This window comes from Mycobacterium sp. 1081908.1 (assembly GCF_001673535.1).
GTDB lineage: Bacteria > Actinomycetota > Actinomycetes > Mycobacteriales > Mycobacteriaceae > Mycobacterium.
Map to the genome: position 1 here is coordinate 1 of NZ_LZLY01000021.1, position 56,049 is coordinate 56,049.

Genomic DNA, 56,049 nt, shown 5'->3' on the forward strand with positions numbered 1-56,049 from the left:
TGCCGCCCGGCAGTCCCGCCCCGCCGGACCCGCCGGCGCCGCCATTGCCGATCAGGATCCCGCCGGCGCCGCCGGGCTGATCGGCGTCGGCGGTGCCGGCGGCGCGGGCGGCAGCTCCCCCACCGGCAACGGCGGAGCGGGCGGGGCCGGCGGCGCCGGCGGCCTGCTGTTCGGTTCAGGGGGCCCCGGTGGAGTCGGCGGGTTCGCGCTGGCCACCGGCAATGGCGGCGCGGGCGGGGCCGGCGGGGCCGGCGGCCTGTTCGGCGCAGGCGGCCTCGGAGGCGCCGGCGGGGGTGGCCAGCTCGGCGGGGCCGGCGGGGCAGGCGGTCGCAGCGGATGGTTGGACCCCTTCGCACCGGGTGGCGCGGGCGGCACCGGCGGGGCGGGGAACGGCAGCGGCTTCCACGGCGGGACCGGCGGCACCGGCGGCGCCGGCGGCCTCTTCACCCCCGGCGGGGCCGGCGGCGCCGGCGGGCTCGGCAACAACAACGCCAACGGCGGGACCGGCGGGACCGGCGGCGCCGGCGGCCTCTTCTCCGGAGTCGGCGGCAGCGGCGGCGCCGGCGGGTTCGGCGCGGACATCGGCACCAACGGTGGGTCCGGCGGCGCGGGCGGCGCCGGCGGGCTGTTCGGTGCGGGCGGCTCCGGCGGCGCCGGCGCCGACAGCATCAAGGGACTTGCCGGCACCGGTGGGGCGGGCGGCGCCGCCGGGTGGTTCGGCTTCGGTGGCTCCGGCGGCACCGGGGGGAACGCGTTCGATACCGGCTCAGTCGGCGGCGCAGGGGGTGCCGGCGGTCGGGGCGGCCTGCTCGGCGGCTCCGGCGGCGCCGGCGGCGGTGGTGGCGGCGGGGAGACCGCCGGAATCGGCGGGGCCGGCGGCAATGCGGGGTTGCTTGACGGCGACGGCGGCACCGGCGGCATCGGCGGATTCTCTTTCGCCAATAACGGCGGCGCCGGCGGAGCCGGCGGTACCGCAGGCCTGATCGGGAGCGGCGGCGCGGGCGGGGCCGGCGGGACGGCATTCTCCGGGGTGACCAGCGGCGGTAACGGTGGGGCCGGCGGTGGGGCCCAGCTGATCGGCAATGGCGGCAACGGCGGCAACGCCGGGCAGGGCCCCCTTCCCGGCACCCCCGGCAGCGGCGGAGCCGGCGGCCTGCTCGGGCTGCCCGGGTTGAACGGCACGGCGCCCTAGCCTTTGGCGGCGCCGGTCAGTACAGCGCGTTCGCGAGGTTGCGCCGGCCGGCGACGACCTCGGGGTCGGCGGGATCGAAGAGTTCGAACAGCTCGATCAGGCGGGTGCGCACCCGGGTGCGATCGTCGCCAGATGTGCTGCGAACCAAGGCAGTCAGGCGACCGAACGCCGCGGCAACATCCTGGTTGAGGATTTCCACGTCGGCGGCGGCCAACGCGGCCTCGATGTCACCCGGCGCCGCGTCGGCGACCGTGACGGCGTCGGGCCGTTGTGTCGTTGCGCGCGTGAGGAAGTCGATCTGGCGGATCGCCCCCTTCGCTTCGGCACTGGCCGGATTGGCGTCCAGGATCGCCTGATACGAGTCCTTGGCGCCGGCGAAGTCGCCGTCCTCGAGCTGCTGGCGAGCCTGGGCCAACTCCGGGTCCACTTCCGCTTGCTCGGAACCGCTTGCGCCCCTTAGCTTCCCGTCCGTCGCCGACAGCAGCGAGTCCACCCAGCGCCGCAACTGGTCGGGCGGCTGCACCCCCTGGAAGCTGGACAGCGGCTGTCCGGCGGCCAGAGCGACCACGGTCGGGACCGCGTCCACGCCGAATATTTGCGCCACCCTGGGGGCCACGTCGACGTTGACCGTCGCCAGCGACCACTTGCCGTCGTCCTCGGCCGCCAGGCCCGCCAGCGTCTCGACGAGCTGGACGCACGCATCGCTGCGCGGCGACCACAGCGCGACGACCACCGGGACTTCGTCGGACCGGAGCAGCACCTCGGATTCGAAATTGGCCTCGGTGACCTCGGTTGCCCCCGCGATCGCCGGCGCCGCCGGACCGCCCGCGCCGGGCGAAGAAGCGCTCTGCTGGGCTCGCTGCTTGAGACCGGATAGATCGACCGCACCGGCCAATGCGGGCCCGATACTGGGTCGCGGACGCGTCACGTCGTCAAGTTTGTCATGCGCGCGGATGGCCCGAATAGGCGCCTCCGCTGCACCGATGACGGCTTATGACCTAAATCACAAACTTTCCCGAAGCGCCGATGCCAGCAACGTTGAGCGGAGCGCTTAACCGGCCCGCAGGATCAGCGCGTCACCCTGCCCGCCGGCCCCACACAGGGCCGCAACGCCGTAGCCGGAGCCGCGGCGGGCCAGCTCCAGAGCGACATGCAGCGTGATCCTGGCGCCCGACATGCCGATCGGGTGCCCGACCGCGATCGCGCCGCCGTTGACGTTGACGATCTCGGGATCGACGCCCAGCTCACGGGTGGAGGCCAGCGCCACCGCCGCGAACGCCTCGTTGATCTCGACGACGTCGAGTTGGTCCACCGAAATGCCCTCGCGGCCCAGCGCTTTCTTGATCGCGTTGGCGGGCTGAGACTGCAGCGTCGAGTCCGGGCCGGCCACGACGCCGTGCGCGCCGATCTCGACCAGCCAGGAAAGCCCCAGCTCCTGCGCTTTCGCCTTGTTCATCACCACGACCGCGGCCGCGCCGTCGGAAATCTGCGACGCCGAACCGGCCGTGATGGTGCCGTCTTTGCGGAACGCCGGCTTGAGGCCGGCCAGGGACTCGGCGGTGGTGTTCGCGCGGATCCCCTCGTCCTCGGCGAACTGCAGCGGATCACCCTTGCGCTGCGGGATATTGACCGGCACGACTTCGTCGGTGAAGACGCCGTCCTTCCACGCCGCGGCCGCCTTTTGGTGCGAGCGCGCGGCGTACTCGTCCTGCTCGGTACGGGTGAACTTGTCGAGGTCGTTGCGCTGCTCGGTGAGCGCGCCCATCGGCTGGTCGGTGAACACGTCGTGCAGGCCGTCGTAGGCCATGTGGTCGCGCACCGTGACGTCGCCGTACTTGTAGCCGGCCCGGCTGTCCATCAGCAAATGCGGCGCCTTCGTCATCGACTCCTGGCCGCCGGCCACCACGACGTCGAACTCGCCGGCGCGGATGAGCTGGTCGGCCAGCGCGATGGAGTCGATGCCGGACAGGCACATCTTGTTGATGGTCAGCGCCGGCACGTCCCAGCCGATGCCCGCCGCGACGGCCGACTGGCGCGCCGGCATCTGGCCGGCCCCGGCCGTCAACACCTGGCCCATGATCACGTACTCGACCGCGCTCGCCGGGAGCTTGGCCTTCTCCAGGGCGGCGGCGATCGCGATGGCGCCCAGATCGCTGGCCGAGAAATCCTTCAGCGAACCCATCAACTTGCCGATGGGCGTCCGCGCCCCAGCAACTATCACCGACGTCGTCATGAGTACCTCCTGGGCGTGCACCGACGGCCGTTTCCGCTACCTGGAGAAGCGGAATCTTTGCCGCCACGTTACCGTGGTGAGATGACGACCGATCAAGTTGACGCCCGCCACCTCCTGGCAACGTCCTTGGTGACTGGCCTGGATCATGTCGGCATTGCGGTCGCCGACCTAGACGCCGCAATCACCTGGTACCACGACCACCTCGGCATGATCCTGGTGCACGAGGAAGTCAACGACGACCAGGGCATCCGCGAGGCGATGCTGGCCGTCCCCGGCACCAGCGCGCAGCTTCAGCTGATGGCCCCGCTCGACGACTCGTCGACGATCGCGAAGTTCATGGAGAAGCGCGGACCGGGCATCCAACAGATGGCCGTTCGGGTCAGCGATCTGGACACCATCTGCGAGCAGCTGCGCGAGCAGGGCGTGCGACTCGTCTACGAGGCGGCCCGGCGCGGCACAGCAAACTCGCGGATCAACTTCATCCACCCCAAGGACGCCGGCGGCGTCCTGATCGAGTTGGTGGAGCCGGCTTCCTAACGCCCGCTTCCCAAAGCCCGGCTTGCGCCGAGCGTGCGGCCAGCCGCACGTTCGGTGCTCAGGGTGCGGCCAGCCGCACGCTCGTGACTTCAGGCCGGTGTTTCACGACCACTTTCGCGTCGGGCCGCGCGTCGCGCGGTTGGTCCAGCACGGCGTGTGCCAGTGCCGCCGATCCTCGACTCCGCCGTGCGGTGAATCGGTCGGCCATACCACCAGATGCGCAGTGCCCGAGCGGATTTCGTGGTCACAGCCGGGGCAGCGGTAGGTCTTGAGCGCACGAGCCGCCGCGATCGGCCGCACCTCGTAGTCGTGGCCGTCGGGCCCCGTTTCGATCCGGCGCAGCATTGCCGACCGCTCTACCGGCTGTCGTCGTGGCGGTTTGCGGCGCGGACACATCAGAACAGCCGGTATTCGTCGCTGTCCATGCCGCGCATCTTGTCGTAGTCCAGTGTGATACAACGGATTCCGCGATCCATCGCGAGAGTTCGCGCTTGCGGCTTGATCTGTTGGGCGGCGAAGACGCCTTTGACCGGCGCCAGGACGCTGTCGCGGTTGAGCAGCTCGAGATAGCGGGTGAGCTGTTCCACGCCGTCGATCTCGCCGCGCCGCTTGATTTCCACCGCGACCGAGCCGCCGCGTTCGTCGCGACACAGCAGATCGACGGGGCCGATCGCGGTCATGTACTCGCGGCGGACCAACGTGTATCCCTCGCCCAGCAGTTGCACATGCTCGGCCAGCAATGCCTGAAGGTGAGCCTCGACGCCGTCCTTGACCAATCCGGGGTCGACGCCCAGGTCGTGGCTCGAGTCGTGCTCGATCTCCTCCACCGTGATGCGCAGCTGCTCGCCGGCCTTGTTCTCGACCACCCACACCGGCACCTCGCCGGGCTCCTCGGTCAGCCAGCACGGCGGGCTCATCCAGTTCAACGGCTTGTAGGCGCGGTCGTCGGCGTGCACGCTCACCGATCCGTCGGCCTTGAACAGCAACAACCTTCGCGCCGACGGCAGGTGTGCGGTGAGCCGGCCGACGTAGTCCACGGTGCATTGGGCGATGACAAGACGCACCCGACTCACCTTAGAGCGTGGGCGACAAATTAGGCTGGCGCCACGATGTCGGCCAAAATGAGCGTGGCCCAACGTATCGGCCGGGTGCTCGAGAGGATCACCCGCCAGAGCGGCCGCCTGCCGGATACGCCCGCGTATGGCTCCCTCATCCTCGGGCGGGTGGCGGAAAGCCAACGACGGCGCCGCATCCGCATCCAGGTCATCATGACGGTGCTGGTCCTGGGCGCGAACCTGATCGGCATCGCCGTCGCGCTGCTGTTGGTGATCGTGGCCATTCCCCAGCCGAGCATCTTCCACGACGCGCCCGCCTGGCTCACGTTCGGCGTCTCCCCGGCCTACATCGCCGCGGCCCTGGCGGTGGGCACGTACTGGATCACCCGCCGCACCGTGCTCGCGTTGCGGTGGGCGATCGAGGAGCGCGGGCCGACCGCCGAGGACGAGCGCAACACCTTCCTCGCGCCGTGGCGACTCGCCATGTACGACCTCATCCTGTGGGGCATCGGGACGGTGGTGTACACGACGCTCTACGGCTTGGCCAACACGTTGTTCATCCCGCGCTTCCTCCTCGTCGTCAGCTTCTGCGGCCTCCTGGTGGCCACCGCCAGTTATCTGCTCGCCGAGTTCGCGCTGCGCCCGATTGCCGCCCAGGCGCTGGAGGCGGGACCGCCGCCGCGGCGCTTGTCGGCGGGCATCATGGGCCGAACGATGGTGGTGTGGTTCCTGGGTTCCGGCGTGCCCGTCATCGGTATCGGCCTGCTGGCGATGTTCCAGATCCTGCTGGGCAACCTGACCGAGACCGAGTTCGCGGTCGGCGTGCTGATCTCTTCGGTCGCCACGCTGATCTTCGGATGCCTGTTGATGTGGATCCTGGCCTGGCTGACCGCGACCCCGGTGCGGGTGGTGCGGGCCGCGCTGCGGCGGGTCGAGCAGGGCAACCTGCGCGGGAACCTGGTGGTCTTCGACGGGACCGAGCTCGGCGAGCTGCAGCGTGGGTTCAACGCGATGGTCGACGGCCTGCGCGAACGCGAACGCGTGCGCGACCTTTTCGGCCGGCACGTCGGCCGCGAGGTCGCCCTGGCCGCCGAACGCGAGCGACCGAAGTTGGGCGGCGAAGAACGTCACGTCGCCGTCGTATTCATCGACATCGTCGGCTCGACGCAACTGGTGACCACTCAACCGCCGACCGAAGTGGTCGAAGTGCTCAACCGGTTTTTCGCGATCGTCGTCGAGGAAGTGGACCGCCATTGCGGCTTGGTCAACAAGTTCGAAGGCGATGCGTCGCTGGCCATTTTCGGTGCTCCGAATCATCTGGACTCACCCGAGGACGAGGCCCTGGCCGCCGCGCGCTGCATCGCCGAGCGGCTCACCGGGGAGATGTGTGAGCTCGACGCCGGCATCGGCGTGGCGGCCGGCCAGGTCGTCGCCGGCAACGTGGGCGCCAAGGAACGGTTCGAATACACGGTCATCGGCGAACCGGTCAACGAGGCGGCTCGACTGTGCGAGCTGGCCAAGTCGCATCCGGGCAGATTGCTTGCGACGGCCGGCGCGATCGAGTGCGCGGGCGAAGACGAAAGTGCCCGTTGGTCTTTGGGAGAGACAGTGACCCTCCGAGGGTACGAGCGTCCGACGCGGCTCGCCGCCCCGGTGGAAGCCGCCCGGTCCGATCGCTAATCCGCGCTGACAACGCGTGTGGTCAACAGCGATGAGCTTCGTCGATAGAAATCCTTTATAGGACAATAGAAATCGTGCCTTGACCCACGCGTTGCACCCCACCGATAGTGGTGAAGCTCCGGCCCACGCGAGAAGGGTGCATCTTGACAACCGTTGCGTTGCTTGATCGTTCGAGAATCGTTGCCGGGCCCGGATGGAGCCGCTGGCTGGTTCCGCCCGCCGCGCTGTCCATCCACCTGGCCATCGGATCGGCCTACGCCTGGAGCGTCTTCAAGATCCCGCTGGAGAAATCGCTGCACGTCTCCGGAACCGCCAGCGCGATGCCGTTCACGGTCGCCATTGTGATGCTGGGCCTTTCGGCCGCGGCGTTCGGCACCCGCGTCGACCACTACGGACCGCGCTGGGCCATGGCCGTTGCCACCGTGTGCTTCTGCAGCGGGTTGCTGATCGCCGGATGCGGAGTTTCGGTTCACCAATACTGGCTCGTCGTGGTGGGGTACGGGGTCGTCGGAGGGGTCGGCCTCGGTATCGGCTACATCTCGCCGGTGTCGACGCTCATCAAGTGGTTCCCCGACCGCCCCGGCATGGCGACCGGCCTGGCGATCATGGGGTTCGGCGGCGGGGCGCTGATCGCGTCCCCATGGACGAACAGCCTGCTCGACGCCTTCGGCCGCAACAGCATCCCCGGCGTCGCCAGGACCTTCCTGGTGATGGGCTGCACCTACGCGGTGTTCATGTCGATGGGGTGCCTGCTGATCCGGGTGCCGGCGCCGGGATGGACGCCGGCGGGCTGGAAACCCAAGCCGCAGAAGGCGGGATCGCTGATCACGACGGCCGGCGTGTCGGCGGCCAATGCGATCAAGACGCCCCAGTTCTGGCTGTTGTGGGTGGTGCTCTGCTTCAACGTGACCGCCGGCATCGGCATCCTGGAGAAGGCCTCTCCGATCTACCAGGACTTCTTCCCGAGGGCGCCCCGCGCGGCGGCGCTGGCATCCGCGGCCGCCGGATTCGTCGCGCTCCTGTCGCTGGCCAACATGCTCGGCCGGATCGGATGGTCGTCGTTGTCGGATGCACTGGGACGCAAGAACATGTACCGGCTCTACCTCGGCGGGGGCGCGCTGCTTTATCTCACGCTGGCGCTGACGACCAATTCCAACAAGGTCACCTTCCTGCTGTGCACCGTGCTCATCCTGTCGTTCTACGGTGCGGGGTTCTCGACCGTTCCGGCATACCTGCGTGACTTGTTCGGCACCTACGAGGTCGGCGCCATCCACGGCAGGCTGCTGACGGCGTGGTCGATCGCGGGGGTGCTGGGTCCGCTCATCGTCAACGCCATCGCCGACTCGCAGAAGGCGGCCGGGAAGCACGGCCCGGATCTTTATCTCGCCTCGTTCGAGGTGATGATCGCCCTGCTGGTCGTCGGGATGGTCTGCAACGAGCTGATCCGGCCCGTGGCCGCCAAGCATCACCAGCCCGACGGTGCCGCAGCGGCGTCCGAGGCACTCCCCCACCGGCAACCGGAGAGGCAACCATGACGAAATCGAGCATCGCGCTGGCCTGGCTCTGGGTAGCCGTTCCATTCGGTTATGGTGTGTGGCAACTCTTTTCGAAGATCAGCCAGTTGTTCGGCGCCTGACCCGAAACCCGTTTCGCGCACCAAGAGCACCGTCAGCGCCACGCCGACGAGCACGAGGGCGCCGACGAACCAGACCGTGGCCGGCCAGCCGCCGGCGCCGTAGACCAGCCCGCCGCATGCGCCGGCGACCGATCCGCCCAGGTAGTAGCTGAACAGGTAGAGCGCCGACGCCTCGGCGCGATCCCGCCGCGCCGCCGCACCCACCCAGCCGCTGGCCACGGTGTGCGCGGCGAAGAATCCGCCGGTGAATACGCCAAGCCCGACAACGATCGCGACCACCGAGTGCGGGACGGTCAGCATCAGGCCCGTCACGGTGATCGGCAACGCGCCGCCGAGCACCAGCGCGCGTCCCCTGCGGTCGGCCAGCCGCCCGGCCACCACCGACGTCCCGGTACCGACCAGGTACAGCACGAACAGCAGGCCAACCAGTGACGGCGCCAATCCGAACGGCGGGGCGGCCAACCGGAACCCCAGGTAGTTGTACACCGTGACGAAGCCGCCCATCAGCGCGAAGCCCAGCGCGAAAAGCTTCAGCAACACGGGGTTTCGCAGGTGTGCGGCGAGGTTGCGCGCACTGGCGCGCACGGTTGCGGCCTTCGGGGTGAAGAACTGCGACCGGGGCACCAGGACCGCGAAGACCACCGTGCCGGCCAGCGTCATCAGCGAGCACACCAACAGCGCCACCCGCCAATTGCTCACGTCGACGACCAGAGCCGGGACGACCCGCCCGGTCAGGCCACCGACCGTGGTTCCGGCGATGTAGCGTCCCATCGCCGAACCGAGCGACGAGGCGTGCACCTCCTCGGCAAGGAACGCCATCGCAACCGCGGGTATCCCGGCGAGGGCGACGCCCTGCAGCGCCCGGCCGACGAGCAGAACGCCGAGCGAGGGGCTGAGGGGCAACAACAACCCGATCACGCTGGAGGCGACCCCCGACGTCAGCATCACGGTGATGCGCCCGTAGCGCTCGGACAGCACGCTCGCCGGGATGGTCGACAGCGCCAGCAGTCCCGTGGTCAGCGCGACCGTCAGCGCGGCGGTGGCCGGCGTGATCCGGTAATAGGCCGAGAAGGCCGGCAGCAGGGCCTGGGTGCAGTACATCGCCGCGAAACTGGCCAGGCCGGCGCCGTACAGCGCCGCCGTCACGCGGCGGTATCCGCGGCTTCCGGCTCGGTGGGCGATCGGCATAGCAACGATGTTTCGCCCCGCGGCATGGGAACGGAAATGAATTATTGGCGAGGGTACGATGCAATATAGGTATAAGTAAAGGTGGCGGCGATGCAGGACGGCGACTACGAGTGGTTCGTCACACTGGCGGAGCTGCAACATGTCACGGCCGCGGCCGAGCAACTGCACATCGCGCAGCCGACGCTCACCCGGATGCTGGCGCGCCTCGAACGCCGACTCGGGGTCGCGCTGTTCGATCGCCGCGGCAAGCGGCTCGCGCTCAACACCTGCGGCCGCGTTTTTTACGAGCACGCGCGCCGGGCGCAGTCGGAGCTCGATTCGGCCCGACGGGCGATCGAGGACCTGACGAATCCGGCGGTCAGCGAGATCCGGCTGGGGTTTTTGAGTTCATTCGGGTCGACGGTGGTGCCGCGCCTGATCGCGGCGTTCGCGGAGGCGTCGCCGCGAGTGGCGTTCACCCTCGAGGAGGGCGCGGCCGAATCGATCGGTGAGCTGGTGCAATCCGGGTCCGTCGACGTCGCGGTGGTTTCGCCGCGGCCGCGGGAGCCAACTTTCGCCTGGCGCAGCCTGTTTCGTCAGCGGCTCGGCGTCGCCGTCCCCCACGGGCACCGACTCACGGCCGCCGCGGTGGTGGGCATGACCGACCTCGCCGACGAACCATTCGTGGCCATGCACCCCGGGTTCGGCATGCGCCGGCTGCTCGACGAGCTGTGTGCCGCAGCGCAATTCCAGCCGCGAATCGTCCTGGAATCGGCCAACCTGACCACCACCGCCGGGCTGGTCGCCGCCGGACTGGGCATCAGCCTGATGCCCATCGACGGCAGCGAGCACGCGCCCGGGGTCAACGTGCTGCCGTTGGCCGACGCCGACGCCTACCGCGACGTCGGGATGATCTGGAATTCCGCGCGGCCATTGCCCCGCCCGGCCCGCGACTTCATCGCGTCCGCCGCGGGCGTCCATCGCGAGGCCGCGACGTAGGTTCTCTGTCGCTCTGCGCTGCTGGGTATTTCGCCAGACCGCTGACGATGAGCTCGATTCCGAGCGCAAACTCCTCCTCGATCGGCACAGGCAGGTGGTCGGCCACCGCGCTGGTGGTGGGCCCCGTATCGCGGCTCTTGACCCGTGACCGCAATAACGGATACGATGTATCCATAAAGTTATCGGGGCCCACCCGATTCACCTTCAAGCCAGACCGGAAGACGCCTCACCATGCTGCTACCACTCGCCACGGAGCCCTTCACCATTCCCACCGATCGCGATCTGCTCCCATCCGAGCGCCGCGAGTTCGTCCTGACCCATCGCACCTGCGTCTTCGGCTACCGCCGGAAGAATGACGGGCCCGGCATGTCGGTCGTCTACTACGTCCCCACCGACGGGGACGAACTGCTGGTGTCGACGATGGCCGGGCGCGGCAAGTCCCGCGTCATCGCGCGCGATGGCAAGGTCGGGCTCTGCGTCCTCGACGAACGTTGGCCCTTCGCCTATTTGCAGGTGTATGCCGACGCGGTCATCGACGACGACCCCGACCTGGTGTGCGACGTCATGATGGAAGTTGGTGCCAGAATGTCGGGCCAGCCGCTCCCGCCAGAAGCCCGGCCGGTCGTCGACGCCATGCGTCGCGAAGAAAACCGGGTTGTCGTTCGGTGCCGCCCCTACGCGACATTCGGTCAGCCGCCGCGACACCTCTACCGCAACGACCAGGAAGAGCGCATCACCCATTGGCTTTCCGGCACCGTCCCGTGGGACGCACAAGACCCGGCCTGAGTCAGCCATGAGCCGCACCGTGCTGCGCGGAGCGCAGGTGATCACCATGTCGCGAGCGCGCCCCGACGCGGAGCGCATCGACATCGTTGTCGAGGGCGATCAGATCACCGAACTCGGCGAACGCATTGACGATTCGGACGCCGAAACGGTCGACCTTCCCGGTCGCGTCATCATGCCCGGGCTTGTCAACGCGCATCTACACACGTGGCAGAGTGCGCTGCGCTTGGCGGGGGCCGACTGGACACTGCTGGACTATCTGGGGCACATGCACGGTGGCGTCGCGGACCGCTACACACCCGATGACGTCTACATCGGCAACCTCGCCGGTGCCCTCAATCAAATCGATTGCGGCACAACGGCGCTGGGAGACTGGTGCCACAACAATCCGACACCCGAGCACACCGACGCGGCCCTCGAAGGGCTGGAACGGTCCGGGATACGCGCCGTGTTTCTGCACGGAGCGCCGAAGCGAGCCCCCGACGTAGCCCATCCGCTGGCCGAGGTGGACCGGCTGCTCGACCGGCCCGCATCGGCGCTCGGGTCGCTCACCGTCGGGATGGCGATCGCCGGGCCGCAATACTCGACACCGGATGTGGCCGTGGCCGATTTGCGTGCCGCCGCCGAACGCGATCTCGTCGCCTCGATGCATCAAAGTGGCGGCCAACCCGGGGCTGGATGGGAAGCGGTCTGCGCCGCTGGGCTGTTCGGGCCGCGCACCAACATCGTCCACGGCGCCGGTCTCACGGACGACTGGTTCGGCCGCCTGATCGCTGCCGGCGTCAGCTTCACCGTTACACCGGAAAGCGAGCTCGGGCACGGCCATGGCGTCCCCATCACCGGACACCTGTTGAGACATGGCGCGGCGCCGTCGTTGGGCACGGACACCGACACGGCGGTTTCCGGGGAGATTCTGGGCGCCGCGCGCATCGCGCTGGCCCATCAGCGCGGCCTCGACCACGAGCGCCACCGGCAGGCGACCGGCGCGTCAGCCCCATCGCCGTCGGTGACCAGCAAGCAGGCGTTGTCGTGGGCGACCGTCGAGGGCGCGCGCGCCCTGGGGCTGGACGACCGGATTGGCAGAATCGAGCCGGGCATGCAAGCCGACCTGGTCGTCATTGACGCGCGGCCGCTCAACCTCTGGCCGGCTCGTGATCCGATCGCCGCCGCCCTCCACGCTGGCATCGGCAACATCGAAGCCGTGATGATTGCGGGCCGTTGGCGCAAACGGGACCATTCGCTGATCGAGGCAGACCTCGAGGGCGTGAGGGGCGACCTCCTGGAATCCAGGGAACGGCTGAGCCGCGCGCAATAAACCGACCCACCACCATGTCGCTTTTCCGCCAGTTTTGTCGGTGGGTGGGTGTAACTGTGGAGGCGTGCACGAGGATTTCGAACGCTGCTACCGGGCCGTCCAGTCCAAGGACGCCCGGTTCGACGGCTGGTTCGTCACCGCGGTCTTGACGACGCGAATCTATTGCCGTCCCAGTTGCCCCGTGCGGCCGCCGTTCGCCCGCAACGTACGGTTCTATCCGACCGCGGCGGCCGCCCAGCGAGCGGGGTTCCGGGCGTGCAAGCGATGCCGCCCCGATGCGTCTCCCGGGTCGCCCGAATGGAACGTGCGCGGGGACGTCGTCGCGCGCACCATGCGGCTGATCGCCGACGGGACGGTGGACCGGGAGGGTGTGGGCGGACTAGCGGGTCGCCTCGGCTACACCACCCGCCAGCTGGAGCGCCTCCTGCGGGCCGAGGTGGGCGCCGGGCCGCTGGCCCTGGCCCGCGCGCAACGCGCCCAAACCGCTCGGGTGCTCATCGAGACCACCGGCCTGCCGTTCGGCGACGTCGCCTTCGCCGCCGGATTCTCCAGCATCCGGCAGTTCAACGACACAGTGCGGTTGGTGTTCGACGGCACGCCGACGGCGCTGCGCAAACGCGCGACGATGCGGTCGACGTCGGACGCCAATTCGCCTGGGGCGCTGTGCCTTCGACTACCGGTGCGCACGCCGTTCGCCTACGAGGGGGTCTTCGGCCACCTCGCGGCCGGCATCGTGCCCGGCTGCGAGGAGGTCCGCGACGGCGCCTACCGGCGCAGCCTTCGGCTGCCGCGGGGCAGCGCCGTCGTGACGCTGGCGCCGGCCGTCGATCACGTGCGCTGCCAACTGGCGCTCGACGACTTCCGCGACCTCACGACCGCGATCGCCCGGTGCCGTCGGTTGCTGGATCTCGACGCCGACCCCGAAGCCGTGGTCGACGCGCTGGCCGCCGACCCCGAGCTGGCACCGGTGGTCAAAAAGGCCCCCGGGCAACGAATTCCGCGCACGGTCGACGAGGCCGAGCTCGCGGTGCGCGCCGTGCTCGGCCAACAGGTCTCGACCAAGGCCGCGAGGACGCATGCGGGCCGGCTGGTCGCGGCGTACGGGAGGCCGATCCATGATCCCGGGGGCGCATTGACCCACACCTTCCCGTCGGTCGAACAGCTGGCCGAGATCGATCCCATCCACCTGGCCGTCCCGAAGGCCCGGCGAAGGACGCTCACCGCCCTGGTCGCCGGGCTCGCCGACGGCAGCGTCGTCCTGGACGCCGGGAGCGATTGGGAAAGCGCCCGCGCGCAGTTGCTGGCGCTGCCCGGCGTCGGGCCCTGGACGGCGGAGGTGATCGCGATGCGCGCGCTCGGTGACCCGGACGCCTTTCCCGCCAGCGACCTCGGACTCCAGTTGGCGGCAAAGGAACTCGGACTGCCCGCCGATCAGCGAAAGCTCATCGAGCGCAGCGCCCACTGGCGTCCCTGGCGCTCCTATGCCACCCAGCATCTTTGGACCACCCTCGATCATCCGGTAAACCATTGGCCGCCACAGGAGGTCGCATGATCCGCTACCGCACCATCGAAAGCCCGATCGGATTCCTCACGCTGGCGGGCCGCGGCTCGGTTTTGACGAACCTGCGGATGGTCGACCAGACCTACGAACCGGACCGCGCCGACTGGTCACCCGATCCGCACGCGTTTGACGGCGCCGTCGAGCAACTCGTCGCGTATTTCGCCGGCGAGCTGACCGACTTCGACATCGAGCTCGAGCTGCGGGGCACCGAATTCCAGCGGCGGGTGTGGGAGGCGCTGCGGACGATTCCGTACGGCGAGACCCGGTCGTACGGGGAAATCGCTGAGCAGATCGGCGCCCCGGGCTCGGCGCGCGCGGTGGGCTTGGCCAATGGCCATAATCCGATCGCGATTGTCGTTCCCTGCCATCGCGTCATCGGCGCCAATGGGAGCCTCACCGGCTTCGGCGGCGGGCTCGGCCGAAAGCGAACACTGCTTGATTTGGAGAAGCAGCGAGCGAATTTGACGCTATTCGATTAAAGCGAAATACAAAAACACCCCCGTTGCCGGGGGTGTTTTTGTATATGTTCGGCGGTGTCCTACTTTTCCACCCGAGTGGGCAGTATCATTGGCGCTGACAGGCTTAGCTTCCGGGTTCGGGATGGGACCGGGCGTTTCCCTGTCGCTGTGGCCGCCGTAACTCTATTTAAATGTGTTTGGTGGGGGGTGTGGTGCGCCACGACATTTCTGTCAGGCGCTGGATTGTGGTTGCGATTGTGTTGGTAAGTTTTCGGCCGGTTAGTGCCAGTTCCCTGCACCCATTACTGGGCTTCTAGGTCTGGCCTATCGAACCCGTGTTCTGCGGGGGGCCTTATCCCTCTAAAAGGGTGAGAAACCTGATCTTGGAGAAGGTTTCCCGCTTAGATGCTTTCAGCGGTTATCCTGTCCGAACGTAGCTATCCAGCAGTGCCCCTGGTGGGACAACTGGTGCACTAGAGGTTCGTCCGTCCCGGTCCTCTCGTACTAGGGACAGGTTTCCTCAAGTTTCTGACGCGCGCGGCGGATAGAGACCGAACTGTCTCACGACGTTCTAAACCCAGCTCGCGTGCCGCTTTAATGGGCGAACAGCCCAACCCTTGGGACCTGCTCCAGCCCCAGGATGCGACGAGCCGACATCGAGGTGCCAAACCATCCCGTCGATATGGACTCTTGGGGAAGATCAGCCTGTTATCCCCGGGGTACCTTTTATCCGTTGAGCGACACCCCTTCCACTCGGGGGTGCCGGATCACTAATCCCGACTTTCGTCCCTGCTTGACTTGTAAGTCTCGCAGTCAAGCTCCCTTGTGCATTTACACTCAACACCTGATTGCCGTCCAGGTTGAGGGAACCTTTGGGCGCCTCCGTTACATTTTAGGAGGCAACCGCCCCAGTTAAACTACCCACCAGGCACTGTCCGTGAACCGGATATACGGTTCGACGTTAGGTGTCCAATACGATCAGAGTGGTATTTCAACAACGACTCCACAATTACTGGCGTAACTGCTTCAAAGTCTCCCACCTATCCTACACAAACCGTACCGAACACCAATACCAAGTTGTAGTGAAGGTCCCGGGGTCTTTTCGTCCTGCCGCGCGTAACGAGCATCTTTACTCGTAGTGCAATTTCGCCGAGTCTATGGTTGAGACAGTCGAGAAGTCGTTACGCCATTCGTGCAGGTCGGAACTTACCCGACAAGGAATTTCGCTACCTTAGGATGGTTATAGTTACCACCGCCGTTTACTGGGGCTTAAATTCTCCGCTTCACCTTGCGGTTAACGGGTCCTCTTAACCTTCCAGCACCGGGCAGGCGTCAGTCCGTATACATCGTCTTGCGACTTCGCACGGACCTGTGTTTTTAGTAAACAGTCGCTTCTCGCTGGTTTCTGCGACCGGATCCCGCTCCCAGCGCAAGGCTGTTCACGGTATTCCGGCCCCCCTTCTCCCGAAGTTACGGGGGTATTTTGCCGAGTTCCTTAACCATAGTTATCTCGTACGCCTCGGTATGCTCTACCTGACCACCTGTGTCGGTTTGGGGTACGGGCCGTGTGTGTGCTCGCTAGAGGCTTTTCTTGGCAGCAGAGGATCACCGAATTCGCCTCAATCGGCTATGCATCACCTCTCAGGAATATGAGCGACGGATTTGCCTATCGCTCTCCCTACAGGTTTGCCCCAGTATTACCACTGACTGGTACGGCTACCTTCCTGCGTCACCCCATTGCTTGACTACTACCAATCCGGGTCCCACGCAGCCGGCGATCCTCGCACCCCGAAGGGATTGATAGACCACCTTTTGGGTGGTTAGCAGAATTGATTCATCACGGGCGCCCACACACGGGTACGGGAATATCAACCCGTTGTCCATCGACTACGCCTGTCGGCCTCGCCTTAGGTCCCGACTCACCCTGGGCGGACTGGCCTGGCCCAGGAACCCTTGGTCTTACGGCGGGCAAGGTTCTCACTTGCCTTATCGCTACTCATGCCTGCATTCTCACTCCCCCACCCTCCACCGCCGGTCACCCGGCGGCTTCGCTGAATGGGGGACGCTCCCCTACCCAACCTTGCGGTTGTCGCGGCTTCGGCGGTGTGCTTGAGCCCCGCTACATTATCGGCGCACAATCACTTGACCAGTGAGCTATTACGCACTCTTTCAAGGGTGGCTGCTTCTAAGCCAACCTCCTGGTTGTCTCTGCGACTGCACATCCTTTCCCACTTAGCACACGCTTTGGGGCCTTAGCCGGCGATCTGGGCTGTTTCCCTTTCGACGTACGGAGCTTATCCCCCGCCGTCTCACTGCCACGCTATACACCACGGCATTCGGAGTTTGGCTGACGTCAGTAACCTAGTAGGGCCCATCGGCCATCCAGTAGCTCTACCTCCGTGGTGAAACACGCAACGCTGCACCTAAATGCATTTCGGGGAGAACCAGCTATCACGGAGTTTGATTGGCCTTTCACCCCTACCCACAACTCATCCCCTCAGTCTTCAACCTAAGTGGGTTCGGGCCTCCACGCGGTCTTACCCGCGCTTCACCCTGGCCATGGGTAGATCACTCCGCTTCGGGTCCAGAACACGCCACTACACCCCAAAGGGGATGCGCCCTATTCAGACTCGCTTTCGCTGCGGCTACCCCACACGGGTTAACCTCGCGACGTGTCCCTGACTCGCAGGCTCATTCTTCAAAAGGCACGCCATCACCCCACGAGGAGGCTCTGACGGATTGTAGGCACACGGTTTCAGGTACTCTTTCACTCCCCTCCCGGGGTACTTTTCACCATTCCCTCACGGTACTAATCCGCTATCGGTCATCGAGAAGTATTTAGGCTTACCGGGTGGTCCCGGCAGATTCACAGCAGATTCCACGGGCCCGCTGCTACTCGGGAGGTGATACAAGGCAGGTGCCGGGTTTTCGCGTACCGGGCTCTCACCGTCTATGGCGGACCATCCCAGGCCACTTCCGCTAACTACGACACTTTCTGACTACCCTCCAGCCAGGTAGAGCTGGACGTATCAATCCCACAACCCCGCACACACAACCCCTACCCGGTATCGCATGCGTGCGGTTTAGCCATGTTCCGCGTTCGCTCGCCACTACTGACGGAATCACAATTGTTTTCTTCTCCTACGGGTACTGAGATGTTTCACTTCCCCGCGTTCCCCCTCGCACCCTATATATTCAGATGCGAGTAACACGACATCACTCGTGCTGGGTTTCCCCATTCGGAAATCCTCGGATCAACGCTCGGTTGACAGCTCCCCGAGGCATATCGCAGCCTCCCACGTCCTTCATCGGCTCTCGATGCCAAGGCATCCACCATGCGCCCTTAAGCACTTACAAACACAAAAACCAAAGAATAAATTACACATTTTGATGAATCCGCCACACTCCGTTTCCGGAGGGCAACGCATTCATCTAGATGCTCGCAACCACTATCCAGTTCTCAAACACCACACCCCACCACCAAGATGGGGGGACAAGCACTCAATCGATCCGAGTGTTGCCTCAGGGCCCAATAGTGTGTCTGGCAATCATTTGCTGTTGCGCACCCGGCCCCGCCCACTACAGGCGAGAACCCCTCACGGCTCGCACCCCACCAATTGGGGTGCTTTTCGTGGTGCTCCTTAGAAAGGAGGTGATCCAGCCGCACCTTCCGGTACGGCTACCTTGTTACGACTTCGTCCCAATCGCCGATCCCACCTTCGACAGCTCCCTCCCAAAGGGTTAGGCCACTGGCTTCGGGTGTTACCGACTTTCATGACGTGACGGGCGGTGTGTACAAGGCCCGGGAACGTATTCACCGCAGCGTTGCTGATCTGCGATTACTAGCGACTCCGACTTCACGGGGTCGAGTTGCAGACCCCGATCCGAACTGAGACCGGCTTTAAAAGGATTCGCTTAACCTTGCGGCATCGCAGCCCTTTGTACCGGCCATTGTAGCATGTGTGAAGCCCTGGACATAAGGGGCATGATGACTTGACGTCATCCCCACCTTCCTCCGAGTTGACCCCGGCAGTCTCTCACGAGTCCCCGCCATTACGCGCTGGCAACATGAGACAAGGGTTGCGCTCGTTGCGGGACTTAACCCAACATCTCACGACACGAGCTGACGACAGCCATGCACCACCTGCACACAGGCCACAAGGGAACCGACATCTCTGCCGGCGTCCTGTGCATGTCAAACCCAGGTAAGGTTCTTCGCGTTGCATCGAATTAATCCACATGCTCCGCCGCTTGTGCGGGCCCCCGTCAATTCCTTTGAGTTTTAGCCTTGCGGCCGTACTCCCCAGGCGGGGTACTTAATGCGTTAGCTACGGCACGGATCCCAAGGAAGGAAACCCACACCTAGTACCCACCGTTTACGGCGTGGACTACCAGGGTATCTAATCCTGTTCGCTCCCCACGCTTTCGCTCCTCAGCGTCAGTTACTGCCCAGAGACCCGCCTTCGCCACCGGTGTTCCTCCTGATATCTGCGCATTCCACCGCTACACCAGGAATTCCAGTCTCCCCTGCAGTACTCCAGTCTGCCCGTATCGCCCGCACGCTCACAGTTAAGCCGTGAGATTTCACGAACAACGCGACAAACCACCTACGAGCTCTTTACGCCCAGTAATTCCGGACAACGCTCGCACCCTACGTATTACCGCGGCTGCTGGCACGTAGTTGGCCGGTGCTTCTTCTGCAGGTACCGTCACTTGCGCTTCGTCCCTGCTGAAAGAGGTTTACAACCCGAAGGCCGTCATCCCCCACGCGGCGTCGCTGCATCAGGCTTGCGCCCATTGTGCAATATTCCCCACTGCTGCCTCCCGTAGGAGTCTGGGCCGTATCTCAGTCCCAGTGTGGCCGGACACCCTCTCAGGCCGGCTACCCGTCGTCGCCTTGGTAGGCCGTCACCCCACCAACAAGCTGATAGGCCGCGGGCCCATCCCACACCGCAAAAGCTTTCCACCATAAAGCATGCGCTAAATGGTCCTATCCGGTATTAGACCCAGTTTCCCAGGCTTATCCCGAAGTGCAGGGCAGATTACCCACGTGTTACTCACCCGTTCGCCACTCGAGTACCCCCGAAGGGGCCTTTCCGTTCGACTTGCATGTGTTAAGCACGCCGCCAGCGTTCGTCCTGAGCCAGGATCAAACTCTCCAAACAAAAACCCCTCGATAACGAGGTGAATTTACAATCAGAGAAAATCTGACCTAACAAAAGACACCAATATTACTGGCATCAAAAAACGACCATACCCACACACGGGGGGTGCAGAGTATGGTCAAAAAAACAACAACAAAATAAAAAGACCAAACACACTATTGAGTTCTCAAACAACACTCTTGCTTGTTTTCGCCCGCTTCCGGGCAACCCTGCCAGCTTAATACCGGTCTGGCGGAGGCGTCAAGCCCCAGTTTTGGCCATCTCATTGGGTGACCGCTGCGGGGCAAGCCGTGCCAGGCTAGTACCGATCCGGCGAGGGAGTCAAGTGTCCCGGTTTCGGCCATCTTCGAGAGGTGACCGGCCTTGTGGGGCACTGACTTTGACTACTCTACCCGCTCGATCTCCGCTCCCAAAATCGCCAGGTTTTCCACGAACAACGGGTAGCCGCGATCGATGTGAAAGACGTCGTGGACCTCGGTGTCGCCGTCGGCGACCAGCCCCGCCAACACCAGGCCGGCGCCGGCCCGGATGTCCGAACACCACACCGGGGCGCTGGACAGTTGCGGCAGGCCACGCACGACGGCGTGGTGCCCGTCGGTGCGGGCGTCGGCGCCAAGCCGGATCATCTCCTCGACGAACCGGAAGCGCGCCTCGAACACGTTCTCCGTGATCATCGACGTGCCGTCGGCGATCGACGCCAGCGCGATCGCCATCGGCTGCAGATCGGTCGGAAACCCAGGGAACGGCAGCGTCGCCACGTTGACGGCCTTCGGGCGCTCGTACTGGGCGACCCGGAAGCTGTTGTCCGTCTGGGTGACGGTGGCACCCGCGTCGTGCAGCTTGTGCAGTACCACCTGCAGGTGAGCCGGGTCGACGCCGGTCACCTCGATGTCGCCGCAGGTCATCGCGGCGGCGATGCCCCAGGTGGCGGCGACGATGCGGTCCCCGATCACGCGATGTTCCGTGGGGTGCAGCCGCGGGACGCCGGTGATCGTCATCGTCGGTGAGCCCGCGCCTTCGATCTGTGCGCCCATCTGGTTGAGCATCGTGCACAGGTCCACCACGTCGGGCTCGCGCGCCGCGTTGTGGATCGTGGTGACGCCCTCCGCCACGACGGCGGCCATCAGGATGTTCTCGGTGGCCCCCACGGAGGGGAACTCCAACTGAATTTCCGCGCCGCGCAACGTGTCTGCCTGAGCGACGACGCAGCCGTGCTCGATGTTGCACTGCGCGCCCAGCTGCCGCAGGCCGGCCTGATGCATGTCCAGCGGGCGCGAGCCGATCGCGTCGCCGCCCGGGAGCGCGACCCGGGCGCGCTTGCACCGGCCGACCAGCGGACCGAGCACGCACACGGAGGCGCGGAACTGCCGCACCGCCGCGAAGTCGGCGTCGTACTTGGGTTCGTCGGGCGAGGTGATGCGGGCGACGTCGCCGTCGAGTTCGACGGTGGCGCCCAGGCCGCGCAATACCTCCGCCATCAGCGGCACGTCGAGGATGTCCGGGCAGTTGGTGATTGTGCTGGTGCCCTCGGCCAGCAGGGTCGCGGCCATCAGCTTGAGCACGCTGTTTTTGGCGCCCCCGACAGCGACTTCGCCGGACAACCGGTTGCCGCCGGTCACCACGAATCGCTCCGTCACCCGCGTCAGTCTAGTGAAGCGGTATCGCCTTGTCAGTCAGCCAAGCGCCCCGCCGAGTACCGTTTGTGCATGGCGATCCACCTGACCCGCATCTATACGCGAACCGGCGATGACGGAACGACGGGATTGAGCGATTTCTCACGGGTCTCCAAAAACGATGCCCGCCTGGTCGCGTACGCGGACTGCGACGAGGCCAACTCGGCGATCGGCGTCGCGGTCGCCCTCGGCCAACCCGGCGAGGAAATCGCGGGTGTGCTGCGCCAGATCCAGAACGACCTGTTCGACGCCGGCGCGGATCTGTCCACCCCGGTGGTAGAGAACCCCGAACATCCCCCGCTGCGAGTCGCCCAGTCCTACATCGACCGGCTCGAGGGGTGGTGTGACAAATATAACGAGCCCCTGCCGGCGCTGAATTCCTTTGTGTTGCCTGGTGGTTCGCCGTTGTCGGCGCTCCTGCACGTCGCCCGCACCGTGGTGCGCCGGGCCGAGCGCTCGGCGTGGGCCGCGGTCGATTCGCACCCGGACGGGGTCAGCGTGCTGCCGGCCAAGTACCTGAATCGCCTGTCGGACCTGCTGTTCATCCTGGCGCGGGTGGCCAACCCCGAGGGCGACGTGCTCTGGAAGCCGGGCGGCGGGTCAAACGGAAGCTGAAGTGTGGCAATGAAACACAATCGGTCGATCCCGCCGGTTGCCGTGATCCCCGTACTTGTCTATCCGGACGTGCGCGCGGCGGTGGATTGGCTCGCCGCCGCCTTCGGCTTCGTCGAGCGAACCCGGATCGGCGACAGCCACCGCGCGCAGCTGAGCATCGGTACGAGCGGGGCGATGATTGTCGCCGACGTGGCCGGTGAGCGGCGACCGCCGGCAGCCGGCATCGTCACGCACGAGATCAAGGTGCGGGTGGCCGACGTGGACGGCCAGTTCGAGCGCGCCCGCGCGGCCGGCGCGAAGGTGCTGGAGCCCCCGGTGGACCGCGAGTACGGCGAACGCGAATGCACGGTCGAGGATCTCGCCGGGCATCGCTGGCAGTTCAGCGAAACGCTGCGCGACGTCGCGCCAGAAGAATACGGCTGCAGGACCGTCAGCCCGTGGTAGTCACACGCTGCGGCGGCGTGCGCGCGGTGAGGGCCGCGACTCCAGCCAGGACAGGAACGCGGTCAGCGCGCCCTTGTCGAGCGCCAGCTCGTAACCCGAGCGTCGGTCCTGTGTCGTGTCGCGCAGCTCCAGCACGACGATCTCGTCGGTCATGATGTCGAACTCGTCGCCGCGCGGGGCCCGCCGGGCCACGATCTCCACGCCGCGCCGGCTGAGCCGGCGGTCGGGCCATAGCCGCAGGCTGGACAGCCGGTAGAACGCGGCCTCGCCGCCGCGATAGCGGATCACCCCGTGTCGCCAGCCGTGGCCTCCGACGGCGGGGATGTCCCGCATGATTCCCGCGGTTCCGCCCTGGCGCAGCTTCAACAGCCGATAGCTCAGGGCGAGGACGGCGCCCCCCAGCATGACAACGAGCACGACCATGCCGACCATGGGCGCGCTCATCGGCGGTTAGTCGATTGCGCCGACGGCGCGCAGTCTGCCGCGCCCCCTGGCGGCAATCCGGGGATCGTCGGACTCGGAATCCTCGCGGGCGGCGCTCTCGTCGATCTCGGACTCGAACTCCGCGGATTCGGCGAGGACGGTGACGCCCTCCTCGGTCACCGACAGAAACCCGCCCTCCACCGCGATCCGCAGGTCGTCCTCGCCTTCCCGCTCGACGCGCACCATGGCGTCGTCGACCAGCTGGGCCACCAGCGGGATGTGGTGGGGCAGAATGCCGATCTCGCCGACGGTGGTGCGGGTGAACAGGAACGTTGCCTCACCCGACCAGATCTGTCGGTCGACGGCGACGATCTCCACGTTCAATTCGGCCATGCCGCTCAGTCCTCAGGAATCCAGTTTGGCGCCGAAGCTTTCGGCTTTCTTGGCCAAGTCGTCGAGGCCGCCGATCAGGAAGAAGGCCTGCTCGGGGATGTGGTCGAAGTCGCCCTTCGTCAGCTTGTCGAACGCCTCGATGGTCTCCTTGACCGGCACCGTCGAACCCGGCTGACCGGTGAACTGTTCGGCGGCCATCATGTTCTGCGACAGGAACCGCTCGATGCGGCGGGCGCGCTGCACCAGCTGCTTGTCCTCCTCGGACAGCTCGTCGATGCCCAGAATGGCGATGATGTCCTGAAGGTCCTTGTAGCGCTGCAGGATTCGGATGACTTCCTGTGCCACGCGGTAGTGCTCGTCACCGACGACACCGGGGTCCAGGATCGTCGAGCTCGACGCCAGCGGGTCCACCGCGGGGAAGATGCCCTTGGAGAACACCGAACGCGACAGCTCGGTGGTGGCGTCCAGGTGCGCGAACGTGGTCGCGGGCGCCGGGTCGGTGTAGTCGTCCGCCGGCACGTAAACCGCCTGCATCGACGTGATCGAGCGGCCACGCGTCGAGGTGATGCGCTCCTGCAGTTCGCCCATCTCGTCGGCGAGGGTGGGCTGGTAGCCCACCGCCGACGGCATGCGACCGAGCAGGGTCGACACCTCGGAACCGGCCTGGGTGAACCGGAAGATGTTGTCGATGAACAACAGCACGTCCTGGCCCGCCTCGTCGCGGAACCACTCGGCCATCGTCAGCGCCGACAGCGCCACCCGCATACGGGTGCCGGGCGGCTCGTCCATCTGGCCGAACACCAGCGCGGTGTCCTTGAGCACGTCGGCTTCCTTGAGCTCCACCCACAGGTCGTTGCCCTCACGGGTGCGCTCGCCCACGCCGGCGAAAACCGAAGTCCCGCCGAAGTTTCGGGCGATGCGGTTGATCATCTCCTGGATCAGCACCGTCTTGCCCACGCCGGCACCACCGAACAGGGCGATCTTGCCGCCACGCACGTACGGGGTCAGCAGGTCGACGACCTTCAACCCGGTCTCGAGCATCTCGGTGCGGGGCTCGAGCTCCTCGAAGGGCGGCGGCTTGCGGTGAATCGACCAGTGGTCGAAGTCTTCGCCATATCCCGGCTTGTCCAGGCAGTCGCCGAGGGCGTTGAAGACGTGGCCCTTGACGTCCTCGCCCACCGGCACCGAGATCGAGTTACCGGTGTCGGTCACCTCGACGCCGCGCACCAGACCGTCGGTGGGCTGCAGGGAGATCGTGCGAACGAGGTTGTCGCCCAGGTGCTGCGCCACCTCGAGCGTGAGCGTCTTCTTGAGCTCCTCGAAGGTGATGTCGGCGTGCAGCGCGTTGAACAGCTCCGGCACCGAGCCGCGTGGGAACTCGACGTCGACGACGGGACCGGCGACCCGAACTACGCGGCCGCTGGTGTCGGTGTCCTTCGACTCTTTGCTCTTCTGGTCAGTAGCAGTCATGTTTCTTCTTCCTCGTGCGCTACTTAGCGTCAGCGAGCGCGTTTGCGCCGCCGACGATTTCGCTGATCTCCTGGGTGATCTGGGCCTGCCGCTCGCGGTTCGCCATCAGCGTCAGTTCTTTGATCAGGTCGTCCGCGTTGTCGGTTGCGGACTTCATCGCTCGCTGACGCGACGCCAGCTCCGACGCCGCGGATTCGAGTAAAGCCGCATAGACGCGGGTCGTGATGTACCGGGGCAACAGGGCATCGAAAAGCTCTGTCGCGCCGGGCTCGAAGGAGTACAACGTGTGGAGTTCATCGGTGTCTTCGACGTACTCCACCACCAGCGGCGCGATGCGGTGAGCCGCCGCCGCCTGCGACATCATCGACTTGAACTCCGAGTAGACGATGTGCAATTCGTCGACGCCCTGCTCGTCGGAGTCCTCGTCGCCGGCGCCCTTCATGAAGGCATCGACCAGAGTCGAGGCGATCTCTTGGGCGTTCTCCACCTGAGGCTGCTCGGAGAAGCCCGTCCACGATTCGGTGATGTCCCAATTGCGGAACTTGAAGTAGTTCTGCGCCTTTCGGCCCACCGTGTAGACAATCGGCGTCTTTCCTTCGTCCCTCAGCAGGGAGAACAGCTCCTCGGAGCGACGGAAGATGCTGGAGTTGTGCGCGCCACACAAACCGCGGTCGGACGACACCACCAGGACCCCGGCCCGCCTCGGCTCTTCTCGTTCGACCAGCAGCGGGTGGTCCAGCGCGGCTTCACTGGACAAGGTGGTGAGCATCGAGGTGATCTGAAGGGCGTAGGGCCTGGCCGATTCCAGTCGGGCCTGCGCCTTGCCGATGCGCGACGTCGCGATCATCTCCTGGGCCTTGGTGATCTTCTTGATCGACCCTGCGGAGCGGATCCGGCCGCGCAGTTCACGAAGTGTGGCAGCCATCGCTAACTACTTCTTGTCCTTACCGGAAACGTCAGCGGATTCCTTCTTGGAGCTCTTGGCGTCCTTCTTGTCCTTCGGCTTCTCCTTCTTGACTTGCACTGACTCCTTTTCCAGTTCCTCCTCGTCCATCGCCTCGACGTGCTCGTCGGGCACCACCGACCCGCCGTCGGAGGCCGCGAAGCCCTTCTTGAACTTGTTGATGATCTCGGTGAGCTCGTTCTCGCCCTCTTCGGAGAGCTTGCCGCTGTCGCGGACCCCGGCGAGGAATTTCTCTTCGGAAGCCCGCATGTGGTCCAGCAATTCGGTTTCGAACCGACGGACGTCCTCGACGGGCACCGAGTCCAGGTGGCCACCGGTGCCCAAGAAGATAGAGACCACCTGCTCCTCGACCGGCATGGGCTGGTACTGCCGCTGCTTGAGCAGTTCGACCAGCCGCTCGCCGCGCTCCAGCTGCGCCTTGGAGGTGGCGTCCAGGTCAGAGGCAAACGCAGCGAACGATTCCAGTTCGCGGTACTGCGACAGGTCCAGGCGCAACGAGCCCGCCACTTCCTTCATCGCCTTGATCTGCGCCGCGCCACCCACGCGGGACACCGAGACACCCACGTTGATGGCCGGGCGGACACCCTGGTTGAACAAGTCGGATTCCAGGAAGCACTGCCCGTCGGTGATGGAGATGACGTTGGTAGGGATGTAGGCCGAGATGTCGTTGGCCTTGGTCTCGATGATCGGCAGGCCGGTCAGCGAGCCGCCGCCCAGGTCGTCGGAGAGCTTGGCGCAGCGCTCCAGCAGCCGCGAGTGCAGGTAGAAAACGTCGCCGGGGTACGCCTCGCGGCCCGGCGGGCGGCGCAGCAGCAATGAGATCGCGCGGTAGGCCTCGGCTTGCTTGCTGAGGTCGTCGAAGACGATCAGCACGTGCTTGCCGTCATACATCCAGTGCTGGGCGATCGCCGAACCGGTGTACGGCGCAAGCCATTTGAAGCCGGCGGAGTCGGATGCCGGCGCCGCGACGATGGTGGTGTAGTCCATCGCGCCGCCCTCGTCGAGGGCCTGGCGCACGGCGGCGATCGTGGTGCCCTTCTGACCGATGGCCACGTACACGCAGCGCACCTGCTTGCGTTCGTCGCCGGATTCCCAGTTCTGCCGCTGGTTGAGGATCGTGTCGACGCAGACCGCGGTCTTGCCGGTCTTGCGGTCGCCGATGATCAGCTGCCGCTGACCGCGGCCGATCGGGGTCATGGCATCGATGGCCTTGATCCCGGTCTGCAGCGGCTCGCTCACGCCCTGGCGCTGCACCACCGACGGCGCCTGGATTTCCAGTGCGCGCCGGATGTCGGTCTCGATGTCTCCGCCGCCGTCGATCGGCTCGCCCAGCGGGTTGACGACCCGGCCCAGGAACGCGTCGCCGACGGGCACTGACAACACCTCGCCGGTGCGCTTAACCTGTTGGCCTTCTTCGATTTTCTCGAAATCACCCAAGATGACCGCGCCGATGTCGTGCTCATCGAGGTTGAGCGCGACGCCGAGGACCCCGCCCGGGAACTCGAGCAGTTCCTGGGTCATCACGGAGGGCAGGCCTTCGACGTGCGCGATGCCGTCCCCGGCCCCGATGACGGTGCCGACTTCCTCGCGAGAGGTGTCGGACGTGAAGGAGCCTACGTACTCCTCGATCGCGCTCTGGATGTCGTCAGCGGAGATTGTCAACTCTGCCATGGCTTTTCGTCTTCCTACTTGATCTTCGTTCGCGTCGGTTAAAGATGGTGTGTCAGTCGGGCAGCTGGGCGTGGGCGGCGGCCAGGCGAGCGGAGAGCGTCCCGTCGATCACCTCGTCGGCCACCGCGATCAGCAGCCCGCCCAACAATTCCGGGTTGGTCTGCAGCTGCAGGGTCACCGGATGGTTGTAGATGCGGCTGAGGACCTCGATCAAGCGGGTCCGCTGGTCGTCGCTGAGTTCGGCCGCGGCGCTGACCTGCGCGACGATCTCGCCGCGGCGCGCCACCGCCACTTTCGCCAGGAACTTCACGGCCACCTCGGCCGGCTCGCCCCTCAGCAGCTCGACGGTCTGGCTCAGCAGTGCCAACGCGATCGGGTTGACCCGGCCGCTCGCGTTCTGGAGCACCTTGCGCAGCAAGCCGATCCGGCCCTCGGCGGGAGTCCCAAAGTCGCCCAACAGGATGGCGAGCCGCGGTTGCGCGTCAAGAACGCGAGAGAACCGGAACAATTGGTCCTCGACCTCGTCGACCTTGTCTTCGCGTTCGGCGACTTCGAGCAACGCTTGACGCGAGATGTGTTCGATGGCGTCGACCAAGTCGGAGTTGGCCGACCAGCGCTCGGAAACCGCCGCCCGCAGCACGTCGAGCGTCGCGTCGCCCACCTTCTCGGACACCAGGCGCTCGATCAGCCGGACCCGCGGCGCCGCGTCCTCGGCGGGCACGGTGAGGTACCGGGTGACGACGATTTCGCCGTCCAGCATCTTGGCGACCGCCACCAGCTCGCTGGAGAGGGTGGAAAGCGCTTTGTTGTCCAGGTTTTTGGCGATGGTGCCGAACCGGTCCGAGAGGTTTCCCATCGCGTGCCGGCTGGCCGACCGCATCTTGGTCAGCAGCGGGTAGGCGACCTCGGCGGGCGCGGGCGCCATGGCCTCGAGGTCATTCAGGAACCGATCCACGGTCGACGACCGCTGCTCGGGGTCGGCGACGTAGCTGCGCACCAATTCCTCTGCCTGGCGCACGGATTCGTGTCCGAGTTCCAGGCGAAGCTGGCGGGTCAGCTGGGTCCGCAGCAACTCGGCCTGGCGCGTGCCCTGCGCTTTGACGCGCTCGGCCTCGACTTGGGCCTGGGCCCGCATCTGCTCGGCGATGCGTTCCGAGTCCGCCCGAGCCTCTTCGACGATTTGCTCCGCTTCTTCTTTGGCGGCATCCACGGCGTTTTCGTGCGCGGTCTTCGACTCGGTCAGCCGGTCGGCGGCCGCGGCCGAATCGGCCAGCTGCTGGCGCACCAGCTCCTGCCGCGCGGTCATCATCTTGCGCACCGGCGGCACGGCGTAGCGCCAGACGATCAACACGATGAGGGCGAACCCACCCAACTGCCCGAAAAAAGTCGACATCTCTTTACCTTGTCGCGGCGGAGGTCGTGACGTCGACGCCGAGGATCCGACTGGCCAGGGTCGCCGACATGGTTCCGACATTGGCCCGCAGATCCAGTTCCACGGCGTCCCGCTCCCGTTTCAATTGCTCGGCGGCCATCTGCAGCGTCGACGTCACCTGTTGCTCGGCACCGGCGCGCGCGTCTTCGACGGCCTTACGCCCCTCCGACCGGGCGTTGTCGCGGAAGGAGGACGCCTGCATGCGGGCCTCCTTCATGGCTTCTTCGTAATCGGCCCGCGCCGCCTCGAATTGCTCGGCCGACTTCTTGTTGTCGGCGGCGGTCTTGGCGACCATGGCGTCCCGCTCGCGCAACACCTTCATGATCGGCGGCACCACGAAGGTGCCGATGATGGCGAGCACGATGAGGAAGATGGCCAGCACGAAGAAAAATGTGCCGTTGGGGACGAGGAAGTTACTCCCCCCCTTGCCTCCCTCGGCTACCACCTGGCCGGCGGCAAGCACCACGGGGTTCGGGTCACCCATCACAGCGAACTACGTGACGGGCGTGGCGAATACGAACAACGCCATGAACGCCAGGTTGATGAAGTAGGCCGCCTCAACCAGACCGACGGTGATGAAGAACGGCGTGAACAGCCGGCCCTGCGCCTCGGGTTGCCGGGCGATGCCGGAAACCAGCGCGTTACCGGCGATACCGTCACCGATACCGGCACCGATTGCGCCGCCACCCATGATGATTCCACCGCCGATGAGGGCACCGGCAGCGATAGTGGGGTCCATACTTTCCTCCTTATATCCAGCTTTATCGGTTGGCTTATCTGGCTGGGCTAGTCATGGTGGTCCTCCAGCTCCATGGCCTGGCTGAAGTACAAGATCGTCAGGATCGAGAAGATGAAGGCCTGGATCGCCCCGACGAACAGGTCGAACGATTTCCAGATCGCGTTGGGCGCCCACATGATGTAGGGCGGGAACATCGCGATCAGCGCCACCAGGATGCCCCCGGCGAAGATGTTGCCAAAGAGTCGGAGCGACAACGAGATCGGCTTCGCCAATTCTTCGACCAGGTTGATCGGCGCCAGGAACGCCACGTGACCCTTGAGCACCTTGAGCGGGTGCCCGATGATGCCGCGGCGCCAGATGCCGGCCACGTGGTAACAGACGAACACGAACAAGGCCAGCGCCAGAACGTAATTGATGTCCGCCGCCGCCGACTTGAGCAACTCGGTGGTGTGCCCGGATTTGTCCGTGTATTGCAGCGGCAGGACCGACAGCCAGTTGGAGATCAGGATGAAGACGAAGATGGTCACGGCCAGCGGCAGCACGAACGGGGCGATCCGCATCCCGATGGCGCTCTCGATCTGGTTGCGCATCTGGATGGTGAGCGCCTCCCAAAAGAGTTGAACCCCATTGGGAACGCCGCTCGAGGTGATCTTGGCGCGCAGGAAGAAGGCCAGGGCGATCACGATGACGCCGGCGATCGCGGTGGACAGCACGGTGTCGGTGTTGACGGTCAAACCCAGCCACGTCGCGGTGGTGTGCTCGCCGACCTCGATTTGGGAACCGGCCAGGATCGTTTCAGTCATCGCTGGTGCTCCTTCCGTCCGACCCGTCCGGGCCCAGGGATGCGGCCGGCTCGCCCGTACGCAGCTTCTTGTAGACCGGCACCGCGGTCGACACGACCAGCAGCACCTGGAAGAGCGCCAGCCCGAACATCGCGCCCAAGCCGTTGGGCCGGAAAACGTAAGCAATGATCAACGCGATAACGGTGATGATCGCCAGCCGGGTTGCCGAATTGAGCGCCATCGAGCTTTTCAGCGGATGCTCTTTCGCGGTGATCGACGCGACCGAACGCCGCACCAGCAATGCGTTGAGCAAACCCAGTAGCAACCCGACACCGAAGAACACGCCGAGCATGAGGTGACCCGAGAATCCGGCGGCGAGCATCGCCAGCGCGGTGACCGCGACGCTGATCGCCAATAGCCGAACCGGGCGGAAAGCAACAGAGGGGAACACCAACGGCGCGTCCTGCGCTGGTGTCGTCACCGCAGCACCTCAATCCCAGGTAGTAGAGCGGGAAACCCTCGACCGACCGATCGGTGGCCCGCCGAGCGTATCGCACGTCACTCTGGAATCACCCAAGGGGTAGCTCCCTATGTCGGTCGTGAAGCGGCGCGGTCGGACAAGCGTCCGAAGGGCCGGCTGGCCGGCAACCCTCAAGGTTTCTTTTTGGGGTTCTACCTGCACCGTACCATACGAAAGACGCGACTACTACTGAGTGTCGTAGTCCCCGTCGGCGTAGTCGTCGCGGCGGCGCAGGAGCGGGATCGCCGTTGCCACACCGGCGACCACGATCGCCCCCAGCATCACCGCGCCGGTGTCGCGCGGGTTGAAAAAGATTGTGCTCGCGGCGCCGAACGCGACGATGCCCACCCATAAATAGATGAGCAGCACCACGCGGCGATGCGAATGGCCGATCTGCAGCAACCGGTGATGAAGGTGCATTTTGTCCGGGCTGAATGCGCTGCGGCCCGCGCGGGTGCGGCGCACGATCGCCAGTAAAAGGTCGAGCATCGGCACGAAAATGACCGCCGCCACCAGCAGGAACGGGGACAGCAGAGCAAACACGTCGCGGGCGCCGTAGGCGTTCTGCGAAACCGGGCCGGCCGCCGTCGTCGCGGCCGCGGAGATCATCAGACCGATCAGCATCGAGCCGGAATCGCCCATGAAGATCTTGGCGCGGTGGAAGTTGTGCGGCAGAAAGCCCAGGCAGGCCCCCGCCAACACCACCGAGATGACCGCGGGCGGATAGAACAGCACGTCGCCGCCGTGATCGCGCAACAGGCCGACCGAGAACAGGCAGATCGCCATCGCCATGATGAGCCCCAGCCCCGCGGCCAGTCCGTCGAGCCCGTCGACGAAGTTCATCGCGTTGACGACCGACACCGTCAGCGCCAACGTGAGCAGGATCGAGGACGCCTGGTCCAGCACGATCGTGCCGACGCCGCCGATCGGGATGTACAGCACGCTCCAGGCCACGCCCATGGTGACCAGCACGCTGGCCGCGGTGATCTGGCCGGCGAACTTGGTCAGGGCGTCCAGGCCCCAGCGGTCGTCGATCAAGCCGATGCCCACGATCACCGCGGCGGCCACCAGGACGGCGGGCATGCCGGTCGAGTAGACGAAGCCGCGGGTGAGCGCCGGCAGCTGCCATGCCAGGAAGACGGCCGAGATCACGCCGAGGAACATCGCCAGCCCGCCCATGCGAGGGGTGGGAGTGACGTGCACGTCGCGCTCCCGCGGGTAGGCGACCGCGCCCAGCCGGGTCGCCAGCACGCGCACCGGTCCGGTCGCGAAGTACGTGACGATCGCGGCGGTCAGCCCGACCACCGCGAGCTCGCGCAGGGGGACGCCGGTGCCGCGATCGGACAGGGCGAGCAGACCACCGGCAAGGCTGGACACCAACGAAACCGTACTGCACCGGGCTGAGACGGGATTGGCCGCGCTCGCGCTAGCTCGGACTAGGCGGTGAGGCTTGCGGGGTCCGTGCCGAGCACGTCGGCGATCCGCTCGGCGCTCACCGGGCCGGCCCGCAGGATGCGCGGGGTGTCCCCGGTCAGGTCGACGATCGTGGAGGCGGCCTGCTGCTGCGAGGGACCCGCGTCGAGATAGACGTCCACCAGATCGCCGAGCTGGTCGCGGGCCTCGCCGGCCCGCACGGCGGGCGGCCGGCCGGAGACATTGGCGCTGGACACCGCCATGGGCCCCACCTCCCGCAGCAACTCGATGGCGACCGGGTGCAGCGGCATCCGCAGCATCACCGTGCCGCGGGCGTCGCCGAGGTCCCAATGCAGCGACGGCGCCTGCGTGACCACCAGGCTCAGCGCGCCCGGCCAGAAGGCGCGGATCAGGTCCCGCGCCCCGTCGGGCATCGTGTAGACCAGGCCCTCGATGGTGTGCCAGGAGCCGACCAGCACGCCCACCGGCATGTCCCGGCCCCGTCCCTTCGCCGCGAGCAGCGCGGCGACCGCCGTGCTGTCGAAGGCGTCGGCGCCGATGCCGTACACGGTGTCCGTCGGCAGCACGACCAGCCTGCCGTTCTTGACCGCGCCCGCCGCCGAGGCGATTCCGACCGAACGCTGGTCCGGGTCGGAGCAGTCGAACACCGTCGTCACTGCTCCCCCTTCCGGGCGGTCACGAACCTCGGCCGGCCGGCCAGGTCCCGCCGGGCCTCGATAGTCTCGAAAAGCCCGGTGGCTTCGATCAATTCGACGGTTCGCGACGACGTGGTGTCGTCGTGCTCGACGGCGAACAGGCCGCCCGGGCGCAGCCAGCGGGGGGCGAGTCGGACGATTGCGGCGATGACCGCCATCCCGTCCGGCCCGCCGAACACCGCGTGCGGCGGATCGTGTTGGGCCACTTCGGCTTCCACCGCGTGGTCGTCGGGAACGTAGGGCGGGTTGGCGACCACCAGGTCGACAACTCCGTCGAGCTCGGGCAGCAGCCCGGCCGCGGTGACGTCGGCGCGCACGAGTTCCACCGCGGTGCCCGCGGCGTTGCGGCGCGCGTAGCCGAGGGCCGCCTCGGAGTCATCAACGCCGATCACCCGCGCGGCGGGCCGGTGCCGGGCCAGCGCCACCGCCAGAGCGCCGGATCCCGTGCACAGGTCGACCATCACGTGCCGCGCCGGGAGTCGTTGCGCCATGGCCCATTCCAGCATGGCCTCGGTCTCCGGACGCGGGATGAACACGCCGGGGCCGACCTGCAGCGTCACCGGCCCGAACGCCGCCGTCCCGGTGAGATGCTGCAACGGCACCCGCTGCGAGCGGGCCGCCACGATCTCGCGGTAACGCCCGAAGAACTCGTCGCCCGGTGACTCGAGCAACCTCAGCCGTCCGCGTTCGGTGCCGGCCAGGTGGGCGGCCAGCTCCTCGGCGTCATAACGCGCGGAATCTATCCCGGCCGCGGCGAGCTGCGCCGTAGCGGAGTCGATCGCGCGCCGCAGGACCGTCATGCCTGTTGGAGCCTCGATTGCTTGTCGGCCGCGCTCAGCGCGTCGAACAACGCGTCGAGGTCGCCATCGAGCACCTGGTCGAGATTGTGCGCCTTGAAACCGATCCGGTGGTCGGTGATCCGGTTCTCCGGGAAGTTGTAGGTGCGGATCCGTTCGCTGCGATCCACGGTGCGGACCTGGCTGGCCCGGTCGGCCGAGGCGTCGGCCAGCGCCTTCTCCTCGGCGAGGGCCTGCAGCCGAGCGGCCAGCACCTGCATGGCGCGGGCCTTGTTCTGCAGCTGCGACCGTTCGTTCTGACAGGTGACGACGATGCCGGTGGGCAGGTGCGTGATCCGCACCGCGGAGTCGGTGGTGTTGACGCCCTGCCCGCCCTTGCCGGACGAGCGGTACACGTCGATGCGCAGATCGGACTCGTCGATCTGCACCTCGCCGACTTCCTCCGGTTCGGGATAGACCAGCACGCCCGCCGCCGAAGTGTGAACGCGGCCTTGGGATTCCGTCACCGGAACCCGTTGCACCCGGTGCACCCCGCCCTCGAACTTCATCCGCGACCACACGCCGTCGGCCGAGTCGCCCTTGCTGGTGATGCTCAGCGTCGCGTCCTTGTAACCGCCGAGATCCGAGTTGGTTTCGTCGAGCACCGTGACGTTCCAGCCGTGCCGCTCGGCGTAGCGGATGTACATCCGGGCCAGGTCGGCGGCGAACAACGCCGATTCCTCGCCGCCCTCACCGGATTTGACCTCGAGCACGATGTCGTCGGCGTCGTGGGGGTCGCGCGGCGCCAGCATGTCGGTGAGTTGGGTGTCCAGTTCGGCCACCTTGGACTCGAGTTCGGTCACCTCGCCGGCGAACGACTCGTCGTCGACGGCCAGCTCGCGCGCGGTCTCGAGGTCGCCGCGCGCGGCCTCCAGCTTGCGGTATGTGCCGACGATCGGGGCCAATCGGGCGAATCGGCGTCCCGCCTTGCGCGCCTCGTCGGGGTTGCTGTGCAATTCGGGGTCCGCCAGCCGCTTCTCCAGCTCGGCGTGTTCGGCGAGCAGCACGTCGATGGTCTGTACCGGTTTCGTCATGCTGGCCTCCTCTCTGAAACGCGACCGACTGCCCCGAACGCGAACCGACGCCCGGCCCTGTGCAGGCTCGCACAGTTCGGGCGTCGGTAAGCCAGCTATTTGTCGGTCGACTCGGCCGAGTCGGCCGCGGCCTTGCGCTTGCCGTAGCGCTTCTCGAAGCGGGCCACCCGGCCGCCGCTGTCGAGGATCTTCTGCTTGCCGGTGTAGAAGGGGTGGCACTGCGAGCAGACCTCGACGTGTATCTGCCCGCCGGGCTTGGTGCTGCGGGTGGTGAAGGTGTTCCCGCACCCGCAATGCACGGTGGTCTCGCCGTACGCGGGATGAATGTCAGCTTTCATGATGTCCTCTTCGATCGTTTGCCGCCCGGACCGGGCGCGAACTCCGGGAACCTGATCAGGTCCTGGGGTAGTCGACCGTCGATTATGCCAGGTCAATCTACATCAGCCCAAACAGCGAGCTGGTCGCCCGCATTCCCGGCCGCTCAGGGCCGGGACATTTCGCGGTAGACGCGGCTTTTTGCCTCGCGGGTCCACAGCGCGCCGGGGCCGGGCGTCGGGCCCAGCGCGGTGAGCTCGCGTTTGAGGATCTTGTTGGTCGCCGTGATCGGCAGGCGGTCGGCGAGCCAGACGCGGCGCGGCCACGCCTTGGGCGACAGGTCGGGCTGGTCGGCCAGGAACCGGCCGAATTCCTCGGGCGTCAGCTCCGCGCTGTCGGCCAGCACGATCGCCGCCATCACCTGGTCGCCGACGTATTCGTCGGGCACCGCGTACACCGCGACGTGGTTGACCGGCGCCAACCGCTGCAAGATGCGCTCGATGGGCGCCGTGGTCATGTTCTCCCCGTCGACGCGCAACCACTCGCCGCTGCGCCCGGCGAAGTAGATCCACCCGTCGGCGTCGCGGTAGGCGAGGTCGCCGGACCAGAACATGCCGTGCCGCAGGCGCGCGTCGGTTGCCTGCGGGTCGTTGTAGTAGCCGGCGAACAGCCCCGCTCCGGTCGTGTTGACCAGCTCCCCGATCGCCTCGTCGGCGTTGGTCAGGGCGCCTTCGTGGAAGGTGGCGGGCGGGCACTCCGCCAAGGTGTCGGGGTTGTAGACGGCGACCCCGGGAAAGCCCCGGCCCAGCGACCCCGGCGGGCAGCCGTCTTCGCGGGTGATGACGATCGCCGCCTCGGTGGAGCCGAACCCGTCCCACACCGTGCAGTCGAACCGCCGGCTGAACTCGGCGATGTCGCGATCGCTCGCCTCGTTGCCGACCGCCACCCGCAGCGGGTTGTCGCGGTCGTCCGGTCGCGCCGGCGTGGCCAGCACGAAGGCCAGCGGCTTGCCGACGTAGTTCATGAAGGTGGCCCCGTAGCGGCGCAGGTCTCCCAGCACCCCGGACGCCGAGAACGTCGCGGGGACCATTGCCGCGCCCGCCCCCACGGCCACGCTCCACCCGGCGAAGAGCGTGTTGGCGTGGAACAGGGGCATCGACAGGTAACAGACCTCAGACGCGTCGAGGCCGAACCGCCCGATCAGCGTCGCGCCGGCGAACAGCACGCTGAGGTGGGTCACCTGCACGGCCTTCGGGTCGCCGCTGGTGCCCGAGGTGAACAGCATCATGAAGGTGTCGGTCGGCGCGACCTCGCGATGCGGCGTCAGCGGTCCGGCGTCGGCCAGCAGCGCCCGCCACGGGGCGGCGGACACGTCGAAGACCTGCACGCCGGGCAGGTCGAGGCCGTCCAGCAGCCCCTGGTGCGCCGGATCGGTGAGCACGATCTGGCAGTCGGCGCGGGCGATGTCGCGCGCCAGTGCGGCGCCGCGGCGGGTGTCGTTGATGCCGCACAGCACGAAGCCGCCGAGCGCCGCCGACGCCATGGCCGTGAGCATCTCGGGCGTGTTGCCCAGCAGGGCGCCCACGTGCAGCGGACGGTCCGGGTCGGCGAGCCGGATGACGGCGGCCGCGGTGGTGGCGGCGTCGGTCAGGTGCTCACGCCAGGTCCAGACGCGGTCGCCGTACTTCAGTGCCGGCGTGTCCTGCTCCAAGCGCTGCCGAAGCAGTTGCTGCAGCGTCTCCGCCACGGCGCGGGTGGGTTAGTCGTTGTCCATCGACCCGGGGGTCGTCTTGGACACCTGCACCAGGAACTCGTAGTTGGTCTTCGTCTTGCGCAGCTGCGACATCAGCAGGTCGATGGCCTGGTGGGGGTCCAGACCCGACAGCACGCGGCGCAGCTTGTGCACGATGCCGAACTCGTCGGGCGAGAGCAGCAGCTCGTCCTTGCGGGTGCCGGACGGGTTCACGTCGACCGCGGGGAAGACCCGGCGTTCGGAGATCTTGCGGTCCAGCTTGAGCTCGGCGTTACCGGTGCCCTTGAACTCCTCGAAGATGACCGTGTCACCGGTGGACCCGGTCTCGACCATCGCGGTGGCGATGATGGTCAGCGACCCGCCCTCCTCGATGTTGCGGGCGGCGCCGAGGAAGCGCTTCGGCGGGTACAGCGCGGTGGAGTCGACACCACCGGACAGGATCCGGCCCGACGCGGGCGACGCGTTGTTGTAGGCGCGGCCGAGCCGGGTGATCGAGTCGAGCAGCACCACGACGTCCTTGCCCTGCTCGACGAGCCGCTTGGCGCGTTCGATGGCCAGCTCGGCGACCGAGGTGTGGTCCGACGGCGGCCGGTCGAACGTCGAGGCGATGACCTCGCCCTTGACCGAGCGCGTCATGTCGGTGACCTCCTCGGGCCGCTCGTCGACGAGGACGACCATGAGGTGGCATTCCGGGTTGTTCTTGGTGATCGCGTTGGCGATGTCCTGCAGGATGGTCGTCTTACCCGCCTTGGGCGGCGACACGATCAGCGCGCGCTGGCCCTTGCCGATCGGCATGATCAGGTCGATGACCCGCGTGGTCAGCCGGTCCGGCGTGGTCTCCAGGCGCAGCCGCTGGTTGGGGTACAACGGCGTCAACTTGGAGAAATCGGGCCGCTTCTTGGCCTCTTCGACCGAGCCGCCGTTGACGCTGTCCAGGCGCACCAGCGGGTTGAACTTCTGCCGCTGGTTGGGCTGCTCGCCGTCCCGGGGCACCCGAACCGCGCCGGTCACCGCGTCTCCGCGGCGCAGGCCGTTCTTGCGCACCATGTTCATGGAGACGTAGACGTCGTGCGGGCCGGCCAGGTAGCCGGAGGTGCGCACGAACGCGTAATTGTCGAGCACGTCAAGGATTCCGGCGACGGGCTGGACGACGTCGTCCTCGCGGAGCTCGGTGTCGGCCCCCTCGCCCGACCGTTCGCCACGGCGCCGGCGGTCGCGGTCGCGGAACCGGCGTCCCCGCCGGCCCTGACGGCCTTCGCCGTCGTCGTCCTGCTGGTTCGAGCCGCCGCCGCGATTCTGCTGGCCGCCCTGGTCGCCGCCGCGCTCGTCGGTTTTGGTGTCCTGCTGGCGGTCTTGGCGCTTGTCGGTTTCGCGAGCGGCCCCGCCCTTTTGGGCGTCGACGTCGTCGCGGTCCCGCTCCTCGGCCGGTGATCCCGCTTCGCGGGCGGCACCGCGTCGTTCGCGGCGCGGCGCCTCGCCGGTGGAACCGTTCTGTTCCCCTTGCGCGGCCGGCGCTTCGGCCGCGGCATCGGCGGTGGCCGTGTCGGATTGGTCGGATTTGCCGCTGTCCGCCGGGGCGGCGGGTGCCGATGTCCCGTTGGCCTGTCCCCTGATTTCCTTTATCGCGGCGATCAGTTCGTTCTTGCGCATCCCGGACGTGCCCTTGACGCCGGCCTGGGTGGCCAGCGCACGCAGCTCGGGCAGCACCATGGTGGACAGGGAGCCGGCCGAGGCGTTGGTTTTGACGTCGGGTGTGTCTGTGGTCACGGCGTCCGAAGCGTGATTGCTATCGGTGTTTTCCCCAGCCGTGAATAGGTCCGTATCTGTCACGGAGTTCCTTTCTTCCCCCGCTGATCAGGTCATACGGGGGTTCGTTGCATTCAGCCAATTTGCCGAGTGCGCCCAATCATCGTCTCTGCAACGGTGATCGCCCGGATCGGCGGAGAAGACGGCGAACCTCGTTCACGAGAAGAATTGGTGTTGTCCTAGCGGCAAGGCAGTTGCAGATGCAGATGCTGCGATTGCTGGACGGCTCCGAGGATAACCTGCATCACGGTCGGAAGCAAGCAAACCCTCCGGCCACGCCGTGGATTAACCGGCGACGGTGACGCCCGGGCTCCAGCGAACTCCTTCGCCGGCGGACATCTTGGTGACGGCAAATCCGTGGGTGGCGCCATGCTCCAACGCCTCTGTGGGTAACTCCGGTTCCGTGCTCAGTGCGATCAGGGAGGGTCCGGCCCCAGAAAGCGTCGCCGCGACGTTATGACGCCGCAGCAGCCGCAAATATTCCGCCGATGCCCGCATCGCGGGGGCACGCTGGGGTTGGTGCAGCAGGTCTTCGGTGGCCGGCATCAGCAGGTCGGGGCGCTCGGTGAGCGCGACCACCAGCAACGCGGCCCGGCTGACGTTGAAGCTGGCCTCGTCGTGGCCGACCAGGCTGGGCAGCAGCACCCGGGTCTCGGCGGTCAGCGAGCGCTCCTCGGGAATCGCGCAGAACAGGTGGATGTCCGGGTGCAGCCGCAGTGGCACCGCCGCGTACCGGGGCCGCTCACCGGCGCTGTCGGTCCAGGAGACCACCGCGCCGCCCAGCACCGCGGCCGCGGCGTTGTCGGGGTGGCCCTCGAATTCCGAGCACAGCTGGATCAGCTGGTCAACGCTCAGCGGGGTCGAATTTGTCTGCGCGACAAGCCCGTTCACGGCCGCCAGCCCCCCGACGACGGCCGCCGCCGACGAGCCCAGGCCGCGGGAGTGCGGGATGGCGTTGCGACAGCGCACCACCAGGCCGGGCGCGCCGACGCCCGCGGCGTCCAGCCCGCGCCGCACCGCGCGCACCACCAGGTGTTCGGCGTCGAGCGGCACCTGGTCGGCGCCCTCGCCCTCGACTTCCACCTGCAGGCCGGAATCTATTGTCTCCACGACGATCTCGTCGCGCAGGTCCAGCGCCAGGCCGATGCTGTCGAAGCCGGGGCCGAGGTTTGCGCTGGAGGCCGACACCACGGCGCTGGCCACCAGCCCGGCGGGCAGCATCTGGGCATTCATGTCTTACGCGAGGCCCAGTTGTTCGACGACGAGGACGGGATCGACCGGCAACGGGGACACGGTCGGCATGTCCTTCAGCGCGGTGTCGGGATCCTTGAGGCCATTGCCGGTCACGGTGCAGACCACCGTCGACCCGCGCTCCACCCAGCCGTCGCCGACGGCCTTGAGTAGCCCCGCGATGCTGGCGGCGGACGCCGGCTCGACGAAGACGCCTTCGGAGGCGGCCACGAGATGGTATGCCGCCAGGATCTCCTCGTCCGTGACGGCCAGGAACCGGCCGTTGGACTGTTGTTGCGCCGCGACGGCGGCCGTCCACGACGCCGGGGCGCCGATGCGGATCGCGGTGGCGATGGTCTCCGGGTGGCGGACCGGTTCGCCGTGCACCAGGGGCGCGGCGCCGGCGGCCTGGGCGCCGAGCATGCGGGGCAGCCTGTCGATCACGCCCTCGTGGTGATACTCGGTGTAGCCCTTCCAGTACGCGGTGATGTTGCCGGCGTTGCCGACCGGGAGCGCGTGCACGTCGGGCGCGGCGCCCAGCGCGTCGACGATCTCGAATGCGGCCGTCTTCTGGCCCTCGATGCGCACCGGGTTCACGGAGTTCACCAGCGAGATCGTCGGGAAGTCCGCGGCCATCTTGCGGGCGAGTTCCAGGCAGTCGTCGAAATTGCCGTCGATCTGGATGATCTTGGCGCCGTGCATGACCGCCTGCGCCAGCTTGCCCATCGCGATCTTGCCCTGCGGTATCAGCACCGCGCAGGTGATGCCGGCGCGCGCGGCGTAGGCCGCCGCCGAGGCCGAGGTGTTGCCGGTCGATGCGCACAGCACCGCCCGCTGGCCGCGGGCCAGGGCGTCGGTGACCGCCATCGTCATGCCCCGGTCCTTGAAGGAGCCGGTGGGATTGAGACCTTCGACCTTGAGATGGACCGTGCAGCCGGTCTTTTCCGAGAGCCGGGTCGCGGCGATCAGCGGGGTGCCACCCTCGAGGAGGGTGACCGGGGTCCAGTCGTCGCCGACCGGCAACCGGTCGCGGTAGGCCGCGATCACTCCCGGCCAGGGTTGGTGCGTGGCCGTACGGGGGATGCTCACAGGCCGTTTCCTTCCAGTCGCAGCACGCTCGTCACGCCCTGCACGACGTCCAAATCGGCCAGCGCGCCGACGGTTTCGGAGAGCGCGGCGTCGGTGGCGGTGTGGGTGACGACCACGACGCGGGCCCCGATCCGCCGGCCGCCCTCGTCGACCATGCCTTCCTGGCGGACCTCGGCGATGCTCACCTCGCGTTTGGCGAATTCCGTTGCCACCGAGGCCAACACGCCGGGCTCGTCGGCGACGTTCATGCTGACGTAGTAGCGGGTGGGGATGAGACCCATTGGGGCGATGGGCAGTTGGGCGTACCGGGACTCCTTGGGTCCGCGGCTGCCCAGCACCCGGTTGCGGGCGGCCATCACCAGGTCGCCGGTGACCGCCGACGCGGTGGGCGCGCCGCCGGCGCCCTGGCCGTAGAACATCAGCCGCCCCGAGGCCGCGGCCTCCACGACCACCGCGTTGAACGCCCCGCTGACCGTGGCCAGCGGATGCGACAACGGCACCAGCGCGGGGTAGACGCGGGCCGAAACCCGTTGCTGGCCGTCGTCTCCCGTGACGCGCTCGCAGATGGACAGCAGCTTGATGGTGCAGCCCAGCGCCCGCGCGGACGCGAAGTCGGCCGGGGTGATCTTGGTGATGCCCTCGCGATAGACGTCGTCGGCGTGCACCCGGGTGTGGAACGCGATGGACGCGAGGATGGCGGCCTTGGCCGCGGCGTCGTAGCCCTCGACGTCGGCGGTGGGATCTGCCTCGGCGTAGCCCAGCGCGCTGGCGTCGGCCAGGGCGCTGTCGTAGTCGGCGCCGGTGCTGTCCATCTCGGACAGGATGTAGTTCGTGGTGCCGTTGACGATGCCGGCCACCCGCAGCACGGTGTCACCGGCCAGCGATTGGGTGAGCGGGCGGATGACGGGGATCGCCCCCGCGACCGCGGCCTCGAAATACAGGTCGACGTGGGCATTTTCGGCCGCCTGGGCCAGCTCCCCGGTGGAGATGGACAGCAGGGCCTTGTTGGCCGTGACGACGGACTTGCCGTGTTCGAGCGCGGACAGGATCGCCGTGCGGGCGGGCTCGACGGGCCCCATCAGCTCGACGACGATGTCGACGTCCGCGCGGGACACCAGCTCTTCGATGTTGTCGGTCAGCAGCCCGACGGGGACGCCGCGGTCGGCGGCGACGCGACGCACCCCGACGCCGCGCAGCACCAGCGGGGCACCGACGCGGGCCGCCAGGTCCGCGGCGCTGTCCTCGATGATGCGGACGACTTCGCTGCCGACGTTGCCCAACCCGAGTACCGCTACGCCGACGGGCTTTTCGTCACCGGGCACGGGTCACCTCACTTCCAGACTCAAGAGATCGTCGACCGTCTCGCGGCGCAGCACCAGGCGGGCGCGCCCGCCGCGCACGGCCACCACCGCGGGCCGGCCGATCATGTTGTAGCGGCTCGACAGCGAATAGCAGTAGGCGCCGGTGGCGGCGACCCCGAGCAGGTCGCCCGGCTGCAGATCCCCCGGGACCCAGGTGTCGCGGACGACGATGTCGCCCGTCTCGCAGTGCTTTCCGACGATGCGGGCCAGCTCCGCGGGAGCGTCGCTGACCCGCGAGACCAGCCGGGCGTCGTACTGCGCGTCGTAGAGCGCGGTCCGGATGTTGTCGCTCATGCCGCCGTCGACGCTGACGTAGCGCCGGTGCGCGGTCGCGCTCACGTCGACGTCCTTGACGGTGCCGACCTCGTAGAGGGTGATGGTGCCGGGCCCGACGATGGCGCGGCCCGGCTCGACGACCAGCCTGGGGGTGGGCAGCCCCACGGCGGCCGACTCGCTGCGCACGATGGCGTTGAGGCTGTCGGCCAGCTCCGCGATCGGCGGCGGATCGTCGGGCGCCAGGTACGAGATGCCAAAGCCGCCACCGAGATCGACCGTCGACAGCTGGGCGGTCTTGTCGACGCCGAACTCGTCGACGATCTCGTGCAGCAGCCCGATCACGCGGTGGGCGGCGATCTCGAAGCCGGCGACGTCGAAGATCTGCGAGCCGATGTGGCTGTGCAGCCCGACCAGCCGCAGGTGATCGGTGTCGAACACGCGGCGCACCGCCGCCATCGCCGCGCCGCTGGCCACCGACAGCCCGAACTTCTGGTCCTCGTGGGCGGTGGAGATGAACTCGTGGGTGTGCGCCTCGACCCCGACGGTCAGTCGCACCAGCACGTCCTGGACGATGCCCGCCTCGCCCGCGATGGCGTCCAGGCGCTCGATTTCGATCATCGAGTCCAGGACGATGTGGCCCACGCCGGCCTTGACCGCGGCGGTCAATTCCGCGACGGATTTGTTGTTGCCGTGCAACGTGATCCGCTCCGGCGGGAAGTCCGCGTGCAGCGCGACGGCCAGTTCCCCGCCGGTGCACACGTCCAGCGAGAGGCCCTCTTCGTTGATCCAGCGCGCTATTTCGGTGCACAGGAACGCCTTGGCGGCGTAATGCACGTTGTGGCCGCCGCCGAACGCCGTCGCCAGGTCGTGGCAGCGGGAGCGGAAGTCGTCCTCGTCGATGACGAACAACGGGGTCCCGTACTCCTGGGCGAGGTCGGTGACCGCGACCCCGCCGACGACGGCGGCCCCGTGTTCGTCACGAGTTGTGCTGCGCGGCCACACGTTCGGCGCCAGCCGCAGCAGCTCCTCGGGGGATTGCGGCCGCGGCGGGCTTTCGGCGTGACGCGCCTCGTCGGCGTGCCGGGGACCGGCGGGGTGGACGTTCACATTCGCTCCGGTGCGGTGACGCCGAGGATGGTCAGGCCGTTGGCGATGACCTGGCGGGCGGCCTGGCACAGCGCCAGCCGTGCGGTGTGCAGGTCGGTGGGCTGCTCGTCGCCCTGCGGCAGGACGCGGCACGAGTCGTAGAACCGGTGGTAGTCGCCGGCGAGGTCCTCCAGGTAGCGGCAGATCCGGTGCGGCTCCCGTAGCGCGGCGGCGGTTTTCACCACTCGCGGAAACTCGCCGATGCTGCGCAGCAGCGCGCCCTCTTTGTCGTGGCTGAGCAGCTCGAGGTGTGTCGTGTCGGGGACCAGGCCGAGCTCGGCGGCGTTGCGGGCCAGCGCCGACAGCCGCGCGTGCGCGTATTGCACGTAATAGACCGGGTTTTCGTTGGACGCCGAGGACCACAGCGCCAGGTCGATGTCGATCGGGGTGTCCACCGAGGAGCGGATCAGGCTGTAGCGCGCGGCGTCGACGCCGATGGCCTCGACCAGGTCGTCGAGCGTCAGCACCGTCCCGGCCCGCTTGCTCATCCGGACCGGCTGGCCGTCGCGGACCAGGTTGACCAGCTGGCCGATGAGCACCTCGACGGTGGCCGGGTCCTCGCCGAACGCGGCGGCCACCGCCTTCAGCCGCGCGATGTAGCCGTGGTGGTCGGCCCCGAGCATGTAGATGCACAGGTCGAAACCGCGTTGCCGCTTGTCCAGGTAGTAGGCGATGTCGCCCGCGATGTAAGCCGGCTTGCCGTCGCTCTTGATCACGACGCGGTCCTTGTCGTCACCGAAAGCGCTGGTGCGCAACCAGGTTGCGCCGTCCTTCTCGTAGACGTTGCCGGTGCCGCGGAGCCGGGCGATGGCCTGCTCGACCCGGCCGCTGGTGTGCATCGAGTCTTCGTGGGTGTACACGTCGAAGTCGGTGCCGAACTCGTGCAGCGACTCCTTGATGTGGGTGAACATCAGGTCGACGCCGATTTCGCGGAAAGTCTCGTGCATTTCGGGCTCGGGCAGGCTCAGCGCGTCGGGCGCCTTCGCCAGCACCTGCGCGGCGATGTCATTGATGTAGGCGCCCGCGTAGCCGTCCTGGGGCGTCGGCTCGCCCTTGGCCGCCGCGATCAACGAGTTCGCGAACCGGTCGATCTGCGCGCCGTGGTCGTTGAAGTAGTACTCGCGCACCACGTCGGCGCCCTGGGTGGACAGCAACCGGCCCAGCGCGTCGCCGACCGCGGCCCACCGGGTGCCGCCGATGTGGATCGGCCCCGTCGGGTTGGCCGAGACGAATTCCAGGTTGACCTTCCGCCCGGCCAGGTCGTCGGAGTACCCGAACTCGTCGCCGGCGTCGATGACGTTGGTGACGACCACCGCCTGCGCCGACGCCTCGAGGCGCATGTTGATGAAGCCCGGCCCGGCCACCTCCGCCTGCGCGATGCCGTCGGCGTCGGCCAGCTTTTCGGCGAGCCATCCGGCCAGCTCACGCGGGTTGGCGCCGACCTTCTTGGCCAGCTGCAGCGCCAGGTTGCTGGCGTAGTCACCGTGATCGGGATTACGCGGCCGTTCGACGGTGACCGTCGCCGGCAACGCGGCAGCGTCCAGCCCGCGCTCGGCAAGCACCGCGGCGGCGGTGACTTTGAGCAGCTCAGCCAGGTCGGCGGGGGTCACGAGCGTCCATCCTATTGGCTCCGGTGCTCTCCCCCCGAATCGTCGCCGTGACGAAGCAGCGACCAGGATGCGCTAGTCTAGCGGGGCCCATTGGCGCTACGTCTATATCGGTGCGCCCCCGTAGCTCAGGGGATAGAGCGTCTGCCTCCGGAGCAGAAGGCCGCAGGTTCGAATCCTGCCGGGGGCACTCACATTCACGCAGTTCAACGGGGAATTCACCCCCATGCCAATGTCGCACCGGCTACGCTGTGTGCCTGGCGATGAGGAGGCTAGGTTGACCAGACGCGAAGCGCAGGCGCCGACCTGATGTTGTCGCTGTTCATCGCCGTGATCGGCCTCGTCTTCCTCGCGTTCGCGCCGGCCCGCTATACCGGCATGATCTTCGTGCTCACCCTGCTCGTCACCTTCGGGATCACCGCGTTCGACATGAGCACCCACCAACCCACCAGCACCGACGTCACCGGCTTCGCGCTGGCGCTCATGCTGGGCGGCCCCGCCCTGCTCGTCCGAAGCGAGCGGGGAATGAAGGGCTGACTCGGCTATCCGGTCAGGAAGACCAGCCGGAATTTACCGATCTGCACTTCGTCGTTGTTGGCCAGCACTGTGGAGTCCACCGCCTGCCGGTTGACGTAGGTGCCGTTGAGGCTCCCGACGTCGGCGACGGCCCAGCTGCCGTCCTCGTCGAGCCGAAACTCCGCGTGACGGCGGCTCACGGTGACGTCGTCGAGAAGAATGTCGCTGTCGGGATGGCGCCCCGCCGACGTAACGGGTCGATCGAGCAAGAATCGGGAGCCGGCGTTCGGGCCGCGCTTGACGATCAGCAGCGCGGATCCGCTCGGCAGCCGTTCGACGGTTTGCGCCTCGGTGGCGGTCGAACCGTCATCCGGCTCGTCGAGGAACTGAGTGCCGTAATCCGCGGTCGTCTCCCCCACCGCTTCGGTGAGGTGTTGGTCGTCGTCGCCGCGGTTCATGTGTTGCTCCCACCGCCAGTGGACGGGTTCCTTATACGGACCTCCGGCATGATCAGATGCCCGCCAGCCCACGAGAAATACCCACCTTCCGGCGGTCTTATGCCCTCACGTCCGGCTGAGGATGAACGCCTCGATGTGGCGGTCGCCCGCCCGCCGTTCGTACTTGCGCCAGCCGGGGTACATCTTGACCCCTTTCGCCCAGATCTCGTCCCGCTCCGCGGGCGTGGCGAGCCGGGCGGTGGCCTGCCAGGTGTCGCGCCCGATCGACACCGTGGCCGACGGGTTGGCCTTGAGGTTGTAGTACCAGGCCGGGTGCTTTTCGCCGCCCCAGTTGGACGCGATCAGCCCCACGCCATCGGGGTGCGGAATTCCATACACCGCGACGCTCCGAGGCTGCCCGGACTTCGCGCCGGTGGTGGTGAGCAAGACCGCGGGGACCCCGGTCGCGATCAAGGCGAAGCTGCTTCGACCGCCGGTGAGCTTGGCGACGAGCCGGTCCAGGTGGTGTGCCGTCGGGCGCATAAACGCCGCCCCCACCTTCGTGGCGGCGAAGGTGCGCATCATTCGATGAAATGCGTTGGTCTCGTCGAAGGATCGGTCGGACATGGCGTCATTCTCGCGCAACGGTATTCGCCGTTCCAGTGGCAAATCAGGCGCGGTCGTGGAGAGTGACCTGGTAGCCGTCGGGGTCGGCGAAGGTGAACGTCCGCCCGAAGGGGCCGTCGATCGGTGCGGAGACGATGGTGTGACCGTCGGCGACGAGAGCGTCGTGAATGGCCTGAACGTCTGTGGCATGGAGCCAGATCGCGGCACCGATGCCGGGCTGTGCGACGGATCCGAGATCGGTGCCGGGAACGACGTCGCGCAGTGCGAACGCGATCGGCTTCGTCTGGAAGACGACGGCGTGCGGAGGCCCGGCCTGCGAGCGGACCAGTCCGAGGTACTGCTCGTAGAACGCCTGCGAAGCGTCGAGGTCGCGCGCCTGCAGCGAGATGAAATCGGGGCCGGTGGCGGGCATGACGGTGCTCCTTTCCTCCTCATGTCAGTTTTCTGACACATAGCAATCTATGTCAGAATGCTGACATGAGTCAAGATGGCGCCGGTGTCGACCTGGAGACGTCACTGGGCTACCTGCTGAAAGAAGCGTCGAGCGTCCTTCGCGCCGCGATGGAAGAGGTGCTGCGCCCACTCGGTCTGAGCGTCACGCAGTACTCCTGCCTAGAGCTGCTGGCTCAACGCCCGGGCCTGTCGAACTCCGAGCTCGCCCGGGGCGCGTTCGTGACACGGCAGTCGATGAATGTGGTGCTCCAGGGTCTGGAACGAGACGGCTACGTGACCAGGCCCGCGGAGGCACCCGTCGGCAAGGTTCTTCCCACGCGGCTCACCCCTCGCGGCCGACGGAGCCTGGAGAAGGCGACCGTAGCCGTCCGATCCGTCGAGCTACGAATGCTGACCGGCATGACCGATGCCGAGCAGTCCAACGCTTTCCGGATCCTGCAGCGCATGATCCATTCCCTGCGCGACGGCAACGACGGCGCATAGCCGGTTCTCGGGCCAGACCCCGACACCCTTGCGGCGGACGGCGCGGGATTGAATGATCGCGAGATGAACCAGGCGCTGTGGATCGTTGCGATCGTCCTCGCGGTCGCATTCGTCGGGAGCGGGCTGTTGAAACTGGTTCGCACCAAGGACCAATTGGTGGGCTCGGGGTTCGGGTGGGCGGAGGACTACAGCCCGTCGGCGATCCGGCTCATCGGGGTCGCCGAGATCCTCGGCGCGATCGGGCTGATCGTGCCGGCCCTGGTGCACATCGCGCCAATCCTGGTGCCGCTGGCCGCGGTTGGGCTCGCGGCGGTGATGATCGGCGCCGCCGTGGTGCACGCCCGGCGCAAGGAGACACCGTTTGTCGCGATGAACGCGGTGCTGCTGGCGCTCGCCGTCTTCGTCGCGTGGGGCCGCTTCGGACCCTATCCGCTCACCTAGTCACTCAGGCTTGGTGCTGTCGACCTGATCCTGGGTGTATTCGATGACGGGCGGCGACTCGCCGTAGACGTCGAGGGTGTGGATGAAGCGGTGCACGCCCATCACCCCGGCGCAAGTGAACCCCAGCTCGATGATCTGCGCGGCGGTGAAGTGCTCCCCCAGCCGCTTGTAGAACTCGTCGTCCATGGCGTGATGGTCGGACGAAAGCAAGTCGAGGAACTCGACGGCCATCTGCTCCTGCGGGGTGAGGTCGCCATGACCCGGGGCGAGCAGGCAGGCGACGTCCTCGTCGGTGATCGAGTCGTGCTTGCGCGACTGACTGCAGGGTTCGCACTCGCCGAGTTGGGCGCTGCGGATGCGCAGCAGCTCCAGGATGCGGCCGCCGAGCAGCGTGCCGGCACCCAGGTGGTGTCTGGCCATGTCGACCTGTTCGAGTTGTGCGCTGCGATACGCGAATATCTGCAGCGGCACCGGGGTCGCGTAGAGACCCGCGGCGACACCGGCCTCCACGATCTCGCGGGAGCGCGAGCTCAGCTCTTCCATTGGGATTGGCGCAATACGCGGCATAAATCAGGCTAACTTTCTTGTGCGAGGCCGAAAAGCCCCGATGGTTGGGAGAACTCGATGTCCAGACTTGCCGACAAGGTCGCGATAGTCACCGGCGGTGCGGGCGGAATCGGTGCGGCGACGGCGCACGAATTGGCCCGCGAGGGCGCCGCCGTCGCCGTGGTCGACGTCGACGAGGCGAGGGCCGCCGGGGTCGCCGACGAGATCCGTCGCATGGGGGCCCGCGCGATCGCGCTCGGCGCGGATCTCGCGCGGGAGGCGACGGCGCGAGACGTGGTGGAATCGACGGTGGCGGAGTTCGGCCGCGTCGACGTGCTGCACAACAACGCTGCCCTGACCGCCAGCGACTTCCTGTCGCGGGACACCACGGTCACCGAAATGTCGCCGGACGTGTGGCAGCGATCCCTGGAGGTCAACCTCGGCAGCCAGCTGCTGATGTGCAAGTACGTGGTCCCCGAAATGCGAAGGGGCGGAGGGGGTTCCATTGTCAACATGTCGTCGGGGGCCGCGCTGAAAGGCGACCGCACCCGCCTGGCCTACGGCGTCTCGAAGGCCGGGGTGCACACCCTGACGATGTACGTCGCGACCAGCGAGGGCAAGGCCGGCGTGCGGGCCAACACGATCGTGCCCGGGCTGATCGTCACCGACGCCGTTCGCGGGCACCTGTCCGAGGAGATCATCGGCCGCCTCGGCCGGGCCACGCTGACGCCGTACCTCGGGGAGCCGCGCGACGTCGCCGATCTCGTCGTGTTCCTGGCTTCGGACGCGTCGCGCTACATCACCGGGCAGATGATCGCGATCGACGGCGGGATGTCCGCTCACGTCGGCCTCGACACCGGCGACTGATGTTGTGCGTCGTGAGTTCGGTTCTCGCCGAGATCGACGCTGGCGCGAAAAAGTGCGAGTGGCCGCCGCGCTAGCGTCGATCTCGCTGTCGGAAGCGCCCGATTGGCGCCCTTGTGGCCGCGCCACGCTCAGCCGCTCGTCGGACCGAGCGCGTACGCGCCGGTCTCCGGATGGTGATACCAGCCGCTGGCGGCGTGGGTGCCGCCGTCGACGTGGATCGTTTGACCGGTGATGTAGCTGGACATCTCGGATGCGAGAAAGACTGCCGCACCGGCCATTTCGTCGACATGGCCGGCCCGCCCCATCGGCACCGTCAGGCCGAATCGCTGTTCGGAGCCGGGCGGCGCGATCTCCCGGATGCCTTCGGTCATGGTGATGTCGGGCGCCAGCGCGTTGACCCGGATGCCGTGCGGGGCCAGCTCGAGCGCGGCGGTCTTGGTGTAGTTGATGACGCCGGCCTTGGCCGCCGCGTACGTCGCGTAGCCGGGCGCGGCGCGCACGCCCTCGATCGAGGTGACGCTGATGACGCTGCCGGGCAGCTTCTGTTCGACGAGGACGCGCGCCACCCGCTGCGTGCACAGGTAGACGTGGCGCAGGTTCGACTTGTACAGCGCGTCCCAACCGTTCTCGCTGGTGTCGAGGATCCCCGACCAGAACACCCCGCCGGCGTTGTTGACCAGGATCGTCACCGTCCCAAGCTCGGCGGAGGTCTGCGCCAGCGCGGCGTCCACCGCGGCGCTGTCCCGCACGTCGACGGTGAGACCCAGCGCGCCGATCTCGTCGGCGGCCGAGGCGCATGAGTCGGGGTTGCGTTCCCAGATCGCGACACGGGCGCCGAAGGCCTTCAGCCCCGCCGCGATGCCGCGGCCGATGCCCGCGCCGCCGCCCGTGACGACCGCGACGCGGTCGGTCAGAAGCACGCTGGACGGATCGAGTGTCATGACGATGACTATAGAATATCTCCACGTCAAGGTTTACGGTCTGTACTGAATATGTTCGATATGTAATGCACGGGAGGGCCGCCATGGCCAGCACGATCTTCGTCACCGGCGCGACCGGGCAGACCGGCGGCAACGTGTGCCAGCAGCTGATCGAGCGCGGCGACCGCGTTCGCGCGCTGGTGCGCGAGCCCGACGACGCCGCGGCGCTGGCCGGGATCGGCGTCGAACTGGTCAAGGGCGACATCACCGACGCCGACGACGTGCTCGCCGCGGCGAAGGGCGCCGAGGCGGCCATCCACTGCGCCGCGCTGCTGGGCGGCGCGAGCCAGGACCTCGACGACTTCAAGGCCGTCAACACCGTCGGCACCACGAACGTCCTGGACGCGGCCAAGGCCCACGGCATGCGCCGGGTGGTCGCGCTGAGCACCGCCACGTTCCTGGACCTGAGCACCGGCGTCGATTTCGAAGAGGCGCCCGTGCTGAAGAACCCGCCGGGTGACCCCTACACCGTCACCAAGCTGGCCGCCTTCCTCGAGGCGCACCGGCGCGCGGCCGCGGGCGACGACGTGCTGACGTGCCACCCCGGCGCGATCTTCGGGCCCGGCCTGGTGGTCGCGCGCGCCCTGCACCGCACCAGCTTCAACCGGGTGTTGCTGGCCGGCATGCGCGGAAAGATCAAGCGCTATCTGGCTTTTCCCGTGACCTGGGTGGCGGGGGCGGACGTCGCGAAGGGTTCGATTGCGGCGCTGGACAAGGGGGTGGCCGGGGAGCGCTACCTGCTGGTCGGCCGTCCGGAGGACACCTTCAGCACCGCCGGCGGCATCAACCGCGCCTGCGAGATCGCCGGAATCGACCACCGCGTCGAGGATCTCGACTACCGCAGCGACCCCGAGGCATTGACCGCCGAGTTCGGGCCCACCCTGATGGCGATCGCGAAGGCCGCGGCAAAGAGCGAGCGCAAGCCCCGGGCGACCGACAACCTGACCACCCGGCGGCTCGGTTATGCGCCGATGTCCTTCGATGACGGCCTACGGCTGCTGATCTCATGGCTGCGCGAGCTCGGCAAGCTGTAGGCGTCGCCGTCGGGGATCTGTCCGATCGGATCCTCGACGCGGCCCAGCGGCTGGTGTTCCGGACGGGCGCCCGGAGGATGTCGCTGTCGGACGTGGCGACCCTGGCCGGGGTTTCGCGTCCCACCATCTACCGCTATTTCGCGTCCAAGGAAGAGCTAACCGACGCGCTGGGATCCCGGGAGCGCCGCCGCTTCGCCGACGCGATGGACGACGCGATGTCCGGGGTGGTCGGCGTCGCCCGGCTGGAGGCCGCGGTCGACGTCGTCGCGACCTTCGTCGAGGCCCAGCCGCCCGGGCGGCTGCTCGACCTGGAGCCGACGTTCGCCCACGACCAGATGGCCCGCGCGCTGCCGATGCTCGCCGACGGGCTGGTGGCGGTCTTGCGGCGCTGCGCCCGCGAGGGCGCCCTCTCCCCGGCGGTGGGCCCGCGCGACCTCGCCGGCGCGATCGCGCGGACCGCGTTGAGCCACTACATATTTCCGGATGCCGACCGCGCGGCCGTGCGCCGGGAGATTCGGGCCGCAGCCGGCCTTCCCGCTCAGCCCAGCTGAAACTTGGTGGCGCCGAACGGTTCCGACGTGCCGAGCGCGAAAACCGTCGACGCCTTGACCCGATAGACGTGCCACGGCGGCGGACCGGCCGACGGCGCGCTGAACTCCGCCGTGAGCGCGTCGCCCGCCACCTCGCAGGGCCATCCGTCGTGGACGAAAACGGCTGCGACGGAAGCAAGTTCGCCGGCGTCGGTGACCCGCTCGGCGGTGCCCTCGACCACGAGGTCGAACGGCTCGGTGGCGACGCTGAGCACGCATCGGGGATCGCGCGCCAGGTTCCGCGACTTGCGGGTCGCAAGCCCGGAGCTGAAGTACCAACTCCCGCCGCACCGAACCACCCCGACGGCCATGACGTGCGGGCTGCCGTCGGGATCGATCGTGCTCAGCCAGACTGTGTGGCGATGCGGGCCGCCGGTGCCCGGCGCCTGCGGCAGCTCACCGTCCAGTACCGCCCGGACGCGGTCCCATTCGATCGGCGGTGTGCCGTACCCGTCGAGATTGCGCTCTGTGATCGTCATACCAGTATTGACCGACGCGCGACCCGGAAGTCATCGCTCGTTCAGCAGGAACAGGCCGTAGGCCGCGATCGACTGCGCGTCCACGATCACCCCGGTGCGCATCATCTCCTCGACGTCCGCGCGCGAGAACCATTCGCTGTGCATGTCCTGTTCCTCGTGCTCGCGGTCCGCCTCGCCCTCGACGATGCCGGTGGCCAGGAACGCCCAGCCGCGCTGACTCGTCATCCCGGCGGCCACGTCCAGCAGGCCCAGCGCCTCGATCGACGTCGCGCGCAGGCCGGTCTCCTCGCGCAGCTCCCGCTCGGCCAGCTCGTGCGGGTCGGCCTCCGCGTGATCGGGGGCGCTGCCCTGCGGGAACTCCCAGCGCCGCGCGCCGAGGGGGTAGCGGAACTGCTCGACCAGCCGGAAACGGTTGCCGTCGTACGGCATCACCAGCGCGTAGGTCGGCTTGTCGATCACCGAGTAGATGCCGGGGCTGCCGTCCGGGCGGCGGATCTGGTCCTCACGCACCACCAGCCATCGGTTCCGATAGACCTCGCGGGAAGCGACGCATTCGATGAAGGGCACGTCGCCCAGTATCACCGGTGCGGTAGCGTCCCAAGCCATGCCATCCCCCGAAGCCATCACCGAGACCGTCAAGAGCTACCTCGCGCTCGTGGCCGCCGCCAAGACCGACGACATCGTGGCGCTTTACGCCGACGATGCGACCCTCGAGGACCCCATCGGCGCGGACATCCGCCGCGGCCACGACGCGATCCGCGAGTTCTACGCCGGATTCCAGGACGCCAAGAAGGACACGGAACTCGTCGAGATCCGGGTCGGTGGCAGCGAAGCCGCGTTCCTGTGGCACCTCACGCTCGACGGCGGCGACAGCCGCAGCCGGCTCTCCCCGATCTCGACGATGACGTTCGACGAGGACGCGAAAATCACGTCGATGCGGGCGTTCTGGTCACCCTCGGACTTCAAAGTCCTGTAGCGCCTCCGCGGCGCGCTTGACGCGCCGCAGCGTCTCCTCGATGCCGCGGTTGACCTGACGCCCCCGCGGGACGAGGGCCTCGGCAAGCCTGTTGGCGACCGAGCACCACAGGAATTCGAACGACTCGGTGAGCAGGGTGCCGGACGCCGACGGTTCCATCGTGTAGCGCCAGCGGGTTTCCTCGCGGCCGGCGGCGTCGTTGACGGTGGCGAAGCCGAATTCGCGGCCCCGCTCGGCGGTCTCGATCACCGCCGTCCTGGCCCAGCGCATGCGTCCGAGCCGGTTGTGCCCGCGGAACCGGACGCCCGGGGCCGCCGCGGTCGCGCCGTCCAGCCACTCGCAGCGGTAGCACTCCGGGCTCCACTCGCCCATCCGCGTCACGTCGGCGACCAGGTCGTAGACGACCTCGGGTGGTGCGGCGATGTCGATGCTGCCGTGGCCGCGCCGCGGTGTGGGCATGGCCCGAGTATGGCAGTGGGCTCGTGCGATGCCACCGCGACCGCGATAATGCACCGATGGCCCCTGAAGATAGGGAGATCCGCCGCTCCGGCATGCGTAGCCACATCATCGTCAGCGGCGAGGACGCGCTGGCGACGACGATCGTCGAGGAGCTCAACAACGCCGGCGTGCACATCGTCAAGCTCACCAGCCCGACCGAGCTCGCCACCGCGGGGATCGCCCGCGCCCGCGCCGTGATCTGCGCAGGCGACGACGACGCGACGAATCTCGAAATCGCCTTGCTGGCAAGGAAAGCCAACCCCGACGTGCGGGTGGTGGCGCGGCTGGCCAACGACGTGCTGCGGACGGCGATGGCCGCCGACAAGCGCCCCGGCGCGATCCTGGACGTCGCGGACCTCGCGGCGCCGTCCGTCGTCGAGGCGTGCCTGGCGCACACCGTGCACCCGTTCGAGGCGGCGGGCATCCAGTTCGTCGTCTCGGGCGCCGCGGCGCCGCGCGACGCGACGCTGCGCGAGATCTACGGCGACCTCGCACCCGTCGCGGTCATTCACGGCGAGAACTGCGCCAACCCGGGTGCGGTGGAGCCGTGTCCGGGCCGGGACCTGCAGGTACACGCTGGCGACTGGACCGCGATGATCGGCACCGCCGACGAGCTGGCCGCCCGCGGCATCAAGGTCCCGAAACCGACCGCGAGGCGGTCGCGTCAGGCCTGGCTGCGCCGACTGCTCGACGCCGCGCGCGGCCTGCGTGACGACGTCAACCCGATGCTGCCGCGCGCGCTGTTCGCCGTGGCACTGCTGCTGACCGGGTCGACGGTCGTGTTGCGCTTCACCTACCAGCCGCACCAGAAGATGACGTGGCTCGACGCGTTGTATTTCAGCACCGAGACGATCGCGACCGTCGGTTACGGCGACTTCAGCTTCCTGCAGCAGCCCACCTGGCTGCGGCTGTTCAGCATCATGCTGATGCTCGCGGGCGTGACGACCACGGCGCTACTCGTCGCGTTCATGGCGGACCTGCTGCTGTCGCGGCGTTTCGCCCATTCGGCCGGGCGCCGGCGGGCTCGCCACCTGCACAATCACGTCATCGTCGTCGGGCTGGGCTCGTTCGGCAGCCGCGTCGTCGCCGACCTGGCCGCCGCCGGGTACGACGTGGCGGTCATCGAGCGCGACGACAACAACCGCTTCCTGTCGGCCGCGGACGACCTGGACGTGCCGGTGATCTTCGGCGACGCCACGCTGCGCCAGACCCTGGCGTCGGCCCGCGTCGACCGGGCCCGCGCGGTGGCGCTGTTGACCCAGGACGACATGACCAACATCGAGACCGGGATCGTGCTGCGCGAGATGCTGGGTCCGCGGGTGATGCCGGAGGTGGTCCGGACCGACGTCCCGATCGTGCTGCGCATCTACGACCGCGCGCTGGGGGAAGCCGTGGCGCAGCGGTTCGGGTTCGAAAACGTTCGCTCGACCGTCGACCTGGCCGCGCCGTGGTTCATCGGCGCCGCGATGGGGCTGCAGGTGCTGGGGACCTTCTGGGTGGGGCAGCGCTCCTTCATGGTCGGCGCCATGCACGTGGCGGCCGGCAGCGAACTGGACGGGCTGAAGATGTTCGAGCTGTCCACCCAGACCCGGGTCATCGCGATCACCCGCCAGGACACGCCCGTCGAACTGCA

The 56,049-nt window shown here is 67.4% G+C and carries 53 protein-coding genes, 1 tRNA gene, 3 rRNA genes and 2 pseudogenes (1 of these 59 only partly in view); 20 read left to right on the forward strand and 39 right to left on the reverse strand.

The features are described 5' to 3' along the window. Positions 1-1,192: pseudogene (locus tag A5655_RS28170) on the forward strand (PE family protein); the annotation flags it as partial. A 16-nt stretch (positions 1,193-1,208) separates the two neighbouring features. On the opposite strand, the gene A5655_RS03495 reads toward A5655_RS28170, so the two are convergent. Then, entirely contained in the window at positions 1,209-2,120 is a 912-nt protein-coding gene (locus A5655_RS03495) for a tetratricopeptide repeat protein (protein WP_067005624.1), read from the reverse strand. Between the two features lie 123 nt (positions 2,121-2,243). Continuing rightward, positions 2,244-3,425 carry an acetyl-CoA C-acetyltransferase gene (locus A5655_RS03500; RefSeq protein WP_067005626.1) on the reverse strand — a complete coding sequence of 394 codons (1,182 nt, stop codon included), beginning with the start codon at positions 3,423-3,425 and terminating at the stop codon, positions 2,244-2,246. 81 nt (positions 3,426-3,506) lie between these two features. Between A5655_RS03500 and mce the strand changes: the two genes are divergently transcribed. Then, positions 3,507-3,962, forward strand: coding sequence for a methylmalonyl-CoA epimerase (mce, locus tag A5655_RS03505; protein WP_067005628.1), 456 nt, complete (start codon positions 3,507-3,509; stop codon positions 3,960-3,962). 102 nt (positions 3,963-4,064) lie between these two features. Here the strand turns inward: mce and A5655_RS03510 are convergent, their stop codons facing one another. Then, positions 4,065-4,358, reverse strand: a complete 294-nt coding sequence (locus A5655_RS03510) for a hypothetical protein (RefSeq protein WP_156764674.1) — start codon at positions 4,356-4,358, stop codon at positions 4,065-4,067. Continuing rightward, positions 4,358-5,026 (reverse strand): endonuclease NucS, encoded by a 669-nt coding sequence (gene nucS, locus A5655_RS03515; RefSeq protein WP_067005631.1) that lies wholly within the window; start codon positions 5,024-5,026, stop codon positions 4,358-4,360. Before nucS ends, A5655_RS03510 begins: the two co-directional genes overlap by 1 nt. A gap of 45 nt (positions 5,027-5,071) precedes the next feature. Between nucS and A5655_RS03520 the strand changes: the two genes are divergently transcribed. Both A5655_RS03520 and A5655_RS03525 read left to right on the forward strand, forming a co-directional pair. Then, complete coding sequence (locus A5655_RS03520) at positions 5,072-6,697, forward strand: adenylate/guanylate cyclase domain-containing protein (protein WP_067005633.1); 1,626 nt, start codon at positions 5,072-5,074, stop codon at positions 6,695-6,697. 143 nt (positions 6,698-6,840) lie between these two features. After that, entirely contained in the window at positions 6,841-8,232 is a 1,392-nt protein-coding gene (locus A5655_RS03525) for an OFA family MFS transporter (protein ID WP_156764675.1), read from the forward strand. A gap of 101 nt (positions 8,233-8,333) precedes the next feature. On the opposite strand, the pseudogene A5655_RS03530 reads toward A5655_RS03525, so the two are convergent. Next, positions 8,334-9,521, reverse strand: a pseudogene (locus A5655_RS03530) (MFS transporter); the annotation flags it as partial. Positions 9,522-9,611: 90 nt separating this feature from the next. Here A5655_RS03530 and A5655_RS03535 point away from each other — a divergent pair. The 5 genes from A5655_RS03535 to A5655_RS03555 all read left to right on the forward strand — a co-directional run bounded on the left by A5655_RS03535 (position 9,612) and on the right by A5655_RS03555 (position 14,637). After that, positions 9,612-10,499: a LysR family transcriptional regulator gene (locus tag A5655_RS03535; RefSeq protein ID WP_067005775.1), complete on the forward strand. Its 888-nt coding sequence runs from the start codon at positions 9,612-9,614 to the stop codon at positions 10,497-10,499. Positions 10,500-10,730: 231 nt separating this feature from the next. Next, complete coding sequence (locus tag A5655_RS03540) at positions 10,731-11,285, forward strand: pyridoxamine 5'-phosphate oxidase family protein (protein ID WP_067005637.1); 555 nt, start codon at positions 10,731-10,733, stop codon at positions 11,283-11,285. Between the two features lie 7 nt (positions 11,286-11,292). Continuing rightward, positions 11,293-12,597 carry an amidohydrolase family protein gene (locus A5655_RS03545; protein ID WP_067005639.1) on the forward strand — a complete coding sequence of 435 codons (1,305 nt, stop codon included), beginning with the start codon at positions 11,293-11,295 and terminating at the stop codon, positions 12,595-12,597. 64 nt (positions 12,598-12,661) lie between these two features. Beyond that, the gene (locus A5655_RS03550) at positions 12,662-14,149 is read left to right on the forward strand and encodes a DNA-3-methyladenine glycosylase 2 family protein (RefSeq protein WP_067005641.1); all 1,488 of its coding nucleotides are present in this window, start codon (positions 12,662-12,664) and stop codon (positions 14,147-14,149) included. Beyond that, positions 14,146-14,637 (forward strand): methylated-DNA--[protein]-cysteine S-methyltransferase, encoded by a 492-nt coding sequence (locus A5655_RS03555; protein ID WP_067005643.1) that lies wholly within the window; start codon positions 14,146-14,148, stop codon positions 14,635-14,637. Before A5655_RS03550 ends, A5655_RS03555 begins: the two co-directional genes overlap by 4 nt. Before the next feature lie 46 nt (positions 14,638-14,683). On the opposite strand, the gene rrf is transcribed toward A5655_RS03555, so the two are convergent. The 4 genes from rrf to murA all read right to left on the reverse strand — a co-directional run bounded on the left by rrf (position 14,684) and on the right by murA (position 21,418). Next, positions 14,684-14,796, reverse strand: a 5S ribosomal RNA gene (gene rrf / locus A5655_RS03560). 79 nt (positions 14,797-14,875) lie between these two features. Further along, a 23S ribosomal RNA gene (locus tag A5655_RS03565) occupies positions 14,876-17,973 on the reverse strand. 288 nt (positions 17,974-18,261) lie between these two features. Beyond that, positions 18,262-19,781, reverse strand: a 16S ribosomal RNA gene (locus tag A5655_RS03570). Together the 16S, 23S and 5S rRNA genes form the textbook arrangement of a ribosomal RNA operon. A 383-nt stretch (positions 19,782-20,164) precedes the next feature. Further along, positions 20,165-21,418 (reverse strand): UDP-N-acetylglucosamine 1-carboxyvinyltransferase, encoded by a 1,254-nt coding sequence (gene murA / locus A5655_RS03575; protein WP_067005645.1) that lies wholly within the window; start codon positions 21,416-21,418, stop codon positions 20,165-20,167. Positions 21,419-21,487: 69 nt separating this feature from the next. On the opposite strand from murA, the gene A5655_RS03580 reads away from it, so the two are divergent. Continuing rightward, the gene (locus tag A5655_RS03580) at positions 21,488-22,069 is read left to right on the forward strand and encodes a cob(I)yrinic acid a,c-diamide adenosyltransferase (protein ID WP_067005647.1); all 582 of its coding nucleotides are present in this window, start codon (positions 21,488-21,490) and stop codon (positions 22,067-22,069) included. Between the two features lie 9 nt (positions 22,070-22,078). Further along, the gene (locus A5655_RS03585) at positions 22,079-22,513 is read left to right on the forward strand and encodes a VOC family protein (protein ID WP_067005649.1); all 435 of its coding nucleotides are present in this window, start codon (positions 22,079-22,081) and stop codon (positions 22,511-22,513) included. Here A5655_RS03585 and A5655_RS03590 read toward each other — a convergent pair whose 3' ends face one another. The 22 genes from A5655_RS03590 to argS form a co-directional block, all read right to left on the reverse strand. After that, positions 22,514-22,957, reverse strand: a complete 444-nt coding sequence (locus tag A5655_RS03590) for a DUF2550 domain-containing protein (protein WP_067005650.1) — start codon at positions 22,955-22,957, stop codon at positions 22,514-22,516. Positions 22,958-22,963: 6 nt separating this feature from the next. Next, complete coding sequence (locus tag A5655_RS03595; protein ID WP_067005652.1) at positions 22,964-23,329, reverse strand: F0F1 ATP synthase subunit epsilon; 366 nt, start codon at positions 23,327-23,329, stop codon at positions 22,964-22,966. A gap of 12 nt (positions 23,330-23,341) precedes the next feature. After that, positions 23,342-24,799, reverse strand: coding sequence for a F0F1 ATP synthase subunit beta (gene atpD, locus A5655_RS03600; protein ID WP_067005654.1), 1,458 nt, complete (start codon positions 24,797-24,799; stop codon positions 23,342-23,344). 19 nt (positions 24,800-24,818) lie between these two features. Further along, positions 24,819-25,724, reverse strand: coding sequence for a F0F1 ATP synthase subunit gamma (locus A5655_RS03605; RefSeq protein WP_067005655.1), 906 nt, complete (start codon positions 25,722-25,724; stop codon positions 24,819-24,821). 6 nt (positions 25,725-25,730) lie between these two features. Further along, the gene (gene atpA, locus A5655_RS03610) at positions 25,731-27,434 is read right to left on the reverse strand and encodes a F0F1 ATP synthase subunit alpha (protein ID WP_067005657.1); all 1,704 of its coding nucleotides are present in this window, start codon (positions 27,432-27,434) and stop codon (positions 25,731-25,733) included. Positions 27,435-27,486: 52 nt separating this feature from the next. Beyond that, entirely contained in the window at positions 27,487-28,827 is a 1,341-nt protein-coding gene (locus tag A5655_RS03615; RefSeq protein ID WP_067005659.1) for a F0F1 ATP synthase subunit B/delta, read from the reverse strand. Between the two features lie 4 nt (positions 28,828-28,831). Beyond that, entirely contained in the window at positions 28,832-29,350 is a 519-nt protein-coding gene (locus A5655_RS03620) for a F0F1 ATP synthase subunit B (protein ID WP_067005661.1), read from the reverse strand. Positions 29,351-29,359: 9 nt separating this feature from the next. Next, positions 29,360-29,605 (reverse strand): F0F1 ATP synthase subunit C, encoded by a 246-nt coding sequence (locus tag A5655_RS03625; RefSeq protein WP_066928722.1) that lies wholly within the window; start codon positions 29,603-29,605, stop codon positions 29,360-29,362. A gap of 47 nt (positions 29,606-29,652) precedes the next feature. Next, complete coding sequence (gene atpB / locus A5655_RS03630) at positions 29,653-30,408, reverse strand: F0F1 ATP synthase subunit A (protein WP_067005663.1); 756 nt, start codon at positions 30,406-30,408, stop codon at positions 29,653-29,655. Then, entirely contained in the window at positions 30,401-30,868 is a 468-nt protein-coding gene (locus A5655_RS03635) for an ATP synthase subunit I (RefSeq protein ID WP_067005665.1), read from the reverse strand. Before A5655_RS03635 ends, atpB begins: the two co-directional genes overlap by 8 nt. A gap of 225 nt (positions 30,869-31,093) precedes the next feature. Beyond that, a complete protein-coding gene (locus A5655_RS03640; protein ID WP_197508581.1) occupies positions 31,094-32,287 on the reverse strand; it encodes a glycosyltransferase family 4 protein in 1,194 nt (397 codons plus the stop codon). Positions 32,288-32,343: 56 nt separating this feature from the next. Beyond that, positions 32,344-32,997, reverse strand: coding sequence for an L-threonylcarbamoyladenylate synthase (locus A5655_RS03645; RefSeq protein WP_067005668.1), 654 nt, complete (start codon positions 32,995-32,997; stop codon positions 32,344-32,346). After that, on the reverse strand, positions 32,994-33,836 hold the full coding sequence (prmC, locus tag A5655_RS03650; protein ID WP_067005670.1) for a peptide chain release factor N(5)-glutamine methyltransferase: 843 nt from the start codon (positions 33,834-33,836) through the stop codon (positions 32,994-32,996). The genes A5655_RS03645 and prmC overlap by 4 nt, the downstream gene beginning before the upstream one ends. Then, entirely contained in the window at positions 33,833-34,906 is a 1,074-nt protein-coding gene (prfA, locus tag A5655_RS03655) for a peptide chain release factor 1 (protein WP_067005672.1), read from the reverse strand. The genes prmC and prfA overlap by 4 nt, the downstream gene beginning before the upstream one ends. Before the next feature lie 95 nt (positions 34,907-35,001). Further along, a complete protein-coding gene (rpmE, locus tag A5655_RS03660) occupies positions 35,002-35,244 on the reverse strand; it encodes a 50S ribosomal protein L31 (RefSeq protein ID WP_066928738.1) in 243 nt (80 codons plus the stop codon). A 143-nt stretch (positions 35,245-35,387) separates the two neighbouring features. After that, positions 35,388-36,968, reverse strand: coding sequence for a fatty-acid--CoA ligase FadD1 (fadD1, locus tag A5655_RS03665; RefSeq protein ID WP_067005674.1), 1,581 nt, complete (start codon positions 36,966-36,968; stop codon positions 35,388-35,390). A gap of 12 nt (positions 36,969-36,980) precedes the next feature. Beyond that, entirely contained in the window at positions 36,981-38,804 is a 1,824-nt protein-coding gene (gene rho / locus A5655_RS03670) for a transcription termination factor Rho (protein ID WP_067005676.1), read from the reverse strand. A gap of 261 nt (positions 38,805-39,065) precedes the next feature. Then, positions 39,066-40,013 carry a homoserine kinase gene (gene thrB, locus A5655_RS03675; protein WP_197508582.1) on the reverse strand — a complete coding sequence of 316 codons (948 nt, stop codon included), beginning with the start codon at positions 40,011-40,013 and terminating at the stop codon, positions 39,066-39,068. Between the two features lie 3 nt (positions 40,014-40,016). Continuing rightward, positions 40,017-41,099: a threonine synthase gene (thrC, locus tag A5655_RS03680; protein ID WP_067005678.1), complete on the reverse strand. Its 1,083-nt coding sequence runs from the start codon at positions 41,097-41,099 to the stop codon at positions 40,017-40,019. Continuing rightward, positions 41,096-42,421 (reverse strand): homoserine dehydrogenase, encoded by a 1,326-nt coding sequence (locus A5655_RS03685; RefSeq protein ID WP_067005680.1) that lies wholly within the window; start codon positions 42,419-42,421, stop codon positions 41,096-41,098. The genes thrC and A5655_RS03685 overlap by 4 nt, the downstream gene beginning before the upstream one ends. Positions 42,422-42,424: 3 nt before the next feature. Then, a complete protein-coding gene (gene lysA / locus A5655_RS03690; RefSeq protein ID WP_067005682.1) occupies positions 42,425-43,843 on the reverse strand; it encodes a diaminopimelate decarboxylase in 1,419 nt (472 codons plus the stop codon). Beyond that, positions 43,840-45,492, reverse strand: coding sequence for an arginine--tRNA ligase (gene argS, locus A5655_RS03695; RefSeq protein WP_067005684.1), 1,653 nt, complete (start codon positions 45,490-45,492; stop codon positions 43,840-43,842). Before argS ends, lysA begins: the two co-directional genes overlap by 4 nt. Positions 45,493-45,606: 114 nt before the next feature. Here argS and A5655_RS03700 point away from each other — a divergent pair. Then, positions 45,607-45,679 (forward strand) — tRNA-Arg (locus tag A5655_RS03700). A 119-nt stretch (positions 45,680-45,798) separates the two neighbouring features. Then, complete coding sequence (locus A5655_RS03705) at positions 45,799-46,026, forward strand: hypothetical protein (RefSeq protein ID WP_067005685.1); 228 nt, start codon at positions 45,799-45,801, stop codon at positions 46,024-46,026. Between the two features lie 5 nt (positions 46,027-46,031). Here A5655_RS03705 and A5655_RS03710 read toward each other — a convergent pair whose 3' ends face one another. The 3 genes from A5655_RS03710 to A5655_RS03720 form a co-directional block, all read right to left on the reverse strand. Beyond that, complete coding sequence (locus A5655_RS03710; RefSeq protein WP_067005687.1) at positions 46,032-46,463, reverse strand: FHA domain-containing protein; 432 nt, start codon at positions 46,461-46,463, stop codon at positions 46,032-46,034. 105 nt (positions 46,464-46,568) lie between these two features. Next, positions 46,569-47,069 carry a nitroreductase family deazaflavin-dependent oxidoreductase gene (locus A5655_RS03715; protein WP_067005779.1) on the reverse strand — a complete coding sequence of 167 codons (501 nt, stop codon included), beginning with the start codon at positions 47,067-47,069 and terminating at the stop codon, positions 46,569-46,571. A gap of 43 nt (positions 47,070-47,112) precedes the next feature. Continuing rightward, positions 47,113-47,481, reverse strand: a complete 369-nt coding sequence (locus tag A5655_RS03720; RefSeq protein WP_067005689.1) for a VOC family protein — start codon at positions 47,479-47,481, stop codon at positions 47,113-47,115. A gap of 65 nt (positions 47,482-47,546) precedes the next feature. On the opposite strand from A5655_RS03720, the gene A5655_RS03725 reads away from it, so the two are divergent. Together A5655_RS03725 and A5655_RS03730 are read left to right on the forward strand one after the other, a co-directional pair. Beyond that, positions 47,547-48,005, forward strand: a complete 459-nt coding sequence (locus tag A5655_RS03725; RefSeq protein WP_067005691.1) for a MarR family winged helix-turn-helix transcriptional regulator — start codon at positions 47,547-47,549, stop codon at positions 48,003-48,005. A 63-nt stretch (positions 48,006-48,068) separates the two neighbouring features. Beyond that, the gene (locus A5655_RS03730) at positions 48,069-48,446 is read left to right on the forward strand and encodes a DoxX family protein (protein ID WP_067005693.1); all 378 of its coding nucleotides are present in this window, start codon (positions 48,069-48,071) and stop codon (positions 48,444-48,446) included. Here A5655_RS03730 and A5655_RS03735 read toward each other — a convergent pair whose 3' ends face one another. Next, the gene (locus tag A5655_RS03735; RefSeq protein ID WP_231999057.1) at positions 48,447-48,989 is read right to left on the reverse strand and encodes a carboxymuconolactone decarboxylase family protein; all 543 of its coding nucleotides are present in this window, start codon (positions 48,987-48,989) and stop codon (positions 48,447-48,449) included. Positions 48,990-49,070: 81 nt separating this feature from the next. Between A5655_RS03735 and A5655_RS03740 the strand changes: the two genes are divergently transcribed. Then, complete coding sequence (locus tag A5655_RS03740; protein ID WP_067005696.1) at positions 49,071-49,859, forward strand: SDR family NAD(P)-dependent oxidoreductase; 789 nt, start codon at positions 49,071-49,073, stop codon at positions 49,857-49,859. A gap of 128 nt (positions 49,860-49,987) precedes the next feature. Here A5655_RS03740 and A5655_RS03745 read toward each other — a convergent pair whose 3' ends face one another. Next, entirely contained in the window at positions 49,988-50,800 is an 813-nt protein-coding gene (locus tag A5655_RS03745) for an SDR family NAD(P)-dependent oxidoreductase (protein ID WP_067005698.1), read from the reverse strand. Between the two features lie 83 nt (positions 50,801-50,883). Between A5655_RS03745 and A5655_RS03750 the strand changes: the two genes are divergently transcribed. Both A5655_RS03750 and A5655_RS03755 read left to right on the forward strand, forming a co-directional pair. After that, a complete protein-coding gene (locus tag A5655_RS03750) occupies positions 50,884-51,873 on the forward strand; it encodes an NAD-dependent epimerase/dehydratase family protein (RefSeq protein WP_067005700.1) in 990 nt (329 codons plus the stop codon). Further along, positions 51,846-52,424, forward strand: coding sequence for a TetR/AcrR family transcriptional regulator (locus tag A5655_RS03755; protein ID WP_067005702.1), 579 nt, complete (start codon positions 51,846-51,848; stop codon positions 52,422-52,424). The genes A5655_RS03750 and A5655_RS03755 overlap by 28 nt, the downstream gene beginning before the upstream one ends. On the opposite strand, the gene A5655_RS03760 is transcribed toward A5655_RS03755, so the two are convergent. Continuing rightward, a complete protein-coding gene (locus A5655_RS03760; RefSeq protein WP_067005704.1) occupies positions 52,412-52,942 on the reverse strand; it encodes a pyridoxamine 5'-phosphate oxidase family protein in 531 nt (176 codons plus the stop codon). The genes A5655_RS03755 and A5655_RS03760 overlap by 13 nt on opposite strands. A gap of 30 nt (positions 52,943-52,972) precedes the next feature. After that, positions 52,973-53,548 (reverse strand): NUDIX domain-containing protein, encoded by a 576-nt coding sequence (locus A5655_RS03765; RefSeq protein WP_156764677.1) that lies wholly within the window; start codon positions 53,546-53,548, stop codon positions 52,973-52,975. Between A5655_RS03765 and A5655_RS03770 the strand changes: the two genes are divergently transcribed. Then, positions 53,547-53,918 (forward strand): nuclear transport factor 2 family protein, encoded by a 372-nt coding sequence (locus tag A5655_RS03770; RefSeq protein WP_067005706.1) that lies wholly within the window; start codon positions 53,547-53,549, stop codon positions 53,916-53,918. The two genes, A5655_RS03765 and A5655_RS03770, sit on opposite strands and share 2 nt — an antisense overlap. On the opposite strand, the gene A5655_RS03775 is transcribed toward A5655_RS03770, so the two are convergent. Continuing rightward, positions 53,892-54,377 carry an SRPBCC family protein gene (locus A5655_RS03775; RefSeq protein ID WP_067005708.1) on the reverse strand — a complete coding sequence of 162 codons (486 nt, stop codon included), beginning with the start codon at positions 54,375-54,377 and terminating at the stop codon, positions 53,892-53,894. The genes A5655_RS03770 and A5655_RS03775 overlap by 27 nt on opposite strands. Before the next feature lie 92 nt (positions 54,378-54,469). On the opposite strand from A5655_RS03775, the gene A5655_RS03780 reads away from it, so the two are divergent. Next, positions 54,470-56,049, forward strand: partial view of an NAD-binding protein gene (locus A5655_RS03780; RefSeq protein WP_067005710.1) — the 5' portion only. Its footprint extends 136 nt past the window's final position; only the first 1,580 of its 1,716 coding nucleotides appear in the window; it begins with the start codon at positions 54,470-54,472; its stop codon lies beyond the right edge, outside the window.

Bases quoted from the DNA above. Each gene is read 5' to 3' on its own strand.
- A5655_RS03500 (WP_067005626.1), bottom strand. From the start codon at position 3,425: ATGACGACGTCGGTGATAGTTGCTGGGGCGCGGACGCCCATCGGCAAG.
- mce (WP_067005628.1), top strand. From the start codon at position 3,507: ATGACGACCGATCAAGTTGACGCCCGCCACCTCCTGGCAACGTCCTTG.
- A5655_RS03510 (WP_156764674.1), bottom strand. From the start codon at position 4,358: ATGTGTCCGCGCCGCAAACCGCCACGACGACAGCCGGTAGAGCGGTCG.
- A5655_RS03520 (WP_067005633.1), top strand. From the start codon at position 5,072: ATGTCGGCCAAAATGAGCGTGGCCCAACGTATCGGCCGGGTGCTCGAG.
- A5655_RS03535 (WP_067005775.1), top strand. From the start codon at position 9,612: ATGCAGGACGGCGACTACGAGTGGTTCGTCACACTGGCGGAGCTGCAA.
- A5655_RS03540 (WP_067005637.1), top strand. From the start codon at position 10,731: ATGCTGCTACCACTCGCCACGGAGCCCTTCACCATTCCCACCGATCGC.
- A5655_RS03545 (WP_067005639.1), top strand. From the start codon at position 11,293: ATGAGCCGCACCGTGCTGCGCGGAGCGCAGGTGATCACCATGTCGCGA.
- A5655_RS03555 (WP_067005643.1), top strand. From the start codon at position 14,146: ATGATCCGCTACCGCACCATCGAAAGCCCGATCGGATTCCTCACGCTG.
- A5655_RS03580 (WP_067005647.1), top strand. From the start codon at position 21,488: ATGGCGATCCACCTGACCCGCATCTATACGCGAACCGGCGATGACGGA.
- A5655_RS03585 (WP_067005649.1), top strand. From the start codon at position 22,079: ATGAAACACAATCGGTCGATCCCGCCGGTTGCCGTGATCCCCGTACTT.
- A5655_RS03590 (WP_067005650.1), bottom strand. From the start codon at position 22,957: ATGAGCGCGCCCATGGTCGGCATGGTCGTGCTCGTTGTCATGCTGGGG.
- A5655_RS03595 (WP_067005652.1), bottom strand. From the start codon at position 23,329: ATGGCCGAATTGAACGTGGAGATCGTCGCCGTCGACCGACAGATCTGG.
- atpD (WP_067005654.1), bottom strand. From the start codon at position 24,799: ATGACTGCTACTGACCAGAAGAGCAAAGAGTCGAAGGACACCGACACC.
- A5655_RS03605 (WP_067005655.1), bottom strand. From the start codon at position 25,724: ATGGCTGCCACACTTCGTGAACTGCGCGGCCGGATCCGCTCCGCAGGG.
- atpA (WP_067005657.1), bottom strand. From the start codon at position 27,434: ATGGCAGAGTTGACAATCTCCGCTGACGACATCCAGAGCGCGATCGAG.
- A5655_RS03615 (WP_067005659.1), bottom strand. From the start codon at position 28,827: ATGTCGACTTTTTTCGGGCAGTTGGGTGGGTTCGCCCTCATCGTGTTG.
- A5655_RS03620 (WP_067005661.1), bottom strand. From the start codon at position 29,350: ATGGGTGACCCGAACCCCGTGGTGCTTGCCGCCGGCCAGGTGGTAGCC.
- A5655_RS03625 (WP_066928722.1), bottom strand. From the start codon at position 29,605: ATGGACCCCACTATCGCTGCCGGTGCCCTCATCGGCGGTGGAATCATC.
- atpB (WP_067005663.1), bottom strand. From the start codon at position 30,408: ATGACTGAAACGATCCTGGCCGGTTCCCAAATCGAGGTCGGCGAGCAC.
- prmC (WP_067005670.1), bottom strand. From the start codon at position 33,836: ATGACGGTCCTGCGGCGCGCGATCGACTCCGCTACGGCGCAGCTCGCC.
- prfA (WP_067005672.1), bottom strand. From the start codon at position 34,906: ATGACGAAACCGGTACAGACCATCGACGTGCTGCTCGCCGAACACGCC.
- rpmE (WP_066928738.1), bottom strand. From the start codon at position 35,244: ATGAAAGCTGACATTCATCCCGCGTACGGCGAGACCACCGTGCATTGC.
- thrB (WP_197508582.1), bottom strand. From the start codon at position 40,013: ATGAATGCCCAGATGCTGCCCGCCGGGCTGGTGGCCAGCGCCGTGGTG.
- A5655_RS03705 (WP_067005685.1), top strand. From the start codon at position 45,799: ATGTTGTCGCTGTTCATCGCCGTGATCGGCCTCGTCTTCCTCGCGTTC.
- A5655_RS03710 (WP_067005687.1), bottom strand. From the start codon at position 46,463: ATGAACCGCGGCGACGACGACCAACACCTCACCGAAGCGGTGGGGGAG.
- A5655_RS03715 (WP_067005779.1), bottom strand. From the start codon at position 47,069: ATGTCCGACCGATCCTTCGACGAGACCAACGCATTTCATCGAATGATG.
- A5655_RS03720 (WP_067005689.1), bottom strand. From the start codon at position 47,481: ATGCCCGCCACCGGCCCCGATTTCATCTCGCTGCAGGCGCGCGACCTC.
- A5655_RS03725 (WP_067005691.1), top strand. From the start codon at position 47,547: ATGAGTCAAGATGGCGCCGGTGTCGACCTGGAGACGTCACTGGGCTAC.
- A5655_RS03730 (WP_067005693.1), top strand. From the start codon at position 48,069: ATGAACCAGGCGCTGTGGATCGTTGCGATCGTCCTCGCGGTCGCATTC.
- A5655_RS03735 (WP_231999057.1), bottom strand. From the start codon at position 48,989: ATGGAAGAGCTGAGCTCGCGCTCCCGCGAGATCGTGGAGGCCGGTGTC.
- A5655_RS03740 (WP_067005696.1), top strand. From the start codon at position 49,071: ATGTCCAGACTTGCCGACAAGGTCGCGATAGTCACCGGCGGTGCGGGC.
- A5655_RS03745 (WP_067005698.1), bottom strand. From the start codon at position 50,800: ATGACACTCGATCCGTCCAGCGTGCTTCTGACCGACCGCGTCGCGGTC.
- A5655_RS03750 (WP_067005700.1), top strand. From the start codon at position 50,884: ATGGCCAGCACGATCTTCGTCACCGGCGCGACCGGGCAGACCGGCGGC.
- A5655_RS03755 (WP_067005702.1), top strand. From the start codon at position 51,846: ATGGCTGCGCGAGCTCGGCAAGCTGTAGGCGTCGCCGTCGGGGATCTG.
- A5655_RS03760 (WP_067005704.1), bottom strand. From the start codon at position 52,942: ATGACGATCACAGAGCGCAATCTCGACGGGTACGGCACACCGCCGATC.
- A5655_RS03770 (WP_067005706.1), top strand. From the start codon at position 53,547: ATGCCATCCCCCGAAGCCATCACCGAGACCGTCAAGAGCTACCTCGCG.
- A5655_RS03765 (WP_156764677.1), bottom strand. From the start codon at position 53,548: ATGGCTTGGGACGCTACCGCACCGGTGATACTGGGCGACGTGCCCTTC.
- A5655_RS03775 (WP_067005708.1), bottom strand. From the start codon at position 54,377: ATGCCCACACCGCGGCGCGGCCACGGCAGCATCGACATCGCCGCACCA.